Consider the following 48,988-nt stretch of genomic DNA (forward strand, 5'->3'; position numbering starts at 1 on the left):
CAAGCATAAATCCTGTTGTTAACCATTGTGCCGTTGAAGTGGATACGTTAAATTCATTCATTAATGCCGGCAAAGCAACGTTAATGACTGTTTGGTTTAAAATTGACACGAACATGCCGAGAATTAATACCGCTACAACTGCTTTTACATTTACATTTTCTACTGGCAATTGCTTTTTTGGTTCTTTTTTTGGTTCTTCTTTTGTAATTTTCGGTATTTCTTGTTCTACTACTTCTTTTTTTGGTGTTTCTAATTCCACGACATTTGAAGATTCTTGTTCTGGCTGCTTTGTTTCTATCTTACTTACCGCTGGGACCTGTTCTTCTCCCACGTTCGTTTTTTTCTTTCGGAAAAGACGATTTACAAGGAAGAAGACGATAATACAAAATAGTGCATATCCTACAATTAAAGCTGAGGACATTTCATCTCCCCCCTTACTTATGAATACGAACTGTCACATTCATTCCAGGAACAATATTTACTGATTTGCTATGATCTAAAGAAACTTTAACTGGTACAACTTGTGTTACTTTTGTATAGTTTGCTGTTGCATTGCTTGATGGTAGCATAGAGAACGTATTTGCTGTTGTTAAACCAACTTGTTCTACTTTTCCTGTTAACGTTGTATCAGGATATGCATCTACATACACGTCTACTTCTTGACCTTTGTGTACATTATCAATATCTGTTTCTTCAATATTTGCTGTTACCCATAAATCATTCAGATCATATGCATACGCAATTGGACTACCTGCTCCAACAAAAGCATTTGTTGTTGCATTTGATTGAACAACTGTTGCACTTTTCGGAATTGTTACATCAACCGTTTGCTCACCATTTGGTCCTAGTGCAGAAACAGCACCCAATTTATCGTTTTCATTGTAATTCTTACCTATTTCAGCTTTCCATTCTGTTAACTTCCCTGCTACTGGTGATGCAACTGGGATTACTTTCCCATCAATTTTTGCATTATCCGTTTTTAAATAATTTGCAGATTGGTTGTAGTAGTAATAACCGCCAATACCGCCGCCAACTAATACAATTAATGTGATAATGTTGATAATTACCATTCTTCGAAACTGATTCATTGCTTTCCTCTCCTTATATCGCATATAATTTTTTTCTAAACTATTTATATTCCTTTTGTTTATATTCATTAATTGTTAATTATATTAACCATTAACCAAAAAAAGCACACCTTTTGCATGACAAAGCAGTTTTTTTAGTCTGCATGCGAGTGGTGCTGTTTTCTAAAGGAATATCGTTTATAATTATAACTAATTATTTTGAATCTACAACCGACAATTTGGACATATATGTTGGTTATCCAACATTACACTATATATCTGTTGTTTAAGGGAATAAAATTCAGCAAGGAGAGCGAAAATGTCTATTAAAAATTCAAACGATCCACGCGTAAAGCGAACGAGACAAGCAATACGTGATGCCCTTACATCTTTAATACACGAAAAAAGTTTCGATAGCATTACAGTTCAGGATATTGCTGAAAAGGCAACTGTAAACCGTGCAACCTTTTATAGCCATTATTATGACAAATATGATCTACTAGATAAAAGCATCCAAGAAATGTTAACAACATTAGCAGACATTCTTAAACCGAAAAATTTAGATAAGAGTGAGTTTAAACTTACCCTTGATACGCCTCACCCTGTCTTTCTATCTTTGTTTAGTCATATTGCTGAGAATGCTTTCTTTTATCAAGTGATGCTTGGAGAGAATGGGATTCCGAAGTTTTCCTCTCAAATGATGAAAGCAATTCAAACGAATTTATTTCTTAGCCTTTCAATTTCACAACCAAATGAAGAAAAATTAGTTGTACCGCGTGATATCCTCATTAGTTATGTAACAGGTGCACATTTAGGAATGGTCATTTCTTGGCTAAAGCAAAATATGCCATATACGCCTCATTATATGGCCTTGCAGCTATCTCGTTTAATTATTTTAGGTCCATATACAGCGGCTGGACTAAATTAGCCATTTAAATGAAAAAGAGCGAAAGGAATGCCCTCTCGCTCTTTCTTATATCAATCAAATGTAATGTTATGTACAGTCTCTTTATCAAGACGTTTAATAACTTCTACAATTAGCTTCACTGCATTTTCATAATCATCACGGTGTAACATTGCCGCATGAGAGTGAATGTAACGAGTTGCAATCGTAATTGCCATAGACGGAATACCATTTACAGAAACATGGATTGCGCCTGCGTCTGTTCCGCCACCAGCTACAGAATCATATTGATATGGAATCCCTAATTCATCCGCAACATCAACTACAAAATTACGAAGACCTGTATGCCCAATGACAGACGCATCATATAAAATGATTTGTGGTCCATCGCCCATTTTACTCTGCGCTTCTTTTTCTGTTACTCCTGGTGTATCGCCAGCAATACCAACATCTACTGCAAATGCAATATCTGGTTTAATGTAATTTGCAGATGTTTTCGCACCGCGAAGACCTACTTCTTCTTGTACAGTTCCAACGCCGTATACAACGTTTGGATGCTGTTCATCTTTTAATTGTTTTAATACATCAATTGCAATTGCACAACCAATACGATTATCCCATGCTTTTGCAAGTAACATCTTTTCATTATTCATGACTTGGAATTCAAAGTATGGTACAACTTGATCCCCTGGCCTTACGCCCCATTCCATTGCTTCTTCTTTACTAGAAGCACCAATATCAATGAACATGTCCTTAATTTCTACTGGTTTTTTACGAGCTTCTGCTGGTAAAATGTGCGGTGGTTTTGAACCGATTATACCAGTTACATCCCCCTTACGCGTTACAATTGTTACGCGCTGTGCCAGCATAACTTGTGACCACCAGCCACCAACCGTTTGAAAACGAAGGAAACCTTTGTCATCGATTTGTGTAATCATGAAACCAACTTCATCTAAATGACCAGCTACCATAATCTTCGGACCATTTTCTTCCCCAATTTTTTTCGCAACTAAGCTTCCTAAATTGTCTGTAGAAAGTTCATCTGCAAACGGTTCGATATACTTCTTCATCACTTCACGTGGTTCGCGCTCGTTACCCGCAATCCCGCGTGCATCTGTTAACTCTTTTAGCATTGTCAATGTCGCGTCTAATTTTGTCATTGCCAACACCCTCCTTTTTCTTCAATACATTTATTATACAATAAATATATTGAAATATTCAAAAATCAAATTAATATCCTTGTGTTTGACGTTGATGATTTACTTGATTTTTATCTAAATATGCTTTTTCAATTTCTTCTTGATCAAATTCAAGAGCCTGTCCAAGGCGAAGATAGCTTGTAAATAATTCAATATAATTTGTAATAGATGGTTGATCCGTAAAACGAATGACTTTCGCATACGTGTCTAAAAATATTTCAACTTGTGTTTTATTTGTTTGGGCACATTTATAAAACAAGAAGTTTTTATCAATACCTAAATCGATTCCAATTGATAAAATGAAGTGTAACCCATCTACATATTCTTCAAGTATAACTTCACGCTCAGATGCTGGTTTTGTACTCCAATACTTAAAACAACGTGTTTCATTTGCAAGTTCTCCAATTTCAACAAGAAGTGCTAGCATTTTTTCTTTTAATAATTTCTTCGGTTGTAAATCATGCTCTTTTGCAATACGATCATCTAATTCTTTTTGTAATTTAAATAGTTGTAGTAAGTCCATTCTATTGTCCTCCTTCAACATTGCATCAAATTTTCAACAATGCTGTTTCATCTCAAAATGAATTGTCATCTTTGTTAACAAGTCAGCTCCCTATTCCTTTAATGGGTAGCTTGTCCTTAAATCCTAAATACGTTTCAATCATCGCCAAACAGATTATTTATATGATGAAAGCTGCATATCATCTTTCCATTATAGCAGTGTCGTTTATACTAGGAAAGATACCTTTCTTCATGTTTAAAACGACAGTAAAAAAGTCAGAGGATTTTCCTCCGACCTTTTTTACTATATATTCTTCTATATCAGTACAACTTTTATACCGTTTTTGTCATATCAAGTACAACACGTCCGTTAATCTTTCCTTCTTCCATTTCCGTGAAAATATCATTAATTTCATCCAAGTGACGTGTTTCGACAATTGCTTTTACTTTTCCTTCCGCGCCAAATTGGAGCGCTTCTTGTAAATCTTTACGTGTTCCAACGATAGAACCAACAATTCTTACCGCATTCAATACTGTATCAAAGATTGGCACTTCCATCATTTCTGGCGGCAATCCTACTGCTACACATGCGCCGCCACGACGAACTGCGCGATATGCTTGGTCAAATGCTGGCTTTGAAACTGCCGTACAAATAGAAGCATGTACACCATTTACCTTTTCATGAATCCAAAGCGGAGCATCCTCCTTTAATGGATTTACAACTAAATCTGCACCGAGTTCTTTTGCGAGTTCAAGCTTTTCATCAACTGTATCAACTGCCACTACGTGTAATCCCATTGCTTTTGCATACTGCATTGCTAAATGTCCTAAACCACCGATTCCAAAAACAGCTACCCATTGTCCAGGCTTTGCCTCTGATACTTTTAAGGCTTTATATGTTGTCACACCTGCGCAAAACAAAGGCGCTGCTTCGACTGAGCTTAAGTTTTCTGGTACTTTCACTACATAATCAGCTGCTGCTATACAATATTCTGCATAACCTCCATCAACTGAGTACCCTGCATTATGCTGATCTAGGCAAAGAGTTTCACGGCCAGATAAACAGTATTCACAATGACCACATGCTGAATATAACCACGGAATTCCAACGCGGTCTCCAACTTTAAGATGGGTAACACCCTCTCCTACTTCTTCTATAATCCCAACACCTTCATGGCCTGGAATTAGTGGTAGTTTTGGTTTTACTGGCCAGTCACCATGCGCGGCATGTAAATCTGTATGGCAAACGCCGCATGCTTGAATATGTACAAGCACCTCGTTCGTTCCTGCCTTTGGTTTTGGGACATCTTTTACCTCTAATTGCTCTTTAAATTGGTTTACAACAGCTGCTTTCAAATGAATTCCTCCCTCACTCGGTTTTTGAAAAGGTTTTCATTTACATATTAGTACAAGACTCACCCTAAATCTACCATTTATTTTAAAATTTTCAAAATATTCCGTGTGACATTATATCGAAAAAGCCAGAAGATTCTCCCCTAGCTTTTTGCATATTATATTAAGATTCTTTTTTCATATCGATTACAACACGTCTGTTAATCTTTCCCGCTTCCTAACTCTTACTCCCATACAATTCATCTCTCACCCAGACAAATAAAAAAACCTTAGAAGAAAATCTTCTAAGGTTTTAATCAATTATTTTAAGTTACTTTTTGCAACTGTTGCTAATTCAGCGAAAGCTTTTTCGTCATGAACAGCTAAGTCAGCAAGCATCTTGCGGTTAACTTCGATACCAGCAACTTTTAAACCGTGCATTAAACGGCTGTAAGAAAGACCATTCATGCGAGCAGCTGCGTTGATACGAGTGATCCATAATTTACGGAAGTCACGTTTCTTTTGACGACGGTCACGGAATGCATATAGTAAAGATTTCATAACCTGTTGGTTAGCAACCTTAAATAATGTATTTTTAGAACCGTAGTAACCTTTTGCTAATTTTATAACTTTTTTACGACGTTGACGAGTAACTGTACCACCTTTTACTCTTGGCATAATATTACCTCCTATTTGTTCTATATATCAGCCGAACTTATTTTAAGTTGTCAAGCATTTGACGAATGCGTTTGAAGTCACCAGCGCTTACTACACCAGCTTTACGTAGTTTACGTTTAGCTTTCGTAGATTTGTTAGCGAATAAATGGCTTGTGTAAGCGTGTGAACGCTTAAGTTTACCAGATCCAGTCTTTTTGAAACGCTTTGCAGCGCCGCGATGAGTTTTTTGTTTAGGCATAGGTATTTCCTCCTCTATCTATTACTTATCGTTTTTCGGTGCTAAAACCAAGAACATACTACGTCCTTCCATTTTAGGCTTAGATTCGATTGTACTAACTTCAGCACAAGCTTCTGAGAAGCGATCTAAAACACGTTGACCGATTTCTTTATGAGTAATGGCACGTCCTTTAAAGCGAATTGACGCTTTAACCTTGTCGCCTTTCTCTAAAAACTTGATAGCATTACGAAGTTTTGTGTTAAAGTCGTGTTCATCAATTGTTGGACTTAAACGAACTTCTTTCATGCTAATTACTTTTTGATTTTTGCGCTGTTCTTTTTCTTTCTTTTGTTGCTCAAAGCGGAATTTACCGTAGTCCATAATGCGGCATACTGGCGGTTTCGCATTTGGAGCAACCAATACTAAATCAAGATTAAGATTTGCAGCTAAGTCTAAAGCGTCATTACGAGACTTGATGCCAAGTTGATCACCATTCGCACCAACTAAACGTACTTCACGTGCACGAATTTGCTCGTTAATCATCATATCCTTGCTAATAGTAAGCCACCTCCAAGATTTTCTCAGAATATGTTTTGCAATCATAGAACCCGAACAAAAAAAGTGCGGGCATACGGGCACCCACACTTGTAATATCTTTAGTAAGAAATACATTTACCTGCTAACTACGAATGTGTCAATCAGGTGAGAAGCGGGTGCTTCTACTTGTTCTACAAAACAATATTCTATTATCCTTGATGAGTTTACCATAGGATATAACGTCTGTCAAGAAGACGCGTTTTACTAACAACAAGAAATATTGTAACAAACAACACGAATACATGCAATACTTTTTTATGATAAGTATTGTTTGGTTATTTTTTCTAACTTCAATTACTCGTAAAATACAAGAAAGCCGCGGCATGCCGCGGCTCTTTCTTAGCGTTTTCCTTCTACTTTAATCATATCAACAAAAGCATCTAATGCGATTGTTTCTGATTTTTGTTCACCATATTTACGTACATTTACGCCGTTTTCAGCAACTTCATTGTCACCTACTACAAGCATGTACGGGATTTTTTGCATTTGTGCTTCACGGATTTTATAACCGATTTTCTCTTCACGAGTATCTACTTCTACACGGATACCAGCACGTTGTAAATCTTCCTGTACTTTCTTCGCATAGTCTAAGTGTACTTGTGGAGAAACTGGAATTACTTGTACTTGAACTGGTGCTAACCATGTTGGGAATGCACCTTTGTACTCTTCGATTAAGAAGGCAACAAAACGTTCCATAGTTGATACAACACCGCGGTGAATTACAACTGGACGATGAGGTTTACCATCTTCACCAACATAAGTTAATTCAAAGCGTTCTGGAAGTAAGAAGTCCAATTGTACAGTTGAAAGTGTTTCGTCTTTTCCAAGTGCAGTACGAACTTGAACGTCAAGTTTTGGACCGTAGAATGCTGCTTCACCTTCAGCTTCATAGTACTCAAGACCCATTTCATCCATAGCTTCTTTTAACATGCCTTGTGCTTTTTCCCACATTTCATCGTCAGCATAGTATTTTTCAGTATCTTCTGGATCACGGTAAGATAAACGGAATGAATAGTTTTCTAAACCGAAGTCTTTATATACTTCTAGTACTAAGTTTACAACTCGTTTTAACTCTTCTTTAATTTGATCTGGACGAACGAAAATGTGCGCATCATTTAAAGTCATTCCGCGTACACGTTGTAATCCAGATAATGCACCAGACATTTCATAACGGTGCATTGTTCCAAGCTCCGCAATACGGATTGGTAATTCACGATAGCTATGGATATCGTGTCTATAAACCATCATATGGTGAGGGCAGTTCATCGGACGAAGTACTAATTCCTCATTATCCATTTCCATTGATGGGAACATGCCATCTCGGTAGTGATTCCAGTGACCAGAAGTTTCATAAAGCTCTCGGCTTCCTAGTACTGGAGTATATACGTGGTCATATCCTAAGCTTGCTTCTTTATCAACAATGTAACGCTCGATAATACGGCGGATTGTTGCACCTTTTGGTAACCAAAGCGGTAAGCCTTGTCCTACTTTTTGACTATTTGTAAATAGTTTCAACTCTTTACCTAATTTACGGTGATCACGCTCTTTCGCTTCTTCAAGCATACGCAAGTGCTCATCTAATTCTGCTTTTTTCACGAATGCAGTACCGTAAATACGTTGTAACATTTTATTGTCGCTATCGCCGCGCCAGTAAGCACCTGCAACGCTTAACAATTTAAATACTTTAATTTTCCCTGTAGATGGAAGGTGAACACCACGACAAAGGTCGAAGAATTCGCCTTGTTCATAAATTGAAATAACTGCATCTTCTGGAAGATCGTTAATCAATTCTAATTTCAGCTCATCGCCGATTTCTTCGTAACGACGAAGCGCTTCAGCACGTGGTACTTCATGGCGAACGATTTCTAAGTTCTCGTTCACAATCTTTTGCATTTCTTTTTCAATTTTTGAGAAGTCCTCAACTGTAATTGCTTCTTCCATATCGATATCGTAGTAGAAGCCGTTTTCAATTACTGGACCAATACCAAGCTTCACATCTTTATATAAACGTTTTAACGCTTGTGCTAAAAGATGGGCTGTTGAGTGGCGTAAAATGTGTAAGCCATCTTCAGAATCTAATGTAATGATTGAAACTGCACCATCTTCTTCAATTGGTGTACGAAGATCAATCATCTCATCATTTAATTTTCCAGCCACAGCTTTTTTCTTTAAGCCTGGGCTAATGGAAGCTGCGATTTCTTCAGTTGTTGTTCCTTTAGGAAACTCCTTCACAGCTCCATCAGGGAAAGTAATTTTAACTACATCTGCCATCACTGGTCACTCCTCTTTTTTTCAAAATAAAAAACACTCATCCCATAAAAAGGGACGAGTGTTGAATTCGTGGTTCCACCCTTGTTCCAATTAACCAAATCGTTAATTGCTCAAGTTCAACATAACGGTGTTGGCCGCTAGCAATTACTAGAAAAACGTTCACTGCTAAAGTTTAGAGGTGGTAAGTAATAAACCCGTACTAGGAAGCTCACACCCTAAGGCTTCCCTCTCTGAGAATCGTAGCAAATTACTCATGTCCTCATCATGACATTTCAATATATTTCATTTATGTAGGTAATTATATGCTCAAAAACTTAGAAAATCAAGGGCGTTCCTTTTATTTTTTAAATTTTTAACGTTGTGTTCAAATTCATGCAGTGCATATAATTGAACTCGTTCTTGAAATACATTTTGAAGGGTAACAATCATATTATGATCTTGTTCTTTCGTATACAAATAAATCACTTTTGGCGCAATAGAAAGAAGTGGTGCAATCACTTTCGTATCAATGTATACATCTTTTTGCTTAAATAATCCCTCATCTATATATTTCACCAATCTTTCTTGCTTTAAGCGCGCCCCTTTCTCATCATAAAAAATAAAACTTTCATCAAATACAAGATGTAGACAAGATAAGCGTGCCTTCCTGCTGCTTACTTGCTGCCGAAGCATCTCGATAAACATTTGATATTCCTGTTCCATTTTATATTCATCAATCGCCACCTCAGCAAGCCGCGCTACCATCTCCCGGTATGTACGAAGGCGAAAACGAACATACGATGAAAACGAAAATGACAACGGGTCACTTAGCCAACCTTTTAAAGAAGACACAATACGAGACTCGATTTTGTTACGTGTTAAATCACGAGCAATTCCTTTTCGCTTCCCCTTTAAAATCTCGTGTGCCATATGTAAAATTTGATGGCATTCTTCTTGTTCCTCATAAAAAAACTTCTCTTTCAAAATGGCACGAAGCCACTCATTTTGTTTTATATTTACAATAAAATAAAGAAGTACTGGTATTAGAACCTTCTCAATATAATATGACTCACATATCGGGATATGGATAACGACCTTTTGTTCATATAAATAAACACTCGTTTCTTTATACAATTCTTTCGTTCTCCCCATTAGTTGTTGATATACATACCCAGCATCATTTTTTTCTTCGAAGCAAATTTCAATCACTTTTGTCCCCCCTTTTATCCCTGCTCTAAAGGACAGTAATCTCCCAACTTAGAAATAAGTGAGACACAAATCCCATAAGAGTCCGATTCGTGAAGTCTCACTCTAGGCAGAAACAAATTCCCTATCGCTGAAGGCCTTCACTCGATATTTCTTGCTAATTTTATATATATTAAGTGTGGGAGAAAAAAATGATACAAGCTCGTATGAATTTTCAAAGTAATAACAAGTTTTTATTGTATAATTTAACTATAAAGATATTAAAAGGTGGGATTATACATGTATGAATACAAATTTATTAAAGTAGAATTAAAATCTGGTTTAGTGGAATATAAACCAAAAGAAGACTATCAACAAATTATTACCGAGCATGCCAAAGATGGATGGCGCTTCGTACAAATTTTCGCTCCTGGGACAAAGGGATATGGGCACGCTGGATATTTCGAGCTTATTTTTGAAAAGAAAGCAACACTATAAAAAAAAGAGCAAGCATAGCGCTTGCTCTTTACATATGACGACGATTCTTCCCGCCAATCGCAACTGGTTTCGCCAAATATTTAATACGTTCCATAATACGGGCCGCTTTCATTTCTTCTGCTTCTCCGCGCTGCGTATATGTTAGATGATGTTCTAACTCTTTAAACTCAAAGTTTGATGTAAAGAACGTCGGTAAGTTTTCCAACATGCGAAATTGTAAGATGGCACCGAGGACATCATCACGTACAAAGCTGGACATTGCTTCCGCCCCAATATCATCTAACATTAAGACTTGTACACGCTTCACAGCATCAATCTTTTCACCTATCGTGTTATTTTGCAGTGAACTTTTAATTTCCCGTAAAAATTCTGGTAAGTATACAATCATTGAACTTACCTTTTTTAAGGCTAATTCATTCGCAATCGCTCCTAAGAGATACGTTTTTCCTACACCAAATTTACCGTAGAGATATAAACCCTGTACTTTTTTCCCTGGTTCATACGCACTTAAAAATTCATTTGCTGCAGCAATCGCATCAATACGCGCATCTAAATCCGTTGGGTCTAAATTTTCCATAGAAGCCTTCAAAATATCACTTGGCATATAGACACTCTGCACTAACTTTTCATATTTCTTTCTCTCATCATAAGCTACTTTTCTCACACAACGATCATACTGAATATCAATCATCTTACCTTGAATAATCAATTTTGGCTCGTATCCTTGAATCATATTTTTACATGATTCTAAGTTCGGACAATCTGCGCATCCAACGCTTTGCCCAATATATTCATACAATTTCACTAGACTTCGTTCTATCATAGAAGTTGTTACTTCACCTTTATGTTCTTCAATGAACTCTTTCACACTCGGATGTGCCATAACTTCTGCTTTTAACACTTCATATCTATTTTTAAAATTTTCGTTTTTCATCAACTTTGTAAATGAATTTTGAATATGCTCCATTTTTTCACCTCAAAGAGCGTTCATTCTCTTCTACTAATCACGCTTATATTTTTTTAGTACTTCTTCTAGTCTCTTTCGTTCTTCTTCTAGCTTGCTTGGATTTTCTTTTGAACTTGCACGATCTTGCGATTGTTCTTTGGATTCTTCTTTCGCTTCTTCCTTAAGCCAATCCGGCACCATTTCTTTCCGTACTGGTTTCTTCAATGCACGACCTTTTTTCTTCGTCTCAGCCCATTCTTGATATTGGCGATTCTCTTCTTTTGCTAAAGACATCGCTTCCGACACTGTGCCTACCTTCTTCCTTGCCCAGTGTCCTGCAATCTTCTCAACATATGTTTTAGCAAGTTTCATATCAGAACGCAACATTACATAATAAATAAGTACGTTGACAACGCCTGGCGTCAACTTTTGATTCATCATCACTTCTTCGACAATTTGCAAATCCGCTTTTGTCGCTTCTGCTCCGCCCGAAATCTCTTTTAACAATTGTTTCGGTGAAATTTCTTCTAGCTGTTTTATGAGCATCTCTTCTTGCGTAGAGGGCTCTTTCTCTTTCATCGTACGTGCAGCGTGAGGTTGTACTCGTTCACTTAATACAGGAAGCGCTTGACCATTTTCAAATTGATACCAATCGCGTGCCCCTTTCCGAAGCCGTTCCATATCAATTGTTTGCATTTCTGTCATTGCGCCAAGGACAATATTTTGCATCGATAGCACATCAACACCATACACATAAGCCAGTGTGACGACACATTCACGTACTTGATCCGTAATCGATTTTCTTGGGACGAGTGTTGATAATCCTTCTACAAATAAAGAAAAATCAAAGAAATCATTCCAAAGCTTCGGAGCATTCCCCTTTGTATTGCCAGGCATGACCGTTGTATTTGGAATTCGAAGTTCTTCTTGCGCATGCTCAAATTGTCCTGGGTTAAACGAATCAAATACGTCATTAAAAGAGTGCGTAACATTTTCATATGCAGCAAAATCAAACGCTTCTTCTAAGAAATATTGCTTTACCTGATTGTATTTCGTTCTGCTTAACCTGTTGTATAAGAAGATACTTAAGACGATATCATCAAAAAATTGTTTTGGAGACAATGGTGGCTGGAGTTCATATATAAACATTCTAATGTCTTTTTCTTTTTTTATATATACGTTTAAAAGACCAATTGCTTCTAATTTCACTCGCTCCTCATACACTTCAGGAAGCTGCATTTGCATTGTGACCATAAGAGAGTGATGCGTATTCTCTTTTCCAAACACACGATCTTGTTCTAGCTCTCCCCACAGCGTCATGTATAAGCTAAAAGCTCTGCTACCTACTAACGGCTGGTATAACATCGTTAATACTTTCCGATCGTAGCTATGCAGCAATCCCTTTGCACTTACTTTATAACGATCAATTGGCAATAGCTCCATCCATGACTGTTTTTCCATCCTTGCAATTCCTTTCTTTTATCCATTCTAACTCATGCTTTATCACGTTCTACCTATATAATTTCTTAGTGAAAAAGAGCTATTAGCTTGCGCCTCTAGCTCTCTTATCCCGTTATTTGCAGGTTACATTCTTCTATCATTTCAAAGTAAAGTAATGAAAAGAAAAAGCGCGATTACAGATTATAACTGCGCTCTATTCTCTCTCTTTTTGCAGTATATCTTTTAATTCTTCAATGAATACATTTAAATCTTTAAATTGACGGTATACGGAAGCAAAACGTACATAAGCAACATCATCGATATCTCGCAAAGCTTCCATCACGATCTCACCAATCATATCACTTTTCACTTCTGATATACCTAAATTACGAAGTTCACGCTCTACATTTTGCGTTACTTCTTCTAATTGTTTTAAGGATACAGGTCTTTTTTCGCACGCTTTAATTAATCCACGTAAAATCTTTTCTTTATTAAACTCTTCTCGTGTTCCTTCTTTTTTTACAACAATAAGAGGTGGCTCTTCCACTCGTTCAAATGTCGTAAATCGATGTAAGCAACTTTCACACTCTCTCCTTCTTCGAATAGAGCGTCCCTCATCTACTGGACGTGAATCCAACACTCTCGTGCCATTATGAAAACAGGATGGACAACGCAACTCATTCACTCCCTTACAAAGTAATCTGTACTCTCTTCCATTCACCTACACGTAAATATATATACAATATTATATAACCTATTTGTCTGCGCTTACCACTTTAAGCCGATACTTACGATCATTTTATCCCTCTTTAACGGGTAATGATATTCCCACCTCAACATTCGGCGAAAACAAAAAACTCGTACGGGAGATAAACTGCCCGTAAAAGCCCGATTGGTGCGGGCTAGCCATCAATGAAAAAATAGCTGATAGAAGTTTTACTTTATATAAACTAAAAAAGAGGTGCATTATACACCTCTTTACATTTTAAATCAATTATGTTCTTTTTTAAAGAGCTTTTGTTTCTCTATGCTTAATTTCGAAGCTACCTGTGCCTCGAGGAAGCTCGATGCTCTCTCGCGTTTTCGCATTTAAACCTTCTGCAATATATTCTGCAGCAACATTTGGATCAATACGATCCCCGCAAGTATAAACATCAATACTCGCATAGCCGTGTTCTGGAAAACTGTGAATTGTTAAGTGTGATTCTGAAATAATTACCACTCCACTTACACCCTGTGGTGCAAACTTATGGAAGGCAACCTCACGCACTTCAGCACCAGCTCTTAGTGCTGCATCCACAAATAATTGTTCAATAAACGGCATATCATTAAGCTTGTCGAAATCGCAATCCCAAAGTTCAGCGATTACGTGACGACCCATCGTGTCCATAGTATCCATTCTACAGTTCCCCCTTGTAAATTTAATTCTAACTGTTCGAATTGAAAACTAATTTGCAATTTGGCTTGCTCCACTACCACGGGGGAAAGTTAGTCCAGAGAGGTCCTAACCCTTTAAGTAGTGACTACGTACCTCAGCTCTTAAGTTTACGAGTGTTAGTATACTTTGTTTATTTTCATTTTGCAACAACAGTTTTTTCGATTTTTTGTCATATTCTCTTCTTTACTTTTCCCCAAAAAAAATAAAAGATTCGCAAATACAGTAATCACAATGTTTCTAAGTATGTATCACTTAAAAAATTATATTTGTGTAATTTTTTCCCTTTTCAGAAAAAAATAAAAAGAAGGCAAGCAATCGCTTGCCCTCTCCCTTTTTCACTTAAATATGTTGTACGTTTTCTTGTTTTGCTAATTCGCTAACAACTAACTTTACAAGATCAACAACACGGCGAGAGTAACCCCACTCGTTATCATACCAAGCAAGTACTTTCACTTTGCGTTCGCCCATTACCATTGTGGATAAACCATCAATGATAGCTGAATGCGTATTTGTATTAAAGTCGATGGAAACTAAAGGTTCTTCGCTGAACTCTACAATTCCTTTCATTGCACCGTTTGCAACAGTTTTAAACGCTTCATTAATCTCTTCAACTGTTACATCACGTTTCACATCTACTACTAAATCAACAAGAGACACGTTTGGTGTTGGAACACGAAGTGCCATACCATGAAGTTTTCCGTTTAAATGTGGAAGAACTTTTGCTAGCGCTTTCGCAGCACCTGTTGTTGTAGGAATAATAGACTGTCCACAAGCACGTGCTCTTCTTAAATCTTTATGTGGGTTATCAATATTTTTTTGGTCATTTGTATAAGCGTGAACAGTTGTCATTAAACCGTTTTCAATTCCGAACTGCTCATCTAACACCTTAGCAACAGGCGCTAAACAGTTTGTTGTACAAGATGCGTTGGAAATAACTGTATGTTTTGTGATATCTAATTGATCTTCATTTACACCAACTACAATTGTTACATCTTCATTTTTACCAGGTGCTGTTAAAATAACTTTTTTCGCCCCAGCTTCTACATGAAGAATCGCTTTTTCTTTTGCATTAAATTTGCCAGTTGCTTCAATTACAACTTCAACATCTAATTCTTTCCAAGGCAATTCTTTTGGATCGCGGTTGTTTAGAAGGCGAATCATTTTCCCATCTACTAATAAATGATCTTCAAATGCTTCTACTGTTCCGTCAAACTTGCCATGAGTTGTATCATACTTGATTAAATGCGCTAATGTTTCTGATGGATAGCTTGCATTGATTGCTACAATTTCGAATGCGCTTTCTTTTATTGCTTGACGAAATACCATTCTACCAATACGTCCAAATCCATTAATTGCCACACGAGTCATAATATGTTATCCCCCTTGAATGCGTTATACTAATCATCTCTAATCCCAATAATAGTATAACACAAAAAGAAGATATGTCACTAAGCATTTTTATTAATTTCACAATTTTTTAGTTAATAATGTTCCATTCCTTTAAAATGCGTTGTAATTGTGCTTTTGTTTCAGTAATTGTGCCATCATTATGAATGATTTTATCAGCCAATGTTACCTTTTCTATTAAAGGCATTTGGGAATCAATACGCGCCTTCGCTTCCTCTTCTGAAAAACCATTTCGTTTCATTAAACGTTCTAACTGCGTACTAGGCGCAACAGCTACAACTAAAATTTGATCAACAAGATTCGTTAGCTTACTTTCAAATAAAAGCGGAATATCCAGCACAACCGCTTGCATCCCTTCCTTTATGTACATATCCTTTTGATCATTCATTTCTTTACGAACAGCTGGATGAACAATTCCATTTAACTGCAATCGTTTTTCCTCATTATGAAATACAATACTTCCAAGTTTCGGACGATCAAGCTCCCCATCCGCTTGCAATATCTCTTCCCCAAACACCTCTGCAATTTTGTTATATGCCGGTTTCCCTTGTTCTACAACTTCTCTTGCAATAATATCTGCATCAATCACAGGAATGCTTAGTTCACGAAACATTTGTGAAACCGTACTTTTTCCGCTTGCAATGCCTCCCGTTAATCCAATTACAACTGTCATCATTCTTCCTCCTCAACAATAAAGGCGTGAAACTTATGTTCCACGCCTTCTACATTTTCCAAATTCCAATAATAATGAGTAAAATCCCAGGCAGGAAAGTGAATTTTTGTAACCATCGCATACTTGATAAAACTGTGCCAAGCTTCATTCCAATAAATAAGAACAAAGAACTCATAATCGCAACTGATATCGCCATCATTGCAGGGGCATATCCTAGTAAAGATGCACCTATTCCAGCTCCAAACGAATCTACCGACAGAGCAATACCAAGAAGTAAAGCCTCTCCTCCAGAGATTGTGCCCGATTTATCAAAATCAGCGACAGTTGGTTTCCTTAAAATTTGAATGACTAATCCAAGCGAAGCAATTTCTAATTTCCAAATTTTCTCTTCTTGCTGCGGTTCCTCTTTTTTATCACCTTTAAAAAATTGATATAATACCCACACACCAATACCAACGAGAACAAGCCCACCGATGCGCGTCGCAATAACAGGTGAAAATACTTTAGCAATCATATGTCCAATCCCCATTGAAGCAAGCATCACAGCTGCCGAACATACCCCAATGATTATGATTGATTTTAACGGAATCCGCACGCTTCTTAGTCCATAAGTAAGCCCTACACTACAACTATCTAAACTTAATGTAAAAGCTAATAAAACAAGAGAAAAATAAAGGTACATCGGTAAGCTCCTTCCCTATACACAGCTTTGCTGTATGTATATGACAAATGCCTATCCGATGTTATTAGAAAATCGCTTTCTTAGCTTCTAGGCTGACAAGTTGGACAATAATGTGTGCCGCGTCCACCGACAACTGTTTTTTCAATTACAGTACCACAGGTTACGCACGGTTCACCTTTTCTTCCATACACATTCAACAGCTCTTGAAACGAACCGATTTGGCCTTGTGAATTTATATACGTCCGAATGGTACTTCCACCGCGTTCAACTGCTTCTCTTAATGTTGTAACGGTTGCCTCATGAATCTTTTCTATTTCAGCCTTCGTTAAAGATGAAGCTTCTCGTTCCGGGTAAATCCCAGAACGGAACAATACTTCATCTACATATATATTACCAAGCCCAACTAAAAGACGTTGGTCTAGCAATACAACTTTTATTTTACGATTTGTTTTTTGCAATCTTTCTTGTAAATATCCTGGCGTCAATTCAACGTCAAATGGCTCTGGTCCTAAATCAGCGAGCGGCATTTGTTCAAATTCTTCACCTTTTTTAAAGAGGTGCATCGTACCAAACTTTCTCACATCTTTATAGTGCAACTCCGTACCATCTGTAAACTGAAAACGCACATGCGTATGTTTATCTACCGGCTCATCACCTTTATGAAGTAAATATTTCCCCTCCATACGTAAATGTGAAACAATCACATACTTTGTTACATAAAGAAGTAAAAACTTACCTCTTCGCTCAATTCGTTCGATCGTTTCACCTCGCAACATTTCCTTAAAGAGTTCTGCATCATCTGGTCGTTTTACTAATTTTGGATATGTTACAATCACATCTTTAATTGTTTTTCCTGTTACAAGATTTTCAAGCGTCCTTCTAACATTTTCAACCTCTGGTAATTCAGGCATTTCATCACTTCCTTATTTTGCGTCATACCAAGTTGGACCGTAAGAGTAATCAACTTTCAGCGGAACTGCAAGTTCAATCGCATGTTCCATCACTTCAGGTACAAGCTTCTCTAGTTTCTCTACTTCTTCTTTTGGCACTTCAAAGATTAATTCATCATGTACTTGCAGAAGAAGACGCGCTTGTAATCCTTCTTCTTCTAAACGATCTGCCATAATAATCATCGCTTTTTTAATAATATCTGCCGCACTGCCTTGAATTGGTGTATTCATTGCAGTACGCTCTGCAAAACTGCGTAAATTAAAGTTACGGCTCGTAATTTCTGGAATATAGCGGCGACGATTTAATAATGTAGAAACGTACCCTTTTTGCTTTGCTTCTTGTACAATCTCATCCATATATTCTTTCACACCAGGGAAGCTAGCGAAATACTTTTCAATAAATTCTCCTGCTGCTTTTCGTGTAATTCCTAAGTTTTGTGAAAGTCCATAATCACTAATGCCGTATACAATTCCGAAGTTAACTGCTTTCGCTTGACGTCTCATGTTCGATGTTACTTCATCTTTCCCAACGCCAAATACGTCCATTGCCGTTTTCGTATGAATATCCATATCATGCTGGAACGCTTCTACTAACCCTTTGTCTTTTGCAATATGCGCCAGCACACGTAATTCGATTTGCGAATAATCGGCTGCATACATAACCCATCCTTCTTTTGAAGGAACGAACGCTTGGCGAATCTTTCTTCCTTCTTCTAAACGGATCGGGATATTTTGTAAGTTCGGATCTGTAGAACTTAATCGGCCTGTTTGCGTTAACACTTGATTAAAGCGAGTATGAATTTTAGAAGAATCTTCATGAACAACTTTTAACAATCCTTCAATATACGTCGAATTTAATTTTCCTAATTGACGATAGTGTAGAATCTTAGGAATGATTTCATGATGGTCCATCAGCTTGTCCAATACGTCAGCTGATGTAGAATATCCTGTTTTCGTCTTTTTTATAACTGGCAAGTTTAAGGTTTCAAATAGGACAACACCTAGCTGCTTTGGTGAGTTAATATTAAACTTTGTTCCTGCAAGCTCATAAATCTCTTGTTCCATTTCCTTGAGTCTTCCAGCAAGCTCATCTCCCATATTACGCAAGCGCTCTGTATCAACCATAACACCTTTTACTTCCATTTCAGCTAACACGCGAGCAAGTGGCATTTCGAGCTCTGTAAACAGTTCATACTGTTCATTTTTTTCTAGTTCCTCTACAAATGTTTGTTGCACCTCATATAATACATGAACCTTACGAGCTACGTGTTCTGCCACTATATCTTGCTCTGGAACCGCACGTTTTGCCCCTTTTCCGTATACTTCTTCATCCGATTTAACAGCATGCGTTTCTTTCATTTTCGCTACGGTACGGAAATCTTTATCTGTATCAGCTGGATCAAGTAAATAAGCGGCAATTAGTAAATCAAAGTCGATCCCTCGAATCTCTACATCTTTCCACTTTAGCGCAACAATTGCGCGTTTTGCATCAAATGTATACTTTCTCATTTCATCATTTGCAAGCCACTTCGTAAAAGCTTCAGATTGAAGCGCAACATCTGATGGAATGAAATAACAACCATTTTCATTTTGAATACCAAATCCTTGAATGTCGGCTTTATGATAATTTTCTTCTTGTACTTCCACGATGATTGCACTATCTTGCTGAAGCATTTCTTCTGTGACTTCCTCAGCAATATCAAATGAAATATCATCTAGTTCAGCTGGAGCTGTTTCTATAGGAGTAGCACCAAGTTTATTTAATAGAGAAGTAAACCCTAAATTCTCGAACATCGGGATAACGTCGCTTGCTTCATATCCTTTATATTCAATATCATCTACATGTACTGTAATCGGGGCATCAGTAATAATCGTTGCAAGCTCTTTACTCATAAGTGCCTGCTCTTTATTTTCTTCTAATTTTTCTTTTAATTTCTTTCCGCTCACTTTGTCTAGGTTTTCATACACAGCTTCTACCGTTTCAAATTGCGTTAACAATTTAATCGCCGTCTTCTCACCAACACCCGGTACACCAGGAATATTATCAGATTGGTCTCCCATTAAACCTTTCATATCAATAATTTGTTTTGGTGATAAACTATATTTTTCAAATAGAGCTTCTTTCGTATATTCGTCTACCTCTGTAATTCCTTTACGCGGAATGCATACAAGCGTGTTATCAGAAACAAGCTGTAGTAAATCTTTATCTCCAGAAATCACTTTAACATGAGCACCTTGTTCACTCGCTTCTTTCGCTAGCGTACCCATAATATCATCCGCTTCATAGTCCTCTAATTCATAGCGCGGTACATGAAACGCGTCTAACAGTTCGCGAATAAACGGGAATTGCTCTGAAAGCTCAGGTGGCGTTTTTTGACGACCTCCCTTATATTCACTAAATGTCTTATGACGGAATGTTGTTTTACCTGCATCAAATGCGACAAGCATATGCGTTGGCTTTTCTTCTTCTAATATTCTCATTAGCATCATCGTAAAACCATAAATTGCGTTCGTATGTATACCTTTGTCGTTATTTAAAAGCGGCAGTGCAAAGAAAGCACGATACGCGATATTATTCCCATCGACTAATACAACCTTTTTCTCCAAATTGGAAACCTCCCATACAAATTTAAAACGATTTTTCATATAGAAAAAAACCGTTCTTTCCTTCTCTCTATATTAACATGACTCAGAGAGAGAAGAAAAATAACGGTTTTTCCTATTACATATATTTTTAGACATATACATGAACATGCTACATTTTACAAAAAGGGAAGTGACGAGAACAGAGCACCTATTCTCGTCCCAATTTACTCCTTGGATGAAGGGGTTTTCATGTATTATATTAACAGAGCTTTATTAATATTTGATGAAGCCATTGTTAATATAATGTAAATATCCATCATCTAAGATATACTTCCCATTATCCCTACTGCAATTTAGCTTTTTTGCAAAGCTACTGTAAATGTCGTTCCTACACCTACTTCACTTTCTACTGTAATCGTTCCGTGGTGAGCCTCAACTAAATGTTTAACAATAGATAATCCAAGTCCTGTTCCGCCCGTATTTCGACTTCTTGCTTTATCTACACGATAAAAACGTTCAAAAATACGCGGAATTTCTTCATTACTAATCCCGATTCCTGTATCAGATACTTTTATATATGCACTATGATCATCTTCAAATAATGTAACAGAGACTGTACCTCCAGAAGGTGTATATACAATCGCATTATTAATTAAATTAATGAAGATTTGCTTCAATCGACTAGAGTCCCCGATAACAGAAACTGGTTTGTTTACGTCCACTTGTAAAACAATTTCTTTATCTTGTGACTTTTTATCTAACACCATTTGAATTTCTTCAAGTAACCCCTTTATATCAACAGTGCCCATATTTAATTTAAAGCCTTGCTGCTCAATCTTCGACAAGTCTAATAAATCTTCAATTAAACCTTGCATACGCTCGCTTTCTTTTAAAATAATATGTAAGAAATGCTCGCAAAACTGTTGATTTTCCATCGCTCCATCAAGCAGTGTTTCAGAAAATCCTTTAATAGAAGTAATCGGTGTCTTCAGTTCATGAGAAACATTCGCTAAAAAGTCTTTTCGCATTTGCTCTAGTTTCTTTAATTCTGTAATGTCATGGAATACGAGAACAATTCCTTTCCACTCATGGTTCGTCCCAATAATCGGCGCGCCATATACTTCAAAATGCTTTCGTTCAATTCCAAGCGGCAATAAGACTTGTTTACGCACTTTCACTTCTGTCATGAAAATTTCTTCTACAAGTTCAATAATTTCTGTATGATGAAATGATTCATAATATAAGCGATCTAAATACTCTTCATCTGTTACATGAAAAATTTCCTTATAGGAACGGTTTACAAGGCTGATATAGCCCCGGCTATCAATTAAAATCATACCGCTTCCCATATTTTCAATAAGTGTATGTAAACGATCTTGTTGCATTTCTTGTTCTAACGTCATCTCTTGTAAATTGCGAGCTAAAATATTCATGGCCTTGCTTAGCATCCCTGTTTCATCTGAATGACTTTCATAAGCACGTGCCTTATAATTCCCCTTCGCTAATTCAATCGCTACTTTCGTAACAGATTCAATTGGGCGGATATATTGCCCTGTAATTTTCACCCCAAGAAAAACAACAATGAGACAAGCAATTACAAATCCTATAATTAATAGTGCCCATGTTTTTTGATGGACATCTTTCAAAGGTTCAATTGTACTTTTTACAAGTAGATATCCTTGTTTTCCTTGCGTGTCTTTGATAAACACCGCATGATAAAATACATTCTTCTGATTTGTTTCCTTCGTAATCACTCTATTTTTTTGTTTTGCGGTTTCAGAGGAAAGCGCTTCAATCGCTGCCTGATCGAACACAACGTGCTTGCTTTTACTATATTGAACCTTCTTTTCTTCATCGGTAAATAGAATGGACATAGGCATTTGCTCTTCTAACTTTTCAAATATATTCGGTTCTTTTAAAACCTTATCAATCCCTTCTGCCTCTACTAATAAAGCGACGTACCGCGTCTCTTTTACCATTCTCTCCTTGACATGATCAATATAATAGTTCTCAAACACCGCTTCTAGCAATACCCCTAGTCCAAATAGAATAAAAATAATAAGAGAAACAAATGTAAAAAGAAGCCTGGAGCGAAATTTATTCATCCACTTTTGGCTCCTCTAATTTATAACCTAACCCACGAATTGTTTTAATGTATGCTGGTTTTTTCGTATTCTGTTCAATTTTATCTCGCAAATGGCTAATATGGACATCAACAATTCTTGTATCACCAGCAAAATCATAATTCCATACAGCACTTAATAACTGATCACGTGTTAACACACGGCCTTTATTCCTTGCAAGATAAACAAGTAATTCAAATTCTTTCGGCGTTAGTTCTAACTTTCCTCCTCGGAAATACGCCTCATAAAATTCTGGTAAAATCTTTAAATCAGCAATTGTTATGTTATTTTCATCTGGTACTTCCTGAACTTGTTCCTCCTGTAGTTTTGTGCGGCGTAAAATTGCCTTTACACGAGCAACAACTTCCCTTGGGCTAAACGGCTTTGTCATATAATCATCCGCCCCAAGTTCAAGACCTAGTACTTTATCAAATTCATCATCTTTTGCAGTTAACATTAAAATAGGTGTCATAATGCGCTGCAAACGTAATTCTTTGCACACTTCCATGCCATCCATCTTTGGAAGCATTAAATCTAATATAATCAGATCCGGACGTTCCGTTGTTGCCTTCTGAAGTGCTGCTTCACCGTCCATCGCTGTTATGACTTCAAATCCAGCTTGCTGTAAATTAAATTCAATTAAAGTTAAGATAAACTCCTCATCATCAACGACTAAAATTCGATTGCTCATTCTCTTCCTCCAAGTAATAGACTTGAAACCTTCTTCATCCTAGTATTTACCCCGTTATTCTCATCATACTAGAAAACAATGCCCCTCTCAACAGAATTGTCCGTTCACGAATCGTGATTGTGCTATAGTTGTAAAGTGAAGCTTTAATCAATGTGGTTTTTCTCCATCCCCCACTAATTATTAACCCTTACCAATCGGGCTTTTACGAACCGTTCATCTCCGACCTAACTTCTTTTGAGGCGGGAGTGTTACTGTCCGTAAATAGCGTGCTAAAAGAGAATTACATATCTAATAGAAAATAATGATAGAAAGTGAAGGGATATATTTATGTTGAAAGCAGGACTTATTTTCATTCTTGCAGGGCTAGCTGAAATTGGCGGTGGATATCTCATCTGGAAATGGCTAAGAGAAGGTAGCTCTATCGGATTTGGTCTAGTCGGTGGCATTATTTTATGTTTATATGGTGTGATCGCCACATTCCAAGTATTTGCTAGCTTCGGACGCGTATACGCAGCTTACGGCGGTGTATTTATTGTGATGAGTTTATTATGGGGATGGATGGTCGATAAGAAAACACCAGATGTATTTGACTGGGCTGGAGCTGCCGTCTGCCTAGTTGGTGTGTTCATTATTCTTTGGCCCCGCGGGTAAAAATATATATACATCAATTAAAAAAAACGACATACACCCTATTTTTAGGTGGAAGAGAGCATCTGACCATGCATAGGAGCGGTCAGATGCTCTCTTCCACATGCGAGGTAAAAACAGAAAGAGCAAACGAGTGTAGGTTACTTTTCATTCTGCATAGCAGGGGTTTAGATGTCGAAACATTAAAACGGATTTATATAGATACCCATTTTTTGTGATTCGTTTTACTTTCGGATTCTCAAACTGGGATACACTAAAAACAAGCTTCTCTAATTTCTCAGAAGGGTTCGCAGAAGGATTTTTCAATTAAGTAACACTTTGGCTCGATAATATTCAAAAAAGTGCTACCATGTTGCCTAATAGGCATATGGTTAGCACTTTTTTCATATCATTTACCGTTCAAACTTCGTAGTGAGTCATTAAAAATTATCTAACGCTTTTTCTAAAATAGAAGCTGATTTATAAGGAGGCGCTACCGTTAATACACCTTTTACAACTACTTCCTCTTTTTCATCATAAGCAAATACACGCATATCAATCGTATGCTCCTCTTTTGAAACTGCCACAACTTCAAGCTGAATTTGCAATGTTTCATAATGGTAAACAGGCTTCACAAAAGTAAGATCCTTCCTAATAACATGACTCCCTGGACCCGGCAAGTATTTTGTAACCGCTGTTGTAATCATACCCGTTAACATAATGCTCGGCACAATTGGTTGTTCATACGGGGTTTGGGATGCGTAATCATGCTGGATATATAATGGATTTGAATCATTTGTTAATCCTAAATACAATAACAAATCTTTATCCTCAATTTTTTCAGTGATAGATAATTTCTCTCCTACTGCAATCTCATCCATTCGACGACCAATTTGAACTTTTTTCTTTAACATGCTACATTCCCCCCGAATTTTACTTTATTATCCTACCAAAAGCGATATATTATCCGAAGCGCTGCTATAATGAGGGCAAGGTATATTACAATCTGCGTTTCCATCATAGGATACAATTTATGATAGCGTTTTCATATTATTTCAAAAAAATAATCTATTAAATAGTAGAAAAAGATTCGGAGCCCCGAATCTTTTTCTTAATATATCTTTTTGTATTAAACAAGAATCTTCATAACGTTACGTACAGATTCTACTGAACGATCTAACGCTTCTTTTTCTTCTTGGCGAAGTTCTAATTCAATAATTTTTTCAATTCCGTTACCACCTAGAATTACTGGTACACCTAGGTAAAGATCACTATAGCCATATTCACCTTCAAGGTATGCGATAGCTGGTAACACACGACGTTGATCTTTTAAGATCGCTTCAGTCATCTCAACTAGAGAAGCAGCTGGTGCGTAATATGCACTACCATTTCCTAGTAAGCTTACAATCTCACCGCCACCTTTACGTGTACGTTCTACGATTGCTTCTAAGCGATCTTTAGGAATTAATGTTTCTAATGGAATACCGCCTGCATAAGAATAACGAACAAGAGGTACCATGTCATCACCGTGACCACCAAGAACGAATCCTGTAATATCTTTTACAGAAAGGTTTAATTCTTGTGCGATAAATGTACGGAAACGAGCTGTATCTAATACACCTGATTGACCGATAACACGTTCTTTCGGGAATCCTGCTTCTTTAAATACAGAGTATGTCATTGCGTCAACTGGATTTGTTAACACAACAATAATTGCGTTTGGTGAATGTTTTGCAATATCTTGTGTAATACTTTTCATAATTTTAGAGTTTGTCGCTACTAAATCATCACGGCTCATACCCGGTTTACGTGCAATACCTGCTGTAATAACAACAACGTCAGAATCAGCAGTATCTGCGTAATCAGATGTGCCGATAATGTTAGCATCAAAACCTTGTACTGGGCTTGCTTCTAACATATCTAACGCTTTCCCTTTTGTTGGATTTTCCAGTTGTGGAATGTCCACTAATACAACATCTGCAAGCTCTTTTTGAGCTAATAAGAACGCTGTTGTTGCTCCTGTAAATCCCGCACCGATGACTGATACTTTTTTGCGTTTGATTGTCATAATTTCTCCCCCAATTTGATTATGCGTTTTTGATTGCTGCTACATCCATATTGTTAATAAGCGCATCCGCAAATTCAGAACATTTCACTTCTGTTGCACCATCCATTAGACGAGCGAAGTCATATGTTACTACTTTTGAAGCAATTGTATTTTCCACTGAAGCAGTTACTAAGTTCGCAGCTTCATTCCAACCTAAATGTTCTAATAATAATACCCCTGAAAGAAGAACAGAAGATGGATTTACTTTATCTAAACCTGCATATTTCGGAGCTGTACCATGTGTAGCTTCGAAAATAGCATGTCCAGTAACATAGTTAATGTTTGCACCAGGTGCAATACCAATGCCACCTACTTGTGCTGCAAGTGCATCAGAAATATAATCGCCATTTAAGTTCATTGTCGCAACAACATCAAACTCACGTGGACGTGTTAAGATTTGTTGTAAGAAGATATCTGCAATAGAATCTTTTACGATGATTTTGCCAGCCGCTTCAGCTTCTGCCATCGCTTTATTCGCTGCATCTTTACCGTCTTTTTCAACAATGCGATCATATTCAGCCCAAGTAAATACTTTATCGCCAAATTCTTGTTCCGCAACTTCATAACCCCAGTTTTTGAAAGCACCTTCTGTAAATTTCATAATGTTTCCTTTATGAACGATTGTAACAGAAGAACGTTTTTCGTTAATTGCATATTGAATTGCAGCACGAACAAGACGCTTTGTCCCTTCTTCTGAAATTGGTTTAATACCAATTCCTGATGTTTCTGGGAAGCGAATTTTATTTACACCCATTGTTTCTTTTAAGAACTCAAGCACTTTTTGTGCTTCTGGAGATCCTTGTGCATATTCAATACCAGCATAAATGTCTTCTGTATTTTCACGGAAAATAACCATATCAGTATCTTCCGGACGTTTTACAGGTGAAGGAACACCTTCAAAATAACGAACTGGACGTAAACATACATATAAATCTAATTCTTGACGAAGCGCTACGTTTAGAGAACGAATACCACCGCCAACAGGAGTTGTAAGCGGGCCTTTAATTGCGATTAAATATTCGCGAATTAGATTCAATGTCTCTTCTGGTAACCATTCGCCTGTTTGGTTGAATGCCTTTTCTCCTGCAAGCACTTCTTTCCAAACGATTTTCTTCTCACCGTCATAAGCTTTTTCAACAGCCGCTTCTAATACACGAGATGCAGCCGCCCAAATATCTGGTCCAATTCCATCTCCTTCAATGAACGGAATAATCGGATTGTTTGGTACATTCATAACACCATTCGTTACAGTAATTTTTTCTCCTGTCATCTGTGATAACCCCCATGTTTGAAATTTCATATGTGTGAAACTGAGGGAATAACCCCTCAGTTCAAACCGTTAGTCAAATTAAAATATTCTAACCATTACATCTTCACGAAAAAATCAGACTTTTGAAAGCGTATTTACACTATCAAGATAGTGTTTTTTACTTATCGTTGCGCTAATGGAACGTATTTTTGATGCGTCGGTCCATTATAGTCAGCACGCGGACGGATTAAGCGGTTATTTTCATATTGTTCTAGAATATGAGCTAACCATCCTGACATACGGCTAACTGCAAAGATTGGTGTAAATAAATCATGGTCAATTCCTAAACAATGGTATACAGAAGCAGAATAGAAATCGACATTTGGTGGAAGACGTTTTTCTTTTGTTACGATGTCTTCGATTTTGATAGACATATTATACCATTTTTCTTCCCCTAAAAGCTCGCATAATCTCTTAGACATTTCACGTAAATGTTTTGCACGTGGATCACCATGCTCATACACGCGGTGACCGAATCCCATAATCTTCACTTTATTTTGAAGCGCATTATGAATATAGGACTCTACATTCTCTTCATCACCAATTTCTGTTAACATCTTCATTACATTTTCATTTGCCCCGCCGTGAAGAGGCCCTTTTAACGCACCGATTGCTGCTGTAATACCAGAATATACATCTGAAAGTGTAGCAACACAAACGCGCGCTGTAAATGTAGAAGCATTTAATTCATGATCTGCATGAAGCACAAGCGCTTTATCAAAAGCTTCAATTTCTACTTCATTTGGTTCGCGATCATTTAACATATATAAAAAGTTTGCAGCTAATGATAAATCTTTTCGTGGCTCAACAACTTCTAAACCTTTGCGAATTCTTGCATATGCCGCAACAAGAGTTCCTACTTGAGCCTGTAATTTAACCGCTTTCAAATAATTGGACTTTTCATCCATTACTTCAGCGCTCTCATCGTATAATGATAACATGGAAATCGCTGTTCGTAAAACAGACATTGGATGCGCAATCTTTAAATCTACTTGTTTTAAATATGTTAAAATCTCACTCGGAACTTCAAAATATTGGGATAAAGTTTCTTTGAACTCCGTTAACTCCTCTTCGTTAGGAAGCTTGCGGTGCCATAATAAGTATACTACTTCTTCAAATGTAGCATTCTCCGCTAAATCATCAATATTATACCCCACATACGTTAATGTATCATCAATAATTGAACTCACGGATGATGTTGTTGCTACTACCCCTTCTAAACCTCGAATAACAGTCATGACATTCTCTCCTTTTTCTGAAAATTCTCCCAACCTTGTATTCACTTGCTCCCCTTCTGAATTATGAGCGCTCGTTCACTCTTTAGGCAAGCAAAATGCACGATCATGCAAATTTGTTGTGATGCTCCCATCATGTAGTTCCACTGCCTTTTGTAAAGCATGAGCGTGAGTTTCTCTCCGAATCCTCACGCCTAGAACAACAGATGGTGAGGAAAACTAGTTTCGAAGAGTTTATGATAAAAACAACATAAAACAATATCAGTAAAAAATTGTTTTATGTTGTTTTTATTTTATCTGGTGTAAGTCTTCGCTGCTATGTAACCTTGTAAAAAGTTTTTCTAGCTCTATTATATACAATTATCTGACTTTTGTGAATGGAAAGAATTCAAAAAATTTATATTACTATAAAATTTTTTATTTAAACATCTGTATAATGTTCATCACAGCATAGGCAATTCCAGCTCCGATTAACGGTCCTACAGCGACTCCATTAAATAATGCAACTGCAATAATAGTCCCAAATACGAGAGCAGTTGTAATATGAGGATCGCTCGCTAATAACTGCACACCACCCTTTGCCAAAAGAGCAACCGCTATCCCTGAAGCTAATGCAATCCATGCATAATAAGATTTAGTTGCTTCCCCCAGCTGCTTAAAGCCGATTTCACCTGTAGCGATTGGAACAAGAACGGCAATTGTAATAACCGTTACCCCAAGATTAATTCCTTTCGTTTGTAAATATGGAAGAAGCTTATCTCCTAAAAACGTCCACTTTAATAAAAATAAAACACTAACAGCTACTGTAAGTGATTGATTTTTAGCAATAAGTCCAATAATAAGTAGTATGAATAAAAATAAAGTTGATTGACTAATCATGATTGCACTTCCTTTCTGAAAATAATGAACCTGTTTCCAAACAAAATTACCGTTAAACACATCGTTATACAGGTGATAGAGCGACGTATTTGTTCATTGCTATAAATTAGTCAGTAAATAATAACAGATCACAAACAGAACTTTTATATTTTAAAACTCAAACCAGAATGAAATATTTACACTGACCGTGAAAACAGATTACTCTCCTTTCTTTTCTGATAAGAAACAGGTAAAATAAAAAGGAGATAAAGTGAGGTTCTTTCCACACAGAAAAAAGAACATCCTTGCTGTTGGTTAGCCCTCACCATCAGGCTTTTACGAGCACATGGTTTCACCGCTTAAGGTGTGTCATAACGCCCGCAAATAGCAGGATAAATCCATCATTCCACTATAACATATTACAATTTGGAATGGGAGGTCAGCACCTTTGAATCGAAACTCACTGTACATCTTATTACGACTTATTACGGTCATTGTAGCAACAGTAATTGGATTTTATGCCCTTCTATATGTTTTAGGTCTTATATACCCTTTTATCATCGCCTTAGCATTTGCTTATTTGATCAATCCAGTCGTCAATTTTCTCAATCAAAAACTACAATTCCCTCGTGCATTAGCGGTACTCATCAGTTTAATTCTCGTGTTCGGTGCCATCGTTGGACTCGTTACATACCTTGTGACAGAAGCGATTTCTGCCACAACCTACTTGCTACAAGTTGTTACTGACAAGTTTCCAACCATCTTCCAATATGCACAACAATTTGCACTTAATAATATTATGCCTCTCTATGATGATTTAATTTCTAAATTTAATCATCTCGGGGAATCACAGCAATTTACAATTACACAAAACATTCAAAACCTAGGAACAGACGCTACAAAACAAATGAAAGAACTATTAACCGCTATTATTAGTGGATTAACCAATTTTATCAGCGCACTTCCAAGAACTTTAACTGTCCTTGTTTTCGTCTTATTAGCAACTTTCTTTATTAGTTTCGATTGGCATAAACTAGCTCATAAAGTAAGACGATTTCTCCCAAATCGCGTACACGGATATGGAAAGACTATTTTTGTTGATTTAAGAAAAGCGCTATTTGGATTTATAAAGGCACAACTCACACTCATATCCATGACAACTGTCATTGTATTAGTTGGACTATTAATTTTACGCGTACCATACGCAATTACGATCGCGCTCATTACGGGTATTGTAGATCTACTTCCTTATTTAGGAACAGGGACCGTCTTTGTCCCTTGGATTATATATGTATTTTTCACAGGAAATACAGCGTTCGCAATCGGGCTTCTCATTTTATATATCGTCGTGATTGTCCAAAGACAACTCATAGAACCAAAAGTACTATCATCCAATATCGGACTCGATCCATTACCAACACTTATTGCCTTATTCGTCGGATTTAAGCTCTATGGTTTTTTAGGATTAATCATAGGTCCCGTTACATTAGTACTATTAAACACATTGCACAAAGCTCATGTCTTTCATGATTTATGGAAGTTTATTAAAGGATCGCCATTAAAATGATTTTTAGGACTTATACGGAATAAAGCATTCCACTCAATTTGTCTCGGTAACTTTTATTCGCAACCAAATAAAACAAGGGAATTATCCATTTTCTATGGATAATTCCCTTGTTTTTTGCGTAAAATACCCTCATTGAGAATACTGTTACATTTTTATTCCGATTTATACATATTTATAATTACCTTTTCTTCCTTTTTCTACAAATGAATAAAAATACATTTTATATTTCGACAAAAAAATAACACGTAGAGCAGGGGCTGCTCTACGTGTTATTTTTGCACGATAATAGTTGTATTTCTTCTCAATTTCCACTCTAACCATTTCATTATCATAGGCTTAAGTAGCCTTCTCGTTATTGGAAAGATAAAAACAAACCCTATTATATCCGTTACATATCCAGGTACTAACAGAAGCACGCCACCTATAAAGACAAAGATCCCATCTATTACAGCATCACCTGGCATTTCCCCTCTATTTAACCTTGATTGAATTTCCCTAAGCACCTTAAATCCTTGCTGTTTTGCTAAATATGCACCAAGGACAGCTGTAAACACAATCATAGCGAACGTCGGCCACATACCAATCAAATGACTAGAACCAATAAGCACCGTCACTTCAACTGCAGGGATTAAAATAAAAAGAACCAAAAGCCATTTCATATCCTCACACCTTTCCTCTCACAGCGTTTCAACAGGCCTTATAACCCTCTCCTATCAATTCACAATTCAAAGATATCCAAGAGGTTTAAATACATCAATCATCGGATAATCTTTTTCATATCACTATATAAATCCATTTTAATTTTTCGACATCTAAATCCCTGCTATGCGGAATAAAAAGTAACCTACACTCGTTTGCTCTTTCTGTTTTTACTTCGCATGTAGCAGAAAAAGGCTCTGACCGCTTCTATGCATAGCCAGATGCTCTCTCCCACCTAAAAAGAGGGGGTTTTATGTCGGTTTTTAATTGATGTATATATAGTCGTTCGACTTTTCTTAGAATGGTTTTTGTATTTTAATTATAAAAAAAGAGAAGGATTCCCACCCTTCTCTCCATATTACTTCTTATAGCACTTCCGCATGTCCATTATAAACAATTCCGCGCGCGGCATCAACTGTTACTTCTTGGCCAGTGATTAAAGTTCTTGTTATACCTTCAATACCAACGATAACCGGGATACCAATTGATACACCTACAACGGCTGCATGGCTTGTTAGGCCACCTTCTTCTACAACTAGAGCTGCAGCTTTTTCAATTGCAGGAATCATATCTTTATCCGTACTTGTTGTAACAAGGATATCACCTTCTGTTACGTTCGCTACAGCTTCTGCAGCTGTTTTCGCTACAACTACTTTACCTTTTGCTGCTTTACGACCAATCCCTTGTCCTTTAGCGATTTCTTCACCAACAACATGGATTTTCATTAAGTTTGTTGTACCAGTTTCAGCAACCGGAACGCCAGCAGTGATTACAACTGTATCACCAAGACCAATCAAGTCTGCATCCATAGCTGTTTGAATTGCTGTGTCTATCATTTCATCTGTAGACGCTGCGCGTTTACCAGCCATATATGCTTGTACACCCCAAACAAGCGCAAGACGACGGCATACTTGCTCATCAGATGTTACAGCTACGATTGGAGATTTTGGACGATATTTAGAGATCATTTTTGCAGTGTAGCCACTTTCTGTTGGCGCAACGATTGCAGCCACATCAAGAGCGATTGCTGTATGTGCAACAGATTGACTAATTGCGTCTGTAATTGTTGGTGTGAACTCTTTAATACGTTTTTTGAACATATCTTCATATTGTAATGATTTTTCAACACGTGTTGAGATGTTTGCCATCATTGTTACTGCTTCTAACGGGTATAGACCCGCTGCAGTTTCACCAGAAAGCATGATTGCATCTGTACCATCGAAGATTGCGTTTGCTACGTCACTTGCTTCCGCACGAGTTGGACGTGGGTTACGTTGCATAGAATCTAACATTTGTGTTGCTGTAATAACCGGTTTGCCTAATACGTTACATTTTTTGATTAGACGTTTTTGTACTAACGGTACTTCTTCTGGCGGAATTTCTACACCCATGTCACCACGAGCTACCATTAAACCGTCAGAAACTTCTAAGATTGAATCGATGTTGTCGATACCTTCTTGGTTTTCAATTTTTGGTACAATTTGAATGAATTGTGCATTGTGCGCTTCTAATAATTCACGGATTTCTAATACGTCGGCTGCTTTACGAACGAAAGATGCTGCAATGAAATCAACTTTTTGCTCGATACCGAAGATGATATCTTGCACGTCTTTCTCAGTGATACCAGGAAGCTTAATGCTTACGTTTGGCACGTTTACACCTTTTTTATTTTTTACAGTTCCACTGTTTAATACTTTTGTGCGGATGTTTCCGTCTACCTTCTCGATTACTTCTAACTCAATTAGACCATCATCGATCAGAATACGAGAACCAGTTTCTACATCGTCATAAAGGCCAGCATATGTTACAGAGAACTTCTCTGCAGTTCCTAATACTTGCTCTGTAGAAATAATTACTTCTGCACCTGTTACTAATTCGGCTTGTCCGTCTACGAAGTCATGTGTACGGATTTCTGGACCTTTTGTATCAAGTAAGATTGCAACTGTTTTACCAGTTCTCTTTGAAGCTTCACGAATACTTTTAATACGCGCTCCGTGCTCTTCATGGCTGCCATGAGAGAAGTTTAAACGCGCAACGTTCATACCCGCTTCGATTAATTGCTCTAATTTTTCAATGCTTTCACTTGCAGGACCTATAGTACATACAATTTTTGTTTTACGCATATTGCACCTCCGAAAGTTATGAAACCGTTCCCAAATATCCGACATTACGCCGATTAGATGGATAATTCTTTAGATAATTGATACATATCTTTATCAATCGTATGTTTTTGAGCTAACGCTTCAATAATGTCATGATCAACCAGTTTGTTGTTTTGGATACCAACGCAGCGTCCACCTCTGCCTTCGATTAACAGTTCAACCGCTCTTGCACCAAGACGGCTTGCTAATACACGGTCTTGTGCACTTGGTGATCCACCACGTTGTACGTGACCTAATACAGTTACGCGAGTATCAAAGCTTGTTGCTTCCTCGATTTGCTTACCGATGTCAATCGCACTTCCAACACCTTCAGCCACAACAATAATACTATGTTTCTTACCACGCTCACTACCGCGTTGTAAACGAGCGATAACGTCATCCATGTCATACTCTTCTTCTGGAATTAAGATTGTTTCTGCACCATCGGCTAAACCAGCCCATAATGCGATATCTCCAGCGTGGCGCCCCATTACTTCGATAACATATGTACGTTCATGAGATGTAGCTGTATCACGAATTTTATCAATTGCATCAATAACAGTGTTTAACGCTGTATCGAAACCAATTGTGAAGTCTGTTCCAGGAATATCATTATCGATTGTACCTGGTACACCCACACATGGGAATCCTTGCTCTGTTAATTTCTTAGCGCCTTGGTAAGAACCATCGCCACCAATAACAACAAGTCCTTCGATACCAAATTTATTTAACTGCTCGATTCCTTTTAGTCGTACTTCTGGGTCTTTAAACTCAGGACATCTTGCTGTATATAATTTTGTACCACCGCGGTGGATAATATCGCCAACAGAACCAAGTTCTAATTTTTCAATGTGACCAGAAATTAATCCAGCGTATCCATGGTAGATACCGTATACTTCAATATCATGGAAAATCGCTTTACGAACAACTGCACGAATGGCAGCATTCATACCAGGTGAATCTCCACCACTTGTTAATACACCAATACGTTTCATTTGTACTCACCTCATAAAGATTATTTATCTTATAATAAAATAACATGAAGAAATATAAAAATACAATGGAGAAGATGTGTCTTTTCACAATAAAAACGTGCATTCGCGAAGTGGAACGCACGCTTTTATTATTTTATCCAAATGGAAGCGTTTGAAAACGAAACTTGCCCAATTTTCATATATTTTTCATAACGTTTTTCGATTAATTCCTCTTTCGAAATACCGTTTAATTGTTGGAATGTTTTTTTAAGCATCAAATCAATATTTTCTGATTGCTTTAAAATATTACGATGTGCACCACCGCGCGCTTCTGGAATAATTTCATCAATTACACCTAATTCTTTCAAATCCGCTGCCGTAATTTTCATCGCTTCTGCAGCTTCCCTCGCCTTTCCTGCATCTTTCCAAAGGATTGCTGCTGCACCCTCTGGTGTAATAACAGAATAAGTAGAATTTTCTAGCATATGAATGTAATCTCCTACTCCAAGACCAAGCGCACCGCCACTGCCACCTTCACCAATAACAATACAAATAACAGGTACAGTAAGCCCTGCCATTTCAAATAAATTACGAGCAATGGCTTCACTTTGACCACGTTCTTCAGCTGCTTTACCAGGATAAGCACCTTTCGTATCAATGAAACAGATGATTGGACGATTAAATTTCTCCGCTTGTTTCATTAAACGCAGTGCCTTACGATATCCTTCTGGATGAGGCATTCCAAAATTACGACGAATATTTTCTTTCGTATCTTTCCCGCGCTGGTGCCCAATTACAGTTACAGGCATTCCATCATACTTCGCAATGCCGCCGACGATCGCTGCATCATCGCCAAATAGACGATCTCCGTGACATTCAAAAAAATCAGTAAATAAGTGTTCAATATAATCGAGCGTCGTCGGTCTCTCTGCATGACGAGCAATTTGAACGCGATCCCACACTTTCATATTGCCGTATATTTCTTCCTCTAAATTTTCCAGCTTCGCTTCCAAAATACGAATTTCCTCGCTGAAATCCATCTGGCTGTGTTTCGTATAGTCTTTCAGTTCATGAATCTTATTTCTTAGCTCAACAACTGGTTTTTCAAATTCTAGCTCTGCCATACAGCCATTTCCCCTCCTTGATGAACTTCTAAAATCTTACGGAGTGACTCTTTCATATTATCACGATGCACAACCGCATCCAATTGACCATGATCTAATAAAAACTCTGCCGTTTGAAAGTCTTCTGGCAGTTTTTCACGCACTGTTTGTTCAATTACACGTCTACCAGCGAAGCCAATAAGTGCACCTGGCTCTGCAAGATTATAGTCACCAAGTGAAGCAAAACTTGCTGAAACACCACCTGTTGTCGGATGAGTCATAACAGAAATAAATAACCCGCCAGCATTGCTATGCTTCTTCAAAGCTACGCTCGTTTTTGCCATTTGCATTAAGCTTAATATACCTTCTTGCATACGAGCACCACCCGATGCAGTAAAGATAATAAATGGCACTTGTAAGTCATATGCTCTTTCAACTGCACGCGCAATCTTTTCACCTACAACAGAGCCCATGCTGCCCATTCGAAAACGAGAATCCATTACTGCCACAACAACAAGCATTTCATCAATTGTTCCTTCACCTGTCACAACTGCTTCATTTAATTCTGTCTTCTTGCGATCACTCTCTAGTTTCTCTTCATAGTCTGGAAACTGAAGTGGATTTAAAGAAACCATTTCTTTGTCGTACTCACGAAATGAACCTTCGTCCAATATACTATCAAGGCGCTCCCATGCGTTCATCGGGTGATGATACCCACAGTTCACACATACTTTCAAATTTTTAAGAAGCTCTTTTGTATACATGATTTTTTTACATTTCGGACATTTTGTCATAACACCGTCCGGCACATCTTTTCGTACTTGTTCTGAAGGAATTGCAGCGTACTTTTTCTTTTTCACGAATAAATCTCTTAGCACATTTTGACCCCCTTTGTTGAGAGCTAAGGTTAGCGTAGGAAGAAAACGGGGCTAACACCAAAGTTTGATGTTAGCCTTATCTTCCAATCTGTCTAATAACCTCTCTCTTTACGTTTAACTTTAACGGCTATGCGATAAATTGTTTGTCATAACGTGTCATGGTCATTTCGACAAATTTTATATACTACGAATGAAACTGTATATTTTCTACTAATTCATCATAAATTTTTAGCGACTCTTTTTCTTTTTTCGCGTATAGCGCTTCATGAAGTTTTTTATAAAGCGCTATAGAATCTAACGAGATTTCACAAGAAAGAGTTGCAACATAATCATTTACAATCATCCAAATGCGATATAACAAATAATTATCTACTTGTTCAATAAGTGTTTTAAAAAACGTTTGATGAAGGACTCGCATTGAACTTTCGTTATCTTCAAGCACTTGATTTAATTTACCTAACACGCTAGAGAACGTTTCTTGCGGTAAATCACATACGATTCGAAGCATATCTTTTTCAAGCAATCGTTTCGTTTGTAATAAATCACGAATTGTCTTCTCATCTTGAAGCAGAAACGGTGCGATTAATTGAACAAGTCCGTTGTCATAAAAGTTTCGAATAAACGTCCCTTCACCGCGTCTTGTCTCAATTAACCCTACAAGTTCTAAAGCTCGCAATGCTTCACGTACAGAAGAACGTCCGACGTTTAAACGCGCACTTAACTCACGTTCAGACGGCAAACGATCCCCTGCTACTAAGCCATCCTCTTCCATAATAGAACGGATTTTCTTTACAATTTCGAGATACACTTTTGTATTTGATGGTGTCAATGGAAATTCCTCGCTTATTCTTTACCAATCAACGCTAATTGTTTTGTTTTCTCAGCGATTTCATTTGGATCTACTTGACGGCGAGCTACTCCTGTCTCCATCGCGGCTTTTGCTACATAAGCTGCCACCTGAGGCGCCACACGCGCGTCAAACGGTGCTGGGATGATATAATCCGCATTTAACTCATCAGCCGATACAAGCTCTGCAATAGCCTCTACAGCCGCCATCTTCATTTCTTCATTAATTTGTGTTGCATGTACATCAAGTGCACCACGGAAAATACCAGGGAACGCTAGTACATTATTTACTTGGTTCGAGAAGTCAGAGCGGCCAGTACCAACAACAGCTGCGCCTGCTGCTTTTGCCAGTTCCGGCATAATTTCTGGAACTGGATTTGCCATTGCAAAAATAATTGCATCGTCATTCATTGTACGAACCATTTCCTCAGTTAATGCACCTGCTGCAGATACACCAATGAATACATCCGCACCTTGTATAACCTCTGCTAAAGAACCTTCTACACGGTTCTTATTTGTATATTTTGCAACTTCGTCTTTCACCGGATTCATACCAACAGGGCGACCTTCATAAATTGCGCCTTTTCGGTCACACATAATTATGTCGCGTACACCATAGCGATATAAAAGTTTAATGATTGCAATACCCGCTGCACCTGCACCATTCGCTACAACTTTAATATTAGACATTTTCTTTCCAACTAGCTTAAGCGCGTTTACAAGACCTGCTACCGTTACAATAGCTGTTCCATGTTGATCATCATGGAATACCGGAATATTTGTTTCTTTTTTCAAACGTTCTTCAATGATAAAGCAGTTTGGTGCTGCGATATCTTCTAAGTTTACACCGCCAAATGTTGGCTCCATTAATTTTACAGTTTCAATAATTTTATCTACATCGTTTGTATTTAAGGCAATTGGGAATGCATCTACGCCGGCAAAGCTCTTAAACAATACCGCCTTACCTTCCATTACTGGAAGAGATGCTTCTGGTCCGATGTTACCAAGACCAAGTACAGCTGTTCCGTCCGTCACAACTGCTACCATGTTTCCCTTCATTGTATATTCATATACCTTACTTTTATCGTCATAAATTTCTTTACAAGGTTCTGCAACCCCTGGAGAATACGCAAGACTTAAATCTTTTGCATTTTCTACTTTTACCTTTGATACAGTTTCTAATTTTCCTTGGTGCACTTTATGCATGTGAAGTGCTTCTTCACGAAGTGTTGACAAACTATCCACTCTCCTCAAATTATTCTTGCTGATATCATCGTCTCCAAGTGGTCTGACCACGAACACTACTACTATAATAATCGAAATATAGGGAAATTGTCCATTATATTTTCACTACGATATTTTCGTCACCGACAATTTCACGAAGTGCTCTTAAACATTCTTCACTTGGATGAATTGACAAACTACGAGATAATTGTACCATCTTATGTTCCTTTTCATAATAAATTAGTACTTTCGCAAAACCTGAATAGTTAAACAATACTTTTGTAACCTGATTTAACAACTTCTTGTCATACTGTGACGGTAGTTTAACATAGATGGATGCTTCTTTCATTTCATCGTATACATCCATTTGCTCCAATGGATAAAGGCCATTCACAATCCATTGTAATTTATGGTTTCGCTGCTCAATTGTCCCTTCAACTAAAACAATTTCACCTTCTTGTAACCTTTCCGAAAAATGGATATACGTCTCTGGAAATACAACCGCTTCCATTTCATCATTTTGATCGCAAAATGTTACAAACGCCATTTTTTGCAATTTTTTCGTCCGAATGACTTTCACACTTGTTATATATACGATTGCCCTTTGTACTTTCCGTTTCTGTCTCATTGCTTGTGCCAGTGACGGAATTTCCAGCTCTTTCACAAGAGTTGCATACTGCGCGGTTGGATAACTCGACAAATAAAAACCGAGCGCTTCTTTTTCTTTATTCAATTGTTCGATAAAAGATAGTTCTTCTCCTTGTACATATACTGATTTCGGTACACTTTCTTCCCCTAATTCACGCGCAAGGTTTGCGTACTCCAAAGCACCCTTAATACTATTAAACAAGGTTGTCCGTGAAACTTCGAAATCATCAAAGCACCCCGCCCAAACAAACGCCTCTAAATTGCGCTCTGTAACAAATTTTGCCGGCATGCGTAGACAAAACTCAAATAAATCTTGGAATGGGCCTCTCTCCCTTTCCTCAATCAAGGCGTTCACTGTAGCCATCCCAATATTTCGAATTGAAAGTAGACTATAGCGAATTGCATTTCCTTCTATCCGGAAATTGTAGCTGCTTCTATGAAGAGACGGCGGTAAAACACGAAAACCTTTGCGCTTTGTTTCGCGTATATATTGCACAATCTTATCTTCATTCCCAATTGCACTTGATAATAGTGCTGTCATAAACTCTAACGGATAATTTGCCTTTAAATAAGCTAGTTGATATCCGATCATACTGTATGCTACTGCGTGACTTCGGTTAAAACCGTAATTTGCAAATCTAACAATCAAATCGTAAATTTGCTCTGCAGATGTTTCATTATATCCATTTTGTAAACACCCTTGGACAAAATGTTTTCGTTCCTGATCTAAAATATCCCGATTTTTTTTACTTACTGCGCGGCGAAGCAAGTCAGCTTCTCCAAGTGAAAATCCGGCCAATTTTGAGGCAATTTGCATAATTTGCTCTTGATAAACAATTACGCCATATGTGCTCTCTAAAATCGGTTTCAAATCAGGGTGTAAATACTGAATTTGACGCTTTCCATGTTTTGATTCAATAAATGTTGGAATTTGCTCCATCGGTCCTGGACGATACAGAGAGTTAACAACAACTATATCTTCAAATTCATTTGGCCTTAACCCGCGAAGGACATTCCGCATGCCCCCAGACTCGAGCTGGAATACGCCTGTTGTATCCCCTCTCCCCAGTAATTGAAATGTCTTTTCATTTTGAAGGGATACATTTCTTATATCAATTTGTTTTCCAGTTGTCGTCATAATAAAATTAAGAATGTTCTCAAGTAACGTTAAATTACGTAATCCTAAGAAATCCATTTTCAATAAACCGAGTTCTTCTAATACATCTGCTGGATATTGCGTAACATACACGTCGTTATGCCCTTCCTGAATCGCAACACTTCCTGTTAACGGCTCTTGGCTCATGATGACTCCAGCTGCATGAATAGACGTATGACGCGGCAAGCCTTCTACACGCTTTGCAATTTCAAAAACACGCTCATGTAAGAGATTCCCTTGTACAAATTCACGAAGGGATTGCGACTCCTCATACGCTTCTTTTAGTGTAATCCCAAGCTTGGATGGAATAAGTTTTGAAAATAGATCAATATCTCTCGGCGGCAGCCCCATTACGCGGGCAATATCCCGAATCGCTGCTTTTGCAGCAAGCGTTCCAAACGTAACAATTTGCGCAACCCGGAGCTGACCATATTTATCTTTTACATAACGAATCATCTCATCACGTCTTATATCTGGAAAATCAATATCAATATCTGGAAGCGTAACGCGTTCAGGATTTAAAAATCGCTCAAATAATAAATTGTATGCAATTGGATCAATGTCTGTAATTTCCAGTACATAAGAAACAAGTGAACCCGCTGCTGAACCACGGCCTGGACCTGTTAAAATGCCATGTTCGTGTGCATATTTCATAAAGTCCCATACAATGAGGAAATAATCACTAAAGCCCATGCGAGAAATAACCTCAAGTTCATGATTCAAACGTTTAACATGCACCTCTTTCGGTACACCATATCGTTTCCGCAATCCCTCTTCGCAAATACGGCGTAAATAAGCATCACTCGTCTCATTAGATGGTACAGGAAACTGCGGTAATTGATTGACATGGAATGGGATTTCTACGTGGCAGTCATCAGCGATACGGACTGTATTCTGAATCGCTTCTTCTGCGTGAGAAAATAACGCTGCCATTTCAGCTGATGATTTTAAATAATACTGATCTGTTTTAAGCCTTGGCCTATCTGGATCTGTCATTTTCGTTCCGCTCTGAACAGATAATAAGCACTCCTGTACAAGTGCATCACTTTGATTCACATAACGAATATCATTTGTTGCAACGACTGGGATATTCATCTTACTGGAAAATTCCGGTGCCTTTTCTTGTAAAAACAATTCATCCTGAATCGCATGATGCTGCAAGCTCATATAGAAGCTGCCAAACATATTTTGGTACATCCGAGCTACTTCTTCAGCAACTTCGTCTTTTCCTTGTAATAACAGTTGTTCAATTTCCCCGTCTTTCCCCGGAGTAATCGCAATCAACCCTTTTGCATAATGAGCAAGCCACTTTTTCGGGATTCCGTCTTTTGACTTAGTCATAATGGTGCTAGAAATTTTCAATAAGTTTTGATAACCTATTTCATTTTCAGCCAGTAATACGAGCGGATAGGCCTTCTCTTCTTCCTCACTAAAAACAGAGGCCGTTAATCCAATAATAGGCTGTATGCCATTTTTCTTACATGCTTTATAAAACGGAATTACCCCGTACATCACATTTTCATCTGTAATTGCGAGAGATGAAAATCCAAGCTCTTTCGCACGAATGACAAGTTCATCAATTTTACAAGCACTTTGTAACAAACTATAAACGGTTTGACATTGTAAATGCACAAACTTCACTGTTGTACCCTCTCTTTACCTATTTGACTACTTTCATTATAGGTGATGAGGAAAGCGGAAATCAAAACATACTTCTTATACTTTGTCCATATATATGAAGAAGAAAGGGGAATGACGATGGATGTAAGAGAACATACTTTTTTCTCTCTTCTTATTATGAGTTATTTTATTGCCTTTGGGGTTATGCTTGGCGGCTCATTAATTGGTGGTATTGGTGCTTTTCTTATCGGAAAACCAGCCCTCACCTATATTAATCAATTCGCACAAAATTTAAGAATTTGGGCGCTTGTTGCGGCAATCGGCGGAACTTTCGATACCTTTTATAGCTTTGAAAGAAGTTTTTTTGAAGGAGATATGAAAGATATTGTGAAACAAATTCTACTTATTTTTTTCGCAACAGGCGGCATGCAAACCGGTCTTATTATTATTAAATGGCTTACGCAGGATCATGTATGAGAGTACCAAGTGCTTCTACAGCTAAACGATGGTATTTGTTTTTAGCAGGAGCTGCTGTTGGAGGGATTTTGAGTTGGTTTATTTTTTTGTACATATACGGTGTTTTCCAACAAGAACAAGCTAGTACAATAGAGGAACAAGAACAAATCATTAAGAAACAAGAAGAAAAGCTTCGCGTTCTTCTTGAAGATCACGACAAATTAAATGAAGAAAATAAACAGCTCTTAACAATTCAAGAAATTAAAATTAAAATTGAAAACCGGGATAAATATGATTTAGACAATCTTACTCTCGAAAACATTACAACGTCGATTCATAATGACCTTCAGCACCTCTTAACAAAAAACATACAAAGCATTGCCAAAAATAAAGAGCTACTAAAAAAAGTAATTGAGAATAAAACATACAAGCATTATGACCGAACGTATCGCTTTAAAGTTGACACAATTTCTTTTGATACCGTACTCGAAATTAGCATCGATATACAGCAAAAAAAGTAGAGCTTCTCGGCTCTACTTTTCTTATTTTTGATACAAATATATTTACTTACAAATCTCACGCAAGTCTGCAAAAAGTCGATCGGCTTCTTCCCAAGAAGAGGCTTTCGCGCCAGAAGCCATCGGATGACCTCCGCCGTTATATTGCATCGCTAATTTATTAATAACAGGTCCTTTAGAACGAAGGCGAACACGGATTACATCGTCTTCCTCTAAAAATAGAACCCAAGCTTTTAATCCATCGATATTACCAAGTGCTCCCACAACACCAGATGCCTCAGAAGGAAGTACATGAAATTCTTCCAGCACTTCTTTTGTCAGCTTAATATACGCTGCCCCTTCTTCTGTTATCGTAAAGTTTTGCAAAATGTATCCATTTAAACGAGCAATTTTTTCTTGCGTTTTATACATTTCATTATATAACGCTGGAAAATCAATGCCCATTCCCACAAGCTCACTCACATAGCGAAGCGTTTTTGCTGATGTGTTTGGGAATAAGAAACGCCCTGTATCTCCCACAATCCCTGCTAAAATAAGACGAGCCGCTTCTTTCGTAATTGTTAAGCCTTTATCTTTTCCATAAGAATAAAACTCATAAATGAGCTCGCTTGTAGAACTTGATGTCGTATCAACCCACGTAATATCTCCGTACGGATCTTCATTTGGGTGATGATCAATTTTAATAAGCATCTTCCCTTTTGTATAACGCTGATCACAAACGCGCTCTTGGTTTGCTGTATCGCACACAATAACAAGCGCATCTTTATATACGCTATCCTCAATTTCATCCATTACTCGTAAATACGATAAGGAAGGCTCACTGTATCCAACCATATAAATTTTTTTTTCTGGGAACGATTCTTGAAGAATGGTCCCAAGCCCGCATTGTGAACCAAGTGCATCTGGATCTGGACGCACATGACGGTGAATAATGATCGTATCAAACTCTTTAATCGCTGCTAAAATTTGTTCGTGCATATGTATAGTCTCCTTTTTATTCATTCCTGCCTCTGTAATCAATTTTCTCACTTTATCCTCCATTATAACTGAAAACATTTTATACATGTGGACAATTGCTTTATAATAATAGTGTGAAAGTTCTGTTAATATCACTTCTTTTTCTCTGCTACTCTCTCATAATGAGTGGAGATACACTATATACAAAGTAATGGAGGACTGTATCATGCCAGTATTAGTCTTTTGTATTATCGTCTCATTTATGTTATATCTCTTCTATAAAACAAAATATTTCCGTACAAACCGTCCAATGGAGAAAGGATGGCTTTCAGGAAAATCAGCAATAGCACTTGGCCTATTCGTTGCATTGTTTGGCGTAAATCAATTTTTCCTAGAACTCTCAACTGTACGTATTATCGTTGGTATGTTATTTCTCTTATTTGGCGGCGCAAGTATTTTTAATGGGTTCCGTCAGTATAAGCATTTCTTACCTCTTGCAGTCGAAGAAGCAGAAGCCTACAAAACAATGTAACACTGCAAAAAGCATCAGACATTTATGCTGATGCTTTTGTACGTCCCTTTATTTTCAAAATCATGTATGCAACAAGTGCAGATGGTATATTGAAAGGGTTTCCTTGTATATGAAAATGTAATTGTTCTTCTTCAAAGGACATATTTTTATAACGTTCTTGCTGCGATATTCCTATCCGTTTCTTTTGTTCATTTAACCCTTCAATGTACAAATATTGAATAGGAATCATTGCAAGAAAATAAAACAATGCAACACCAGCAAAAAAGAGTAATTTTGATGACATATTGAATACCACCTCTCCTCTTTTTTATACCCATTATCTTACAATTTAATTACATCACGACTAAAATACCAAATAAAGGGATTCTCTACGGATTTAAAGCAGCATTGAACCGTCTATAAAAATCCATTTCTATTCTAACTACTTCCGTTATATAATCGTTTCTCCAGATAGTTCCTCTTCAATATATCGAATATAACGCTGAATAAAATTCGCAGGTTGTTTTCTAATATTTTCAATATCCAATCTTAATGGAATTTTTCCAGCCATATAGAAAATTCTTGCAGACGTTCCCGCTCGGATAGCCGATTCAGAAATATTTTTTTGGTAACCTGACATAAAATGTCCCCACTCCTCTGTTAGCTGTCCAGCAGCAAGTAAGTGCAATCTAGGAACTCCAATATCAAATTCCTTATATCCAAAACCACATTCATCGAAATCAAGCAAATACCAGCCTTCTTTAGCTCCAAGGATATTCCCAAAATGAATATCTCCGTGAACGAATTGTTTTTCTCCTAATTCAATTGAGCTAGTAAGTTCTTGTATTCTTTCTGCAAGTTTCATGCAGTTATTTTTATCAGTATAAGAAAGGAATGAAGTGTTTAGTAATTGCTCAAGGGGCTCTTGAATCATTTTTTGCTCATTGTATATAGGCCTTCTATATCCGATCCAATCTTTCGGAGCTTCTTTAAGTACATAGCTTGCTTTTTCGTGCAGCTCTAACATCAAAGACCCAAGCTTTTCATAATCCGTATGATTTGGTGTTAAAATGCTACTTCCGTTTATAAACCTGAAGACAACAAAGTAATGAATAGACTCCCCATCTTCAGTAACACATGTTATCCATTCACCATTTTTATTTAAAACTACATCTGGTACTAACATCCGTTTTTGTAAAGCCATTAACCAATTGATTTCAGCTAATATTTGATGATAGGTATAACGTTCTTTCCTATACTGACGTACAACAAATTTATTTTTGTTTGAATCTATTATATATGTTTGATTCTCCCCTCCATGCAATAGAGAAAAGGTCGCGGAACTATCTAAATCATAATGTTGATATAACTGTTTTCTCTTATAAAGATCCATATTTTCCCCCTAGTTAAGATAATGTAGTATGGTATTCTCTTTCGATTGATCTCCTTTTCATTCCTTCTCTTGTTCAACAATTTAGTCCACTTACAATAAAAAAACGGAACGAATCTCCTTTTTAAAAGGATTCTTCATTCCGCTCTTTTTGTATGCTTATCGATCAATTAATTGCACCATTAATAGCGCTTTCCCAACAACTTCTCCTCCGTGACGCACTTCCACATCGACCTTTCCAAATTTACGCCCAATTTCTAACACCTGCGGATGTACAGAAACAACATTATCGATTTGAACAGGCTTTACAAAGTAGATGGTTAAGTTCTCAACAATCGAATCACTTTTTTTCTGTGCACGGATTGCGCGATTTGTTGCTTCTGTGACAACAGTTGTAAATACACCATATGATAATGTTCCAAATGAACTCGTCATTTGTGGTGTCACAGAAAATTGATAACTGTGTTCGCTCTTGGCTTCTTTCGGCGTTACAAATTGATTTGTAACAATATCATCAATCGTTTCTCCGACCTGTGGTTGACGCTGAATCATTTGCAACGCTTGAAGCACATCTTGACGGCTTATGATTCCTTGAAGTTTACTTCCTTCATCGACAACAGGAAGCATTTCAATCCCTTCCCACACCATCATACGCGCTGCAGCTGCTACAGACATCTTTCCGTTTACTGTAATCGGATGTTTTGTCATCACCTTTTCAATCGGCGTTTCTTTAACGACACCGATCATATCTTTTGAAGTTACAATACCTAATACTTTTTTGTTTTCATCCACAATTGGATAACGCCCATGCATCGTTTCTTCGTTATACGCATGCCATTGTTGTACTGTATCAGTAGGTTTTAAATATAATGTTTCTTCAATTGGCGTCAAAATATCTTCAACAAGCACAATATCTTTCTTAATAAGCTGATCATAAATCGCACGGTTAATTAACGTTGCCACAGTAAATGTATCATAGCTACTTGAAATAATCGGCAACTTTAATTCATCTGCTAATTTTTTCACATGATCTTCCGTATCGAATCCACCTGTAATTAATACTGCAGCCCCTGTTTCTAACGCCAGTTGATGTGCGTTGGTACGGTTCCCGATAATCAGTAAGTTCCCTGCTTCCGTATAACGCATCATCGCTTCTAATTTCATAGCACCGATCACGAATTTATTTAATGTTTTATGTAACCCTTCTCTTCCCCCAAGTACTTGGCCATCCACGATATTGACCACTTCTGCATATGTAAGTTTTTCTATATTTTCTTTCTTCTTTTGCTCAATTCGGATTGTTCCCACACGTTCAATCGTACTAACATATCCTTTATTTTCTGCATCTTTAATCGCACGATAAGCTGTTCCTTCACTTACACTCAAGTCTTTTGCAATTTGACGTACAGAAATTTTATGCCCTACTGGCAGGCTATTAATATGTTCTAAAATTTGGTTATGTTTGGTAGCCAAATGGTTTCACCATACTTTCTTTTCCCTAAATTCTTCATGTGTTGTATTTTCAGTATACTATATTTCCGAAACTGTTACACTCTCTCTTTATATATCTGTACTATTTTTTTTATAACAAAATAACTATTACATCCCATCAGTAAAATTATTACAACAGTGTAATGTGATTGTCATCTCATTCGATAGTTTGTCCGCCAGTTCCAAGATACAATGAAGACAAGAAATCAAACAAAGGAGCGAATGAAAATGAAAAAATTGTTAGAAGTTGTAGGTGCTGTATTTTTAGCTTTCATTGATGGAAAAAAAGTTGCAATGGAATTAAATGAAGCACCAGAACAAACAGTACCGGAAGTTACAGAATCAACAAAACAAACACATACTTTCAAACCTATACTACACACATAAAAAACCCTTCACTTGTCTTTTCAAATGAAGGGTTTCTTTTCTATAGTGTAATACTTTCTCCCGCTTCTAATACCTTCCCTGTTTGATTTGTTAGTTTTTGAACGAAAAGGTGCGGGTCTTGCTCGATGACTGGGAACGTATTATAGTGCATTGGCACAACTGTTTTTGCACCAATCCATTCTGCAGCTAAAACCGCATCCTCTGGTCCCATTGTAAAGTTATCACCAATTGGTAAAAATGCTAAATCAATGTTGTTAAGAGATCCAATTAACTTCATATCAGAAAATAAAGCCGTATCCCCTGCATGATAAATCGTTTTCTCTTCTGCCGTAAATAAAATTCCAGCTGGCATTCCCGTATATGTAATCGTCTTGTTTTCTTCATCAATATAACTAGAACCATGGAATGCCTGTGTAAACTTCACTTTTCCAAAATCAAATACATGTGATCCGCCAATATGCATCGGATGTGTATTCACACCTTGCCACCCTAAAAATGTTGCCAATTCAAATGGTGCTACAACAACCGCATTATTTTTCTTCGCAAGCGCTACTGTATCACCGACATGATCGCCATGTCCATGTGATAAAATAATTGCATCTACTTTTACATCTTCAGCTTTTAAATCCGTTTTCGGATTCCCTGTTAGAAACGGATCAATTAAAATGACCTTTCCATTCGCTTCAATCTTTACAACTGAATGTCCATGATAAGATACTTTCATTGTTATATTCCTCCCTTATTCACATTCACACCCTTTATTCTACATGATTTCACAATTCCCTGTCTTTTCTATATATACATCAATTAAAAAACCGACATAAAACCCCATAGCCATCAAGTTAACAAAAATAACCCAGATGCTGAAAAGCATCTGGGTTATTTTTGTTAGATATAGAATACAAGTTTTCATATTTGGACA

Annotated in this window: 47 protein-coding genes and 2 other annotated features (1 of these 49 running past the window's edge); of the genes, 8 read left to right on the forward strand and 39 right to left on the reverse strand. The window is 37.3% G+C overall.

Features of this window, described 5'->3' with window-relative positions; translation table 11 throughout:
- Both ACIQ7L_RS18170 and ACIQ7L_RS18175 read right to left on the reverse strand, forming a co-directional pair.
- On the reverse strand, window positions 1–421 hold the 5' portion of the coding sequence (locus ACIQ7L_RS18170) for a DHA2 family efflux MFS transporter permease subunit (protein WP_400570856.1). It extends 1,367 nt beyond the left edge of the window; the window shows 421 of its 1,788 coding nt (coding positions 1–421); its start codon is at window positions 419–421; its stop codon lies off the left edge, out of view.
- A gap of 13 nt (window positions 422–434) precedes the next feature.
- Complete coding sequence (locus tag ACIQ7L_RS18175; RefSeq protein ID WP_400570857.1) at window positions 435–1,088, reverse strand: HlyD family secretion protein; 654 nt, start codon at window positions 1,086–1,088, stop codon at window positions 435–437.
- A gap of 298 nt (window positions 1,089–1,386) precedes the next feature.
- Here ACIQ7L_RS18175 and ACIQ7L_RS18180 point away from each other — a divergent pair, with 298 nt between their 5' ends.
- Entirely contained in the window at window positions 1,387–1,995 is a 609-nt protein-coding gene (locus ACIQ7L_RS18180; RefSeq protein ID WP_400570858.1) for a TetR/AcrR family transcriptional regulator, read from the forward strand.
- Between the two features lie 50 nt (window positions 1,996–2,045).
- On the opposite strand, the gene ACIQ7L_RS18185 is transcribed toward ACIQ7L_RS18180, so the two are convergent.
- From ACIQ7L_RS18185 to ytxC, 8 genes are all read right to left on the reverse strand, one after another.
- Complete coding sequence (locus tag ACIQ7L_RS18185; RefSeq protein WP_400570859.1) at window positions 2,046–3,131, reverse strand: M42 family metallopeptidase; 1,086 nt, start codon at window positions 3,129–3,131, stop codon at window positions 2,046–2,048.
- A 70-nt stretch (window positions 3,132–3,201) separates the two neighbouring features.
- Window positions 3,202–3,693, reverse strand: coding sequence for a dUTP diphosphatase (locus ACIQ7L_RS18190; protein WP_097898371.1), 492 nt, complete (start codon window positions 3,691–3,693; stop codon window positions 3,202–3,204).
- A gap of 311 nt (window positions 3,694–4,004) precedes the next feature.
- Entirely contained in the window at window positions 4,005–5,027 is a 1,023-nt protein-coding gene (gene adhP, locus ACIQ7L_RS18195) for an alcohol dehydrogenase AdhP (RefSeq protein ID WP_400570860.1), read from the reverse strand.
- A gap of 297 nt (window positions 5,028–5,324) precedes the next feature.
- The gene (gene rplT, locus ACIQ7L_RS18200) at window positions 5,325–5,681 is read right to left on the reverse strand and encodes a 50S ribosomal protein L20 (RefSeq protein WP_400570861.1); all 357 of its coding nucleotides are present in this window, start codon (window positions 5,679–5,681) and stop codon (window positions 5,325–5,327) included.
- Between the two features lie 37 nt (window positions 5,682–5,718).
- The gene (gene rpmI, locus ACIQ7L_RS18205; protein ID WP_001125945.1) at window positions 5,719–5,919 is read right to left on the reverse strand and encodes a 50S ribosomal protein L35; all 201 of its coding nucleotides are present in this window, start codon (window positions 5,917–5,919) and stop codon (window positions 5,719–5,721) included.
- A 21-nt stretch (window positions 5,920–5,940) separates the two neighbouring features.
- Entirely contained in the window at window positions 5,941–6,444 is a 504-nt protein-coding gene (gene infC / locus ACIQ7L_RS18210; protein WP_000973214.1) for a translation initiation factor IF-3, read from the reverse strand.
- Window positions 6,445–6,507: 63 nt separating this feature from the next.
- Window positions 6,508–6,629, reverse strand: a sequence feature (ribosomal protein L20 leader region).
- Between the two features lie 205 nt (window positions 6,630–6,834).
- Entirely contained in the window at window positions 6,835–8,766 is a 1,932-nt protein-coding gene (thrS, locus tag ACIQ7L_RS18215) for a threonine--tRNA ligase (protein ID WP_400570862.1), read from the reverse strand.
- Window positions 8,767–8,813: 47 nt separating this feature from the next.
- Window positions 8,814–9,041: a binding site (T-box leader), on the reverse strand.
- A 31-nt stretch (window positions 9,042–9,072) separates the two neighbouring features.
- Complete coding sequence (ytxC, locus tag ACIQ7L_RS18220) at window positions 9,073–9,954, reverse strand: putative sporulation protein YtxC (protein WP_400570863.1); 882 nt, start codon at window positions 9,952–9,954, stop codon at window positions 9,073–9,075.
- A gap of 276 nt (window positions 9,955–10,230) precedes the next feature.
- On the opposite strand from ytxC, the gene ACIQ7L_RS18225 reads away from it, so the two are divergent.
- Window positions 10,231–10,428: a DUF4177 domain-containing protein gene (locus ACIQ7L_RS18225; RefSeq protein WP_097898376.1), complete on the forward strand. Its 198-nt coding sequence runs from the start codon at window positions 10,231–10,233 to the stop codon at window positions 10,426–10,428.
- A 28-nt stretch (window positions 10,429–10,456) separates the two neighbouring features.
- On the opposite strand, the gene dnaI is transcribed toward ACIQ7L_RS18225, so the two are convergent.
- The 11 genes from dnaI to ACIQ7L_RS18280 form a co-directional block, all read right to left on the reverse strand.
- Entirely contained in the window at window positions 10,457–11,395 is a 939-nt protein-coding gene (gene dnaI, locus ACIQ7L_RS18230; protein ID WP_400570864.1) for a primosomal protein DnaI, read from the reverse strand.
- Between the two features lie 33 nt (window positions 11,396–11,428).
- Window positions 11,429–12,835, reverse strand: a complete 1,407-nt coding sequence (locus ACIQ7L_RS18235) for a replication initiation and membrane attachment family protein (protein WP_400570865.1) — start codon at window positions 12,833–12,835, stop codon at window positions 11,429–11,431.
- Window positions 12,836–13,028: 193 nt separating this feature from the next.
- On the reverse strand, window positions 13,029–13,490 hold the full coding sequence (gene nrdR / locus ACIQ7L_RS18240) for a transcriptional regulator NrdR (RefSeq protein WP_097898379.1): 462 nt from the start codon (window positions 13,488–13,490) through the stop codon (window positions 13,029–13,031).
- 330 nt (window positions 13,491–13,820) lie between these two features.
- Window positions 13,821–14,204, reverse strand: coding sequence for an adenosylmethionine decarboxylase (speD, locus tag ACIQ7L_RS18245; RefSeq protein ID WP_006096185.1), 384 nt, complete (start codon window positions 14,202–14,204; stop codon window positions 13,821–13,823).
- A gap of 387 nt (window positions 14,205–14,591) precedes the next feature.
- The gene (locus ACIQ7L_RS18250; protein WP_400570866.1) at window positions 14,592–15,620 is read right to left on the reverse strand and encodes a glyceraldehyde-3-phosphate dehydrogenase; all 1,029 of its coding nucleotides are present in this window, start codon (window positions 15,618–15,620) and stop codon (window positions 14,592–14,594) included.
- A gap of 109 nt (window positions 15,621–15,729) precedes the next feature.
- Entirely contained in the window at window positions 15,730–16,332 is a 603-nt protein-coding gene (gene coaE, locus ACIQ7L_RS18255; RefSeq protein ID WP_400570867.1) for a dephospho-CoA kinase, read from the reverse strand.
- Window positions 16,333–16,381: 49 nt separating this feature from the next.
- Window positions 16,382–17,014 carry a sporulation membrane protein YtaF gene (gene ytaF / locus ACIQ7L_RS18260; protein WP_400570868.1) on the reverse strand — a complete coding sequence of 211 codons (633 nt, stop codon included), beginning with the start codon at window positions 17,012–17,014 and terminating at the stop codon, window positions 16,382–16,384.
- 80 nt (window positions 17,015–17,094) lie between these two features.
- A complete protein-coding gene (mutM, locus tag ACIQ7L_RS18265) occupies window positions 17,095–17,925 on the reverse strand; it encodes a DNA-formamidopyrimidine glycosylase (RefSeq protein WP_400570869.1) in 831 nt (276 codons plus the stop codon).
- Between the two features lie 12 nt (window positions 17,926–17,937).
- The gene (polA, locus tag ACIQ7L_RS18270; RefSeq protein WP_400570870.1) at window positions 17,938–20,571 is read right to left on the reverse strand and encodes a DNA polymerase I; all 2,634 of its coding nucleotides are present in this window, start codon (window positions 20,569–20,571) and stop codon (window positions 17,938–17,940) included.
- Between the two features lie 332 nt (window positions 20,572–20,903).
- Window positions 20,904–22,655: a two-component system histidine kinase PnpS gene (gene pnpS, locus ACIQ7L_RS18275; RefSeq protein ID WP_400570871.1), complete on the reverse strand. Its 1,752-nt coding sequence runs from the start codon at window positions 22,653–22,655 to the stop codon at window positions 20,904–20,906.
- Entirely contained in the window at window positions 22,648–23,364 is a 717-nt protein-coding gene (locus tag ACIQ7L_RS18280; RefSeq protein WP_400570872.1) for a winged helix-turn-helix domain-containing protein, read from the reverse strand. Before ACIQ7L_RS18280 ends, pnpS begins: the two co-directional genes overlap by 8 nt.
- A gap of 327 nt (window positions 23,365–23,691) precedes the next feature.
- Between ACIQ7L_RS18280 and ACIQ7L_RS18285 the strand changes: the two genes are divergently transcribed.
- Entirely contained in the window at window positions 23,692–24,015 is a 324-nt protein-coding gene (locus ACIQ7L_RS18285) for a YnfA family protein (RefSeq protein ID WP_400570873.1), read from the forward strand.
- 416 nt (window positions 24,016–24,431) lie between these two features.
- Here the strand turns inward: ACIQ7L_RS18285 and ACIQ7L_RS18290 are convergent, their stop codons facing one another.
- The 5 genes from ACIQ7L_RS18290 to ACIQ7L_RS18310 form a co-directional block, all read right to left on the reverse strand.
- The gene (locus tag ACIQ7L_RS18290) at window positions 24,432–24,905 is read right to left on the reverse strand and encodes a MaoC/PaaZ C-terminal domain-containing protein (protein ID WP_400570874.1); all 474 of its coding nucleotides are present in this window, start codon (window positions 24,903–24,905) and stop codon (window positions 24,432–24,434) included.
- A 215-nt stretch (window positions 24,906–25,120) separates the two neighbouring features.
- Window positions 25,121–26,059 (reverse strand): malate dehydrogenase, encoded by a 939-nt coding sequence (gene mdh, locus ACIQ7L_RS18295; protein ID WP_097898391.1) that lies wholly within the window; start codon window positions 26,057–26,059, stop codon window positions 25,121–25,123.
- A 19-nt stretch (window positions 26,060–26,078) separates the two neighbouring features.
- Window positions 26,079–27,368, reverse strand: coding sequence for an NADP-dependent isocitrate dehydrogenase (gene icd, locus ACIQ7L_RS18300; protein WP_400570875.1), 1,290 nt, complete (start codon window positions 27,366–27,368; stop codon window positions 26,079–26,081).
- Window positions 27,369–27,529: 161 nt separating this feature from the next.
- Window positions 27,530–28,678: a citrate synthase gene (citZ, locus tag ACIQ7L_RS18305; RefSeq protein WP_335361233.1), complete on the reverse strand. Its 1,149-nt coding sequence runs from the start codon at window positions 28,676–28,678 to the stop codon at window positions 27,530–27,532.
- Between the two features lie 381 nt (window positions 28,679–29,059).
- Window positions 29,060–29,521: a DUF441 domain-containing protein gene (locus ACIQ7L_RS18310; RefSeq protein ID WP_400570876.1), complete on the reverse strand. Its 462-nt coding sequence runs from the start codon at window positions 29,519–29,521 to the stop codon at window positions 29,060–29,062.
- Window positions 29,522–29,948: 427 nt separating this feature from the next.
- Between ACIQ7L_RS18310 and ytvI the strand changes: the two genes are divergently transcribed.
- The gene (ytvI, locus tag ACIQ7L_RS18315) at window positions 29,949–31,067 is read left to right on the forward strand and encodes a sporulation integral membrane protein YtvI (RefSeq protein WP_400570878.1); all 1,119 of its coding nucleotides are present in this window, start codon (window positions 29,949–29,951) and stop codon (window positions 31,065–31,067) included.
- Window positions 31,068–31,336: 269 nt separating this feature from the next.
- Here ytvI and ACIQ7L_RS18320 read toward each other — a convergent pair whose 3' ends face one another.
- The 8 genes from ACIQ7L_RS18320 to dnaE all read right to left on the reverse strand — a co-directional run bounded on the left by ACIQ7L_RS18320 (window position 31,337) and on the right by dnaE (window position 42,377).
- Complete coding sequence (locus ACIQ7L_RS18320; protein ID WP_097898395.1) at window positions 31,337–31,726, reverse strand: FxsA family protein; 390 nt, start codon at window positions 31,724–31,726, stop codon at window positions 31,337–31,339.
- 405 nt (window positions 31,727–32,131) lie between these two features.
- Window positions 32,132–33,889, reverse strand: a complete 1,758-nt coding sequence (gene pyk, locus ACIQ7L_RS18325) for a pyruvate kinase (protein WP_400570879.1) — start codon at window positions 33,887–33,889, stop codon at window positions 32,132–32,134.
- A gap of 53 nt (window positions 33,890–33,942) precedes the next feature.
- The gene (pfkA, locus tag ACIQ7L_RS18330) at window positions 33,943–34,902 is read right to left on the reverse strand and encodes a 6-phosphofructokinase (RefSeq protein ID WP_400570880.1); all 960 of its coding nucleotides are present in this window, start codon (window positions 34,900–34,902) and stop codon (window positions 33,943–33,945) included.
- Between the two features lie 128 nt (window positions 34,903–35,030).
- Window positions 35,031–36,005, reverse strand: a complete 975-nt coding sequence (gene accA / locus ACIQ7L_RS18335) for an acetyl-CoA carboxylase carboxyl transferase subunit alpha (protein ID WP_097898398.1) — start codon at window positions 36,003–36,005, stop codon at window positions 35,031–35,033.
- Window positions 35,993–36,862: an acetyl-CoA carboxylase, carboxyltransferase subunit beta gene (gene accD, locus ACIQ7L_RS18340; protein ID WP_400570881.1), complete on the reverse strand. Its 870-nt coding sequence runs from the start codon at window positions 36,860–36,862 to the stop codon at window positions 35,993–35,995. Before accD ends, accA begins: the two co-directional genes overlap by 13 nt.
- A 184-nt stretch (window positions 36,863–37,046) precedes the next feature.
- Entirely contained in the window at window positions 37,047–37,691 is a 645-nt protein-coding gene (locus tag ACIQ7L_RS18345; protein ID WP_400570882.1) for a FadR/GntR family transcriptional regulator, read from the reverse strand.
- Between the two features lie 14 nt (window positions 37,692–37,705).
- Window positions 37,706–38,914, reverse strand: a complete 1,209-nt coding sequence (ystJ, locus tag ACIQ7L_RS18350) for an NADP-dependent malic enzyme (protein WP_400570894.1) — start codon at window positions 38,912–38,914, stop codon at window positions 37,706–37,708.
- Window positions 38,915–39,047: 133 nt separating this feature from the next.
- Window positions 39,048–42,377, reverse strand: a complete 3,330-nt coding sequence (gene dnaE / locus ACIQ7L_RS18355; protein ID WP_400570883.1) for a DNA polymerase III subunit alpha — start codon at window positions 42,375–42,377, stop codon at window positions 39,048–39,050.
- Between the two features lie 42 nt (window positions 42,378–42,419).
- Here dnaE and ytrH point away from each other — a divergent pair, with 42 nt between their 5' ends.
- Both ytrH and ytrI read left to right on the forward strand, forming a co-directional pair.
- Window positions 42,420–42,833: a sporulation membrane protein YtrH gene (gene ytrH / locus ACIQ7L_RS18360; RefSeq protein WP_141523362.1), complete on the forward strand. Its 414-nt coding sequence runs from the start codon at window positions 42,420–42,422 to the stop codon at window positions 42,831–42,833.
- Window positions 42,830–43,333, forward strand: coding sequence for a sporulation membrane protein YtrI (gene ytrI, locus ACIQ7L_RS18365; protein ID WP_400570884.1), 504 nt, complete (start codon window positions 42,830–42,832; stop codon window positions 43,331–43,333). The genes ytrH and ytrI overlap by 4 nt, the downstream gene beginning before the upstream one ends.
- A 42-nt stretch (window positions 43,334–43,375) precedes the next feature.
- On the opposite strand, the gene ACIQ7L_RS18370 is transcribed toward ytrI, so the two are convergent.
- Complete coding sequence (locus ACIQ7L_RS18370; protein ID WP_400570885.1) at window positions 43,376–44,308, reverse strand: DHH family phosphoesterase; 933 nt, start codon at window positions 44,306–44,308, stop codon at window positions 43,376–43,378.
- A gap of 205 nt (window positions 44,309–44,513) precedes the next feature.
- Between ACIQ7L_RS18370 and ACIQ7L_RS18375 the strand changes: the two genes are divergently transcribed.
- Window positions 44,514–44,819 carry a YtpI family protein gene (locus tag ACIQ7L_RS18375; RefSeq protein ID WP_400570886.1) on the forward strand — a complete coding sequence of 102 codons (306 nt, stop codon included), beginning with the start codon at window positions 44,514–44,516 and terminating at the stop codon, window positions 44,817–44,819.
- Window positions 44,820–44,841: 22 nt separating this feature from the next.
- Here the strand turns inward: ACIQ7L_RS18375 and ACIQ7L_RS18380 are convergent, their stop codons facing one another.
- The 3 genes from ACIQ7L_RS18380 to ACIQ7L_RS18390 form a co-directional block, all read right to left on the reverse strand.
- Window positions 44,842–45,102 carry a DUF3949 domain-containing protein gene (locus tag ACIQ7L_RS18380; protein ID WP_400570887.1) on the reverse strand — a complete coding sequence of 87 codons (261 nt, stop codon included), beginning with the start codon at window positions 45,100–45,102 and terminating at the stop codon, window positions 44,842–44,844.
- A gap of 147 nt (window positions 45,103–45,249) precedes the next feature.
- Window positions 45,250–46,191 carry a phosphotransferase enzyme family protein gene (locus ACIQ7L_RS18385; protein ID WP_400570888.1) on the reverse strand — a complete coding sequence of 314 codons (942 nt, stop codon included), beginning with the start codon at window positions 46,189–46,191 and terminating at the stop codon, window positions 45,250–45,252.
- Window positions 46,192–46,347: 156 nt separating this feature from the next.
- On the reverse strand, window positions 46,348–47,661 hold the full coding sequence (locus tag ACIQ7L_RS18390; RefSeq protein WP_400570889.1) for a DRTGG domain-containing protein: 1,314 nt from the start codon (window positions 47,659–47,661) through the stop codon (window positions 46,348–46,350).
- Window positions 47,662–47,907: 246 nt separating this feature from the next.
- On the opposite strand from ACIQ7L_RS18390, the gene ACIQ7L_RS18395 reads away from it, so the two are divergent.
- Window positions 47,908–48,066, forward strand: coding sequence for a hypothetical protein (locus ACIQ7L_RS18395; protein ID WP_400570890.1), 159 nt, complete (start codon window positions 47,908–47,910; stop codon window positions 48,064–48,066).
- 40 nt (window positions 48,067–48,106) lie between these two features.
- Here ACIQ7L_RS18395 and ACIQ7L_RS18400 read toward each other — a convergent pair whose 3' ends face one another.
- The gene (locus tag ACIQ7L_RS18400; protein WP_400570891.1) at window positions 48,107–48,790 is read right to left on the reverse strand and encodes a metal-dependent hydrolase; all 684 of its coding nucleotides are present in this window, start codon (window positions 48,788–48,790) and stop codon (window positions 48,107–48,109) included.
- Window positions 48,791–48,988: the final 198 nt, after the last annotated feature.

It is taken from the genome of Bacillus sp. NPDC094106 (genome assembly GCF_044764345.1).
In the GTDB taxonomy this organism is placed as follows: Bacteria; Bacillota; Bacilli; order Bacillales; family Bacillaceae_G; genus Bacillus_A.

Excerpts from the sequence above, each read along its gene's own strand:
- ACIQ7L_RS18175 (WP_400570857.1), bottom strand. The coding sequence starts at position 1,088 with ATGAATCAGTTTCGAAGAATGGTAATTATCAACATTATCACATTAATT.
- ACIQ7L_RS18180 (WP_400570858.1), top strand. The coding sequence starts at position 1,387 with ATGTCTATTAAAAATTCAAACGATCCACGCGTAAAGCGAACGAGACAA.
- ACIQ7L_RS18185 (WP_400570859.1), bottom strand. The coding sequence starts at position 3,131 with ATGACAAAATTAGACGCGACATTGACAATGCTAAAAGAGTTAACAGAT.
- ACIQ7L_RS18190 (WP_097898371.1), bottom strand. The coding sequence starts at position 3,693 with ATGGACTTACTACAACTATTTAAATTACAAAAAGAATTAGATGATCGT.
- rplT (WP_400570861.1), bottom strand. The coding sequence starts at position 5,681 with ATGCCAAGAGTAAAAGGTGGTACAGTTACTCGTCAACGTCGTAAAAAA.
- rpmI (WP_001125945.1), bottom strand. The coding sequence starts at position 5,919 with ATGCCTAAACAAAAAACTCATCGCGGCGCTGCAAAGCGTTTCAAAAAG.
- infC (WP_000973214.1), bottom strand. The coding sequence starts at position 6,444 with ATGATGATTAACGAGCAAATTCGTGCACGTGAAGTACGTTTAGTTGGT.
- thrS (WP_400570862.1), bottom strand. The coding sequence starts at position 8,766 with ATGGCAGATGTAGTTAAAATTACTTTCCCTGATGGAGCTGTGAAGGAG.
- ACIQ7L_RS18225 (WP_097898376.1), top strand. The coding sequence starts at position 10,231 with ATGTATGAATACAAATTTATTAAAGTAGAATTAAAATCTGGTTTAGTG.
- dnaI (WP_400570864.1), bottom strand. The coding sequence starts at position 11,395 with ATGGAGCATATTCAAAATTCATTTACAAAGTTGATGAAAAACGAAAAT.
- ACIQ7L_RS18235 (WP_400570865.1), bottom strand. The coding sequence starts at position 12,835 with ATGGAAAAACAGTCATGGATGGAGCTATTGCCAATTGATCGTTATAAA.
- speD (WP_006096185.1), bottom strand. The coding sequence starts at position 14,204 with ATGGACACGATGGGTCGTCACGTAATCGCTGAACTTTGGGATTGCGAT.
- ACIQ7L_RS18250 (WP_400570866.1), bottom strand. The coding sequence starts at position 15,620 with ATGACTCGTGTGGCAATTAATGGATTTGGACGTATTGGTAGAATGGTA.
- coaE (WP_400570867.1), bottom strand. The coding sequence starts at position 16,332 with ATGACAGTTGTAATTGGATTAACGGGAGGCATTGCAAGCGGAAAAAGT.
- ytaF (WP_400570868.1), bottom strand. The coding sequence starts at position 17,014 with ATGTACCTTTATTTTTCTCTTGTTTTATTAGCTTTTACATTAAGTTTA.
- mutM (WP_400570869.1), bottom strand. The coding sequence starts at position 17,925 with ATGCCTGAATTACCAGAGGTTGAAAATGTTAGAAGGACGCTTGAAAAT.
- pnpS (WP_400570871.1), bottom strand. The coding sequence starts at position 22,655 with ATGAATAAATTTCGCTCCAGGCTTCTTTTTACATTTGTTTCTCTTATT.
- ACIQ7L_RS18280 (WP_400570872.1), bottom strand. The coding sequence starts at position 23,364 with ATGAGCAATCGAATTTTAGTCGTTGATGATGAGGAGTTTATCTTAACT.
- ACIQ7L_RS18285 (WP_400570873.1), top strand. The coding sequence starts at position 23,692 with ATGTTGAAAGCAGGACTTATTTTCATTCTTGCAGGGCTAGCTGAAATT.
- ACIQ7L_RS18290 (WP_400570874.1), bottom strand. The coding sequence starts at position 24,905 with ATGTTAAAGAAAAAAGTTCAAATTGGTCGTCGAATGGATGAGATTGCA.
- mdh (WP_097898391.1), bottom strand. The coding sequence starts at position 26,059 with ATGACAATCAAACGCAAAAAAGTATCAGTCATCGGTGCGGGATTTACA.
- icd (WP_400570875.1), bottom strand. The coding sequence starts at position 27,368 with ATGACAGGAGAAAAAATTACTGTAACGAATGGTGTTATGAATGTACCA.
- ACIQ7L_RS18310 (WP_400570876.1), bottom strand. The coding sequence starts at position 29,521 with ATGATTAGTCAATCAACTTTATTTTTATTCATACTACTTATTATTGGA.
- ACIQ7L_RS18320 (WP_097898395.1), bottom strand. The coding sequence starts at position 31,726 with ATGAAATGGCTTTTGGTTCTTTTTATTTTAATCCCTGCAGTTGAAGTG.
- pyk (WP_400570879.1), bottom strand. The coding sequence starts at position 33,889 with ATGCGTAAAACAAAAATTGTATGTACTATAGGTCCTGCAAGTGAAAGC.
- pfkA (WP_400570880.1), bottom strand. The coding sequence starts at position 34,902 with ATGAAACGTATTGGTGTATTAACAAGTGGTGGAGATTCACCTGGTATG.
- accA (WP_097898398.1), bottom strand. The coding sequence starts at position 36,005 with ATGGCAGAGCTAGAATTTGAAAAACCAGTTGTTGAGCTAAGAAATAAG.
- ystJ (WP_400570894.1), bottom strand. The coding sequence starts at position 38,914 with ATGCATAAAGTGCACCAAGGAAAATTAGAAACTGTATCAAAGGTAAAA.
- ytrI (WP_400570884.1), top strand. The coding sequence starts at position 42,830 with ATGAGAGTACCAAGTGCTTCTACAGCTAAACGATGGTATTTGTTTTTA.
- ACIQ7L_RS18370 (WP_400570885.1), bottom strand. The coding sequence starts at position 44,308 with ATGCACGAACAAATTTTAGCAGCGATTAAAGAGTTTGATACGATCATT.
- ACIQ7L_RS18375 (WP_400570886.1), top strand. The coding sequence starts at position 44,514 with ATGCCAGTATTAGTCTTTTGTATTATCGTCTCATTTATGTTATATCTC.
- ACIQ7L_RS18380 (WP_400570887.1), bottom strand. The coding sequence starts at position 45,102 with ATGTCATCAAAATTACTCTTTTTTGCTGGTGTTGCATTGTTTTATTTT.
- ACIQ7L_RS18385 (WP_400570888.1), bottom strand. The coding sequence starts at position 46,191 with ATGGATCTTTATAAGAGAAAACAGTTATATCAACATTATGATTTAGAT.
- ACIQ7L_RS18395 (WP_400570890.1), top strand. The coding sequence starts at position 47,908 with ATGAAAAAATTGTTAGAAGTTGTAGGTGCTGTATTTTTAGCTTTCATT.
- ACIQ7L_RS18400 (WP_400570891.1), bottom strand. The coding sequence starts at position 48,790 with ATGAAAGTATCTTATCATGGACATTCAGTTGTAAAGATTGAAGCGAAT.